At 64.7% G+C, this 41204-nt stretch carries 39 protein-coding genes, 1 pseudogene and 1 riboswitch; of the genes and pseudogenes, 22 read left to right on the top strand and 18 right to left on the bottom strand.

The genetic code is table 11. From position 1 onward, the window contains the following. The 3 genes from BG57_RS26630 to prpF form a co-directional block, all read left to right on the top strand. Positions 1-470 (top strand): citrate/2-methylcitrate synthase (locus BG57_RS26630; RefSeq protein ID WP_035969862.1); only part of this gene is annotated, 470 nt, incomplete at its 5' end. Between the two features lie 53 nt (positions 471-523). Further along, the gene (gene acnD, locus BG57_RS26635; RefSeq protein WP_035969863.1) at positions 524-3121 is read left to right on the top strand and encodes a Fe/S-dependent 2-methylisocitrate dehydratase AcnD; all 2598 of its coding nucleotides are present in this window, start codon (positions 524-526) and stop codon (positions 3119-3121) included. Positions 3122-3162: 41 nt separating this feature from the next. After that, a complete protein-coding gene (prpF, locus tag BG57_RS26640) occupies positions 3163-4344 on the top strand; it encodes a 2-methylaconitate cis-trans isomerase PrpF (protein WP_035969864.1) in 1182 nt (393 codons plus the stop codon). 42 nt (positions 4345-4386) lie between these two features. Here the strand turns inward: prpF and BG57_RS26645 are convergent, their stop codons facing one another. Then, positions 4387-5481, bottom strand: coding sequence for a sugar-transfer associated ATP-grasp domain-containing protein (locus BG57_RS26645; RefSeq protein ID WP_081850996.1), 1095 nt, complete (start codon positions 5479-5481; stop codon positions 4387-4389). A gap of 337 nt (positions 5482-5818) precedes the next feature. Between BG57_RS26645 and BG57_RS26650 the strand changes: the two genes are divergently transcribed. Both BG57_RS26650 and BG57_RS26655 read left to right on the top strand, forming a co-directional pair. Further along, positions 5819-6049: a hypothetical protein gene (locus tag BG57_RS26650; RefSeq protein ID WP_052006018.1), complete on the top strand. Its 231-nt coding sequence runs from the start codon at positions 5819-5821 to the stop codon at positions 6047-6049. 93 nt (positions 6050-6142) lie between these two features. Then, a complete protein-coding gene (locus BG57_RS26655) occupies positions 6143-6574 on the top strand; it encodes a PRC-barrel domain-containing protein (protein WP_035969866.1) in 432 nt (143 codons plus the stop codon). A gap of 36 nt (positions 6575-6610) precedes the next feature. Here the strand turns inward: BG57_RS26655 and BG57_RS26660 are convergent, their stop codons facing one another. Next, a complete protein-coding gene (locus BG57_RS26660; protein WP_035969867.1) occupies positions 6611-7522 on the bottom strand; it encodes a LysR substrate-binding domain-containing protein in 912 nt (303 codons plus the stop codon). Positions 7523-7622: 100 nt separating this feature from the next. On the opposite strand from BG57_RS26660, the gene BG57_RS26665 reads away from it, so the two are divergent. From BG57_RS26665 to BG57_RS26680, 4 genes are read left to right on the top strand one after another with little or no spacing between them, the layout of a single operon-like run. Continuing rightward, the gene (locus BG57_RS26665; RefSeq protein ID WP_035969868.1) at positions 7623-8768 is read left to right on the top strand and encodes an NAD(P)/FAD-dependent oxidoreductase; all 1146 of its coding nucleotides are present in this window, start codon (positions 7623-7625) and stop codon (positions 8766-8768) included. Continuing rightward, complete coding sequence (locus BG57_RS26670; protein ID WP_052006019.1) at positions 8752-9054, top strand: (2Fe-2S)-binding protein; 303 nt, start codon at positions 8752-8754, stop codon at positions 9052-9054. The genes BG57_RS26665 and BG57_RS26670 overlap by 17 nt, the downstream gene beginning before the upstream one ends. Continuing rightward, a complete protein-coding gene (locus BG57_RS26675) occupies positions 9051-10496 on the top strand; it encodes an NAD(P)/FAD-dependent oxidoreductase (RefSeq protein ID WP_035969869.1) in 1446 nt (481 codons plus the stop codon). The genes BG57_RS26670 and BG57_RS26675 overlap by 4 nt, the downstream gene beginning before the upstream one ends. Before the next feature lie 60 nt (positions 10497-10556). Further along, positions 10557-11336 carry an ABC transporter substrate-binding protein gene (locus BG57_RS26680; protein ID WP_371875855.1) on the top strand — a complete coding sequence of 260 codons (780 nt, stop codon included), beginning with the start codon at positions 10557-10559 and terminating at the stop codon, positions 11334-11336. A 70-nt stretch (positions 11337-11406) separates the two neighbouring features. Here the strand turns inward: BG57_RS26680 and BG57_RS26685 are convergent, their stop codons facing one another. From BG57_RS26685 to BG57_RS26700, 4 genes are all read right to left on the bottom strand, one after another. Beyond that, positions 11407-12846, bottom strand: coding sequence for an MFS transporter (locus tag BG57_RS26685; RefSeq protein ID WP_035969872.1), 1440 nt, complete (start codon positions 12844-12846; stop codon positions 11407-11409). A gap of 80 nt (positions 12847-12926) precedes the next feature. After that, positions 12927-13451 carry a gamma carbonic anhydrase family protein gene (locus BG57_RS26690; RefSeq protein ID WP_035969874.1) on the bottom strand — a complete coding sequence of 175 codons (525 nt, stop codon included), beginning with the start codon at positions 13449-13451 and terminating at the stop codon, positions 12927-12929. Next, positions 13448-14599 (bottom strand): CaiB/BaiF CoA transferase family protein, encoded by a 1152-nt coding sequence (locus BG57_RS26695; RefSeq protein WP_035969875.1) that lies wholly within the window; start codon positions 14597-14599, stop codon positions 13448-13450. The genes BG57_RS26690 and BG57_RS26695 overlap by 4 nt, the downstream gene beginning before the upstream one ends. A gap of 10 nt (positions 14600-14609) precedes the next feature. Beyond that, positions 14610-15560, bottom strand: coding sequence for a hydroxymethylglutaryl-CoA lyase (locus tag BG57_RS26700; RefSeq protein WP_035969877.1), 951 nt, complete (start codon positions 15558-15560; stop codon positions 14610-14612). 132 nt (positions 15561-15692) lie between these two features. On the opposite strand from BG57_RS26700, the gene BG57_RS26705 reads away from it, so the two are divergent. Next, the gene (locus BG57_RS26705; protein WP_035969878.1) at positions 15693-16601 is read left to right on the top strand and encodes a LysR family transcriptional regulator; all 909 of its coding nucleotides are present in this window, start codon (positions 15693-15695) and stop codon (positions 16599-16601) included. Positions 16602-16632: 31 nt separating this feature from the next. On the opposite strand, the gene mntP is transcribed toward BG57_RS26705, so the two are convergent. From mntP to BG57_RS26725, 4 genes and pseudogenes are all read right to left on the bottom strand, one after another. After that, positions 16633-17202 carry a manganese efflux pump MntP gene (gene mntP, locus BG57_RS26710; protein WP_035969879.1) on the bottom strand — a complete coding sequence of 190 codons (570 nt, stop codon included), beginning with the start codon at positions 17200-17202 and terminating at the stop codon, positions 16633-16635. A 10-nt stretch (positions 17203-17212) separates the two neighbouring features. Beyond that, a riboswitch (yybP-ykoY riboswitch) is annotated at positions 17213-17389 on the bottom strand. Further along, positions 17369-18097: an RNA polymerase sigma factor gene (locus tag BG57_RS26715; RefSeq protein WP_035969880.1), complete on the bottom strand. Its 729-nt coding sequence runs from the start codon at positions 18095-18097 to the stop codon at positions 17369-17371. It overlaps the preceding riboswitch by 21 nt. After that, a pseudogene (locus tag BG57_RS33950) lies at positions 18094-18401 on the bottom strand (cupredoxin domain-containing protein). Before BG57_RS33950 ends, BG57_RS26715 begins: the two are co-directional and overlap by 4 nt. Before the next feature lies 1 nt (position 18402). After that, complete coding sequence (locus BG57_RS26725) at positions 18403-18936, bottom strand: DUF4142 domain-containing protein (RefSeq protein WP_035969881.1); 534 nt, start codon at positions 18934-18936, stop codon at positions 18403-18405. 150 nt (positions 18937-19086) lie between these two features. On the opposite strand from BG57_RS26725, the gene BG57_RS26730 reads away from it, so the two are divergent. Beyond that, complete coding sequence (locus BG57_RS26730; RefSeq protein WP_035969882.1) at positions 19087-20751, top strand: alpha-amylase family protein; 1665 nt, start codon at positions 19087-19089, stop codon at positions 20749-20751. A gap of 18 nt (positions 20752-20769) precedes the next feature. On the opposite strand, the gene BG57_RS26735 is transcribed toward BG57_RS26730, so the two are convergent. Next, positions 20770-21531, bottom strand: coding sequence for a 3-oxoacyl-ACP reductase (locus tag BG57_RS26735; protein ID WP_035969883.1), 762 nt, complete (start codon positions 21529-21531; stop codon positions 20770-20772). 99 nt (positions 21532-21630) lie between these two features. Further along, positions 21631-22743: a glycosyl hydrolase gene (locus BG57_RS26740; RefSeq protein ID WP_229753923.1), complete on the bottom strand. Its 1113-nt coding sequence runs from the start codon at positions 22741-22743 to the stop codon at positions 21631-21633. Here BG57_RS26740 and BG57_RS33955 point away from each other — a divergent pair. Further along, entirely contained in the window at positions 22730-23044 is a 315-nt protein-coding gene (locus BG57_RS33955) for a hypothetical protein (protein WP_229753922.1), read from the top strand. The genes BG57_RS26740 and BG57_RS33955 overlap by 14 nt on opposite strands. Before the next feature lie 275 nt (positions 23045-23319). Here the strand turns inward: BG57_RS33955 and BG57_RS26745 are convergent, their stop codons facing one another. From BG57_RS26745 to BG57_RS26755, 3 genes are read right to left on the bottom strand one after another with little or no spacing between them, the layout of a single operon-like run. Beyond that, positions 23320-24351 carry an alpha/beta fold hydrolase gene (locus BG57_RS26745; RefSeq protein ID WP_035969884.1) on the bottom strand — a complete coding sequence of 344 codons (1032 nt, stop codon included), beginning with the start codon at positions 24349-24351 and terminating at the stop codon, positions 23320-23322. Between the two features lie 55 nt (positions 24352-24406). Further along, entirely contained in the window at positions 24407-25912 is a 1506-nt protein-coding gene (locus tag BG57_RS26750) for a M81 family metallopeptidase (protein WP_035969885.1), read from the bottom strand. A gap of 36 nt (positions 25913-25948) precedes the next feature. Continuing rightward, on the bottom strand, positions 25949-27262 hold the full coding sequence (locus tag BG57_RS26755; RefSeq protein WP_035969886.1) for an MFS transporter: 1314 nt from the start codon (positions 27260-27262) through the stop codon (positions 25949-25951). Positions 27263-27385: 123 nt separating this feature from the next. Between BG57_RS26755 and BG57_RS26760 the strand changes: the two genes are divergently transcribed. Beyond that, entirely contained in the window at positions 27386-28336 is a 951-nt protein-coding gene (locus BG57_RS26760) for a LysR family transcriptional regulator (protein ID WP_035969887.1), read from the top strand. A 166-nt stretch (positions 28337-28502) separates the two neighbouring features. Here BG57_RS26760 and BG57_RS26765 read toward each other — a convergent pair whose 3' ends face one another. After that, complete coding sequence (locus BG57_RS26765) at positions 28503-29429, bottom strand: LysR family transcriptional regulator (RefSeq protein ID WP_035969902.1); 927 nt, start codon at positions 29427-29429, stop codon at positions 28503-28505. A 105-nt stretch (positions 29430-29534) separates the two neighbouring features. Here BG57_RS26765 and BG57_RS26770 point away from each other — a divergent pair, with 105 nt between their 5' ends. The 4 genes from BG57_RS26770 (at position 29535) to BG57_RS26785 (ending at position 33354) form a co-directional block, all read left to right on the top strand. Beyond that, positions 29535-30278: an SDR family oxidoreductase gene (locus tag BG57_RS26770; RefSeq protein WP_035969888.1), complete on the top strand. Its 744-nt coding sequence runs from the start codon at positions 29535-29537 to the stop codon at positions 30276-30278. A gap of 286 nt (positions 30279-30564) precedes the next feature. Further along, a complete protein-coding gene (locus tag BG57_RS26775) occupies positions 30565-31050 on the top strand; it encodes a hypothetical protein (protein WP_035969889.1) in 486 nt (161 codons plus the stop codon). A gap of 7 nt (positions 31051-31057) precedes the next feature. Then, positions 31058-31510, top strand: a complete 453-nt coding sequence (locus BG57_RS26780; RefSeq protein WP_035969890.1) for a hypothetical protein — start codon at positions 31058-31060, stop codon at positions 31508-31510. A 41-nt stretch (positions 31511-31551) separates the two neighbouring features. Next, on the top strand, positions 31552-33354 hold the full coding sequence (locus BG57_RS26785) for a M48 family metalloprotease (protein WP_229753941.1): 1803 nt from the start codon (positions 31552-31554) through the stop codon (positions 33352-33354). Between the two features lie 16 nt (positions 33355-33370). Here the strand turns inward: BG57_RS26785 and BG57_RS26790 are convergent, their stop codons facing one another. Together BG57_RS26790 and BG57_RS26795 are read right to left on the bottom strand one after the other, a co-directional pair. Further along, on the bottom strand, positions 33371-35722 hold the full coding sequence (locus BG57_RS26790) for a type VI secretion system Vgr family protein (RefSeq protein WP_035969892.1): 2352 nt from the start codon (positions 35720-35722) through the stop codon (positions 33371-33373). A 21-nt stretch (positions 35723-35743) separates the two neighbouring features. Next, positions 35744-36226, bottom strand: coding sequence for an Hcp family type VI secretion system effector (locus tag BG57_RS26795; RefSeq protein WP_035969903.1), 483 nt, complete (start codon positions 36224-36226; stop codon positions 35744-35746). Positions 36227-36378: 152 nt separating this feature from the next. Here BG57_RS26795 and BG57_RS26800 point away from each other — a divergent pair, with 152 nt between their 5' ends. The 5 genes from BG57_RS26800 to BG57_RS26820 form a co-directional block, all read left to right on the top strand. Next, positions 36379-36972 carry a type VI secretion system tube protein Hcp gene (locus tag BG57_RS26800; protein ID WP_229753921.1) on the top strand — a complete coding sequence of 198 codons (594 nt, stop codon included), beginning with the start codon at positions 36379-36381 and terminating at the stop codon, positions 36970-36972. 1 nt (position 36973) lies between these two features. Further along, positions 36974-37468 (top strand): type VI secretion system baseplate subunit TssE, encoded by a 495-nt coding sequence (tssE, locus tag BG57_RS26805; protein WP_035969894.1) that lies wholly within the window; start codon positions 36974-36976, stop codon positions 37466-37468. A gap of 1 nt (position 37469) precedes the next feature. Further along, entirely contained in the window at positions 37470-39362 is a 1893-nt protein-coding gene (gene tssF, locus BG57_RS26810) for a type VI secretion system baseplate subunit TssF (protein WP_035969895.1), read from the top strand. Then, the gene (tssG, locus tag BG57_RS26815; protein WP_035969896.1) at positions 39338-40402 is read left to right on the top strand and encodes a type VI secretion system baseplate subunit TssG; all 1065 of its coding nucleotides are present in this window, start codon (positions 39338-39340) and stop codon (positions 40400-40402) included. The genes tssF and tssG overlap by 25 nt, the downstream gene beginning before the upstream one ends. Before the next feature lie 81 nt (positions 40403-40483). Then, positions 40484-41204 (top strand): Clp protease N-terminal domain-containing protein (locus BG57_RS26820; RefSeq protein WP_035969897.1); only part of this gene is annotated, 721 nt, incomplete at its 3' end.

The raw sequence follows: 41204 nt of genomic DNA on the forward strand, positions 1-41204 counted from the left end.
AGCACGGCGGCGCGAACGAAGTCGCGTTCGAGATCCAGTCGCGCTATCAAACCCCCGACGAAGCCGAAGCGGACATTCGCCGCCGCGTCGAGAACAAGGAAGTGGTGATCGGCTTCGGGCATCCGGTCTATACGATCTCCGATCCGCGCAACAAGGTCATCAAGGAAGTCGCGAAGTCGCTGTCGACCGAAGCCGGCGACACGAAGCTCTTCGATATCGCCGAGCGCCTCGAATCGGTCATGTGGGACGCGAAGAAGATGTTCCCGAACCTCGACTGGTTCAGCGCGGTTTCGTATCACATGATGGGCGTGCCCACCGCGATGTTCACGCCGCTCTTCGTCATTTCGCGCACGTCGGGCTGGAGCGCGCACATCATCGAGCAGCGTATCGACAACAAGATCATCCGCCCGAGCGCAAATTACACGGGGCCGGATGACCTCGGGTTCGTGCCGCTGGCGCAGCGCGTCTGACATCCGTTATGCTCGCTGCCGCAACCCTCGAATCCATTCCGGGCCTTTGGGCTATGAACACCGAATACCGCAAACCCCTGCCCGGCACGCGCCTCGATTACTTCGACGCACGCGCCGCCGTCGACGCAATCCGCCCCGGCGCCTACGACACGCTGCCCTACACCGCCCGCGTCCTCGCCGAGAACCTCGTGCGCCGCTGTGCGCCGGAGACGCTCGCCGCATCGCTCGGCCAGCTCATCGAACGCAAGCGCGAACTGGACTTTCCGTGGTTCCCGGCGCGCGTCGTGTGCCATGACATCCTCGGCCAGACCGCGCTCGTCGATCTCGCCGGGCTGCGTGACGCCATCGCGGCACAGGGCGGCGATCCGTCGCTCGTCAATCCGGTCGTGCCGACGCAGCTCGTCGTCGATCATTCGCTCGCCGTCGAATGCGGCGGCTTCGATCCCGATGCGTTCGCGAAGAACCGCGCGATCGAAGACCGGCGCAACGTCGACCGCTTCGACTTCATCGAGTGGACGAAGAAGGCGTTCGAGAACGTGGACGTGATTCCGCCCGGCAACGGCATCCTGCACCAGATCAACCTGGAACGCATGAGCCCGGTCGTGCAGGTGAAGGACGGCGTCGCGTTTCCGGACACGCTCGTCGGCACCGATTCGCATACGCCGATGGTCGATGCGCTCGGCGTCATTGCGATCGGCGTGGGCGGCCTCGAAGCCGAAAGCGTGATGCTGGGCCGCGCATCGTGGATGCGGCTGCCGGATATCGTCGGTGTCGAGCTGACGGGCAAGCCGGGGCCGGGCATCACGGCGACCGATGTCGTGCTGTCGCTGACCGAGTTCCTGCGCAAGCAGAAAGTGGTCGGCGCGTATCTGGAGTTCTACAGCGCGGGCGCAGCGAGCCTGACGCTCGGCGATCGCGCGACCATCGCGAACATGGCGCCCGAGTTCGGCGCGACCGCCGCGATGTTCTACATCGACGATCAGACCATCAAGTACCTGAAACTCACCGGCCGCGACGATGCGCTCGTCGCGCTGGTCGAAACCTACGCAAAGCAAGCGGGCCTCTGGGCCGACAGCCTGCAGCGCGCGGAATATGAACGCGTGCTCACGTTCGATCTGTCTTCCGTGGTGCGGACGCTGGCGGGGCCGTCGAATCCGCATCGGCGGCTGCCGGTGTCGGAACTGGCGGCGCGCGGCATCAGCGGCACGGTCGAGAACGACGAAGGCAGGATGCCCGATGGCGCGGTGATCATCGCCGCGATCACGAGCTGCACCAACACCAACAATCCGCGCAACATGATTGCGGCCGGCTTGCTTGCGCGCAACGCGAACCGCGCTGGCCTCGCGCGCAAGCCGTGGGCGAAGACCTCGCTCGCGCCGGGATCGAAGGCGGTCACGCTGTATCTGCAGGAAGCCGGGCTGCTGCCCGAACTCGAGAAACTGGGCTTCGGCGTGGTGGCGTACGCGTGCACGTCGTGCAACGGCATGTCCGGCGCGCTCGATCCGGCGATCCAGCAGGAAGTCGTCGAACGAGACCTTTACGCCACCGCCGTGCTGTCCGGCAACCGCAACTTCGACGGCCGCATCCATCCCTATGCGAAGCAGGCGTTCCTCGCATCGCCGCCGCTCGTCGTGGCCTATGCGATCGCCGGGACCATCCGCTTCGACATCGAAAAGGACGTGCTCGGTCACGATGCCGACGGCCGCCCGGTGCGGCTCGCGGATATCTGGCCGACCGACGAGGAAATCGATGCAATCGTCGCGTCCAGCGTGAAGCCCGAGCAGTTCCGCAAGGTCTATGAGCCGATGTTCGCGCTCGCGCCGGACGCCGGCGAGCGGGCGTCCCCGCTCTACGACTGGCGGCCGCAAAGCACCTATATCCGCCGTCCGCCGTACTGGGAAGGCGCGCTCGCCGGTGAGCGCACGCTACGCGGCATGCGCGCGCTCGCCGTGCTCGGCGACAACATCACGACGGACCATCTCTCGCCGTCGAATGCGATTCTCGCGGACAGCGCGGCCGGCGAGTATCTCGCCCGCATGGGATTGCCGGAAGAGGACTTCAATTCCTATGCGACGCATCGGGGCGATCACCTGACCGCGCAGCGCGCGACCTTCGCGAACCCGACGCTCAAGAACGAGATGGTGTTGGACAACGGCCAGATCGTGCAAGGCTCGCTCGCGCGCATCGAACCGGAGGGCAAGGTCACGCGCATGTGGGAAGCCATCGAAACCTACATGGAACGCAAGCAGCCGCTGATCGTGATTGCGGGCGCGGACTACGGCCAGGGTTCATCGCGCGACTGGGCCGCGAAGGGCGTGCGCCTCGCAGGAACCGAGGCGATCGTCGCGGAAGGCTTCGAGCGCATTCACCGCACCAACCTCATCGGCATGGGCGTGCTGCCGCTGGAATTCAAGGCGGGCGTCAATCGGCTGACGCTCGGCATCGACGGCACCGAGACGTTCGACGTCATCGGCGAGCGCAAGCCGCGCGCCGACCTGACGCTCGTGATTCATCGCCGCAACGGCGAGCGTGTCGACGTGCCGGTCACATGCCGGCTCGATACCGCCGAAGAAGTCTCGATCTACGAAGCGGGCGGCGTGCTGCAACGCTTCGCGCAGGACTTCCTCGAATCGTCGCAGGCGACGGCGTAAGCGCGCTTTACTCGACCCAGCACCGGATCACAAGAATCGACATGACTCACGCACCGCAGATCAGGATTCCCGCCACCTACATGCGCGGCGGCACGAGTAAAGGCGTGTTCTTCCGTCTGAAAGACCTGCCCGAAGCCGCGCGCGTGCCCGGCCCCGCACGCGACGCGCTGCTGATGCGCGTCATCGGCAGCCCCGATCCGTACGGCAAGCAGATCGACGGCATGGGCGGCGCGACGTCCAGCACCAGCAAGACGGTGATCGTCGCGAAGAGCAGCCGGCCGGATCATGATGTCGATTACCTGTTCGGTCAGGTGGCCATCGACAAGCCCTTCGTCGACTGGAGCGGCAACTGCGGCAACCTTTCCGCCGCCGTGGGGCCGTTCGCGATCGCGAGCGGCCTGATCGATGCGAGCCGCGTGCCGGATAACGGCGTGGCCGTCGTGCGTATCTGGCAGGCGAACATCGGCAAGACGATCATCGCGCATGTCCCGATGACGAACGGCGCGGTGCAGGAAACGGGCGGTTTCGAACTCGACGGCGTGACCTTCCCCGCCGCCGAAGTGCAGCTCGAATTCATGGACCCGGCTGCCGAGGAAGACGGCGCGGGCGGCGCGATGTTCCCGACGGGCAATCTGATCGACGCGCTCGACGTGCCGGGCATCGGCACCCTGACGGCGACGATGATCAACGCGGGCATCCCGACCATCTTCGTGAACGCCGAGGAAATCGGCTACACGGGCGCCGAGTTGCAGGACGCGATCAACACCAACCCCGCCGCGCTCGTGATGCTCGAAACGATCCGCGCGCACGGCGCGGTCCGCATGGGCCTCATGGGACATATCGACGAAATCGCGAGCCGGCAGCATACGCCGAAGATCGCGTTCGTCGCGAAGCCCGCGAGTTATGTCGCGTCCAGCGGCAAGCGGGTGGCCGCCGAGGACATCGACTTGCTGGTGCGGGCGGTGTCGATGGGCAAGCTGCATCACGCGATGATGGGAACCGCCGCGGTAGCGATCGGCGCGGCGGCGGCGATTTCCGGCACGCTGGTCAATCAGGCCGCGGGCGGCGGCGTGCGTGAGGTCGTGCGATTCGGACACCCTTCGGGCACGTTGCGCGTCGGTGCGCAGGCGAGCGAAGCCGATGGCAAGTGGACCGTCACGAAGGCGATCATGAGCCGCAGCGCGCGCATATTGATGGAGGGCTGGGTGCGCGTGCCGCAGTGAGCGGTGGCGCGCTTAGTTGACCCGCTTGCTTAACGCGCTTGGTCATCGCGCCTGGACCAACGTCCCGCCCGAGGCCCGGCGCAAGGACCCGAGTGTTTCCCATCCCAGATCGGAGAAGCACGGGCCTTGCGTGGCTTCGCCGAACTTGACGTCGTTGTGTTCGGCGTTCCATTCGAGCACCACGACTTGCCCGTTCGCATCCACGGTGACGTCCCAGCCGATGCAGCGCGCAAACGGCACTTTCGCATGCAGCTCGATGACCTTGCCGACGCACTCCGCAAACGCGGGCAGCGTCAAGCCGCTGAACGCGACCTTCGAGTCGGGGTGCGCGTCGACATCGGTCCAGTCGTTCAGATAGCCCCTGCTCGACAGGCGGCCGCTTTTCAGATCGACCGCGACGCAGACTTCGCTGTCGGGGCGGATATAAGTGTCCGTTGCCCGTCCGAGCCGCAAGAAGCAGGCGCGCAACGAGATGCGACCGGCATCGTCGACGACGGTCGTCAGACGCACCGTGGCGACCGCCTTCGATGCGAACTGATCGAACCACTTATGCTGCACGATGAACCGCTGCAACACGCCGTTGCCGAGCGACTTGATCTGCGCGACGCGGAAGTCCTTGCGATCCAGCAGAAAGACGCCCCTGCCCTGCGATGACTGATCGAGCTTGAACGCGACGCGCTCGCTCGTGCTGAAGACGAGGTCGGCGACCTCGGACTCGGGAATCGCGATGTGATCGGACGAAAAGAACATACCGTTCACGTAGTACGCGATATCCGGGAACACGTCGTCGCGAAAGAGCAGCCGGGAGACGGGCTTCAGATGCGACATCTGTCCGTAGAGGCCCTTCAGCTTCGGCACGACTACCCAGCCGTAATAGTTGTCCGGAATCCAGCCTTCCCGGAAGGTGCCGGTGAACGCGGTATAGGCCTGCAGCCACGGTGCGTAGCACGCGTCGCCGAAGACATCACGTGCGTAGGCATCGGCGAGCGCCAGTTGAGCGGGGTCCGTCCTTCCATGCCGGCTTTCTATCGCCCGCCGAATGCTTCGCGCCTCGACGCCATGCCGCCAATGAAACCTTCGACATGCAAGGTTTCGCCATGATCCTTTGACAAGCGTCTCGACATGCTTCGGTGACATAGAACGATTGATCCGTTTCTGGGACGTGCGACAGGTTAACCAGTGCGACCTGATGGGACGCTTAATGAAGCGCAAATTGGCGGAAAAGCGCTGTCGATTGACGCGGCGTCGACGCTCGCGGGCTGCACGTCTGCAAGTACAGGGCCTTTATTACGAACGAGTCAGTCATTCATAAGCTGATCGTAAGGAATCCTTTGTCTGCCAGGCTTACTCAAATCGGGCGCGGTATCGTGCGAGGAAAGACGGGATCGCAGCTTGCTAAGTCTGCCGTCTGCACGCGGAGCTTTGCCACTATGCCCGGAGAGTCCGCTGCTCACCTACATTCGGAGAGGACACGATGAAGACTGCAACGAAGTACCTCGTAACGACCGCTCTCGCGCTGGGCCTGTCCACGGTTGCGCTCGCACAGGGCAATGCAGGTGGAACACCCGGCGGCAACGGCGCCGGCCGCGGCGGCGTGGGTATCGGCACGCCCAACGGCAATGGCGAAACCGGCACGCCGTCCGGCCCGACCGGCAAGCATTCAGCGCCGCCGAAGCGCCACCATAAGGCGAAGAAGACGAGTTGAGGCAAGCGCAACAGACAAGCCGGAAAGAGCATGTCGCGGCCCGGGCCCGGGATTTGCGGCATGCGCCCGGTCTAACAACCATGAGACCTCGATATGAAACTCTTGCAGCGCCTCACCCTCGCGACCGTCATTGGAACCATCAGCCTGGGTGCTCATGCACAGGTGGCCGGCACGCAACCGCTCAGCGTTACCGTGCAGCAATCGCAAGCGCTACTGGAAGGATGGAGCACCAAGAAGAGCATCCTCGGCAAGTCGGTCTATAACGACAAGAACGAGAAGATCGGCTCGATCATGGATCTGGTGATTTCTCCCGACGCCACGGTGTCAGCCGCGATCATCTCCACCGGCGGATTCCTCGGCGTGGCCACGCACGACGTTGCAGTGCCGATCGCTTCGCTGGAGCTTCGCAATGGCAACTTCTATCTGCCGGGCGCAACGAAGGACGCGCTCAAGAACACGCCGCAGTTCGAGTACAACAAGGTGAAGGCGCCGCCGAAGCCGAAGAAGCTGAAAGAAGGCCAATAACGCATCGAGCGGATCGATGATGGGCGCAGCCTTTCTTCATCGGTCCGCTTTCACCACCCGCTCGAACGCCTCCCTGACATCCACGCAAAACGCCTCGGCCACGACGGGCATCGGCTGGGCCGCATTGGTCACGATGCAGAAGTGATCAGGCACCTCGGGCGTGAAGCGCCTCACCGCGACGCGTTCCCTCGCATACGCGGCAGTGACCGGATCGATCAACGCGACGCCCGCGCCGTTCGCGACCAGCGCGACGATCGCCTGCGACAGTTGCGCTTCGATCACGAGATCACGCGAAACGCCCGCTTCGACGAACACGCGATCGATGGCGCTGCGCGCATCGAAGCTCTGCGGAAACGAGATAAAGCGCTCGCCGCGTAAATCGGCGGCACGCAACGACGCGCGCCGTGCAAGACGATGCTTGCGCGGCACGATGCATCGCATTACCGCGTTCGAAAGCCGCTCGCTTCTCACGGCGGGATGCGGGATCGGTTCGGCGATCAGCCCGACATCGCACTGGCCGGACGCCACCTTTTCCACCACCGTGGTCGCGCTATGCGCAAGCAGGCTGACGTCGATGCCCGCATGACGCTCGGCAAAACGCGCAATCACCGCCGGCAGCAGGTCGAGCGCCACCGCAGGCGATCCCGCCACCCGCAACGAGCCGCGCCGCATCGCGCGAATCTGCTGCGCCGCGAGCGTGATGCGGTCCATGCCGACGAACGCGCGCTCGACTTCCTCGAACAGCACGCGCGCCTCCGCCGTCGGCACCAGCCGGCCCTGCTGCCGCTCGAACAGCACGAAGCCGACGCGGCTCTCCAGATCAGCGAGAAGGCGGCTCACGGCGGGCTGCGAAACATGCAGCGATTCGGCGGCGCTCGTCACCGTACGGCGCAGCATGACCGCGCGAAACGCTTCGATCTGGCGAATCTTGAGTGCTGTCGTATCCATAACATTGGATTATAGGCGACGCATGAACCGGCATTTGACGCCGATTTTCGTCGCGTTCAAAGTGCCATCGGATACATGACATAGGCAGGAAAGGCATTCGATGCACGAGAAACAGGCCCATAACAACGCGCGTCACTACGACGTGATCGTCGCGGGCGGCGGGCTCGTCGGCATGGCGATCGCATATGGGATCGCTCGCACGGGCAAGCGCGTCGCGGTATGCGACGGCGCGGACTCGGCGCATCGCGCGGCGCGTGGCAACTTCGGGCTCGTATGGGTGCAGGGCAAGGGCAGCCGCTGCCTGCCTTACGCGCAGTGGTCGCGCGAATCGTCCGCGCGCTGGAGCGCGTTCGCGGCGCAATTGCAGCGCGAGACCGGCGTCGATGCGGGCTTCGAGCGGCCCGGCGGCATCGAACTGTGCGAGACCGCCGAGCAGCTCGATGCGGGGCATCGCTTGCTCGAATCGATCCGCGCGCAGGATGCGTCGCTCACTTACGAAGTGCTCGATATCAAGGCGCTGAAGGCGCGCGTGCCGACCGCCTCGGACGCCCTGGCCGGCGCGCTCTACTCGCCTCACGACGGCCATGCGAGCCCGCTTTACACGCTGCGCGCGATGCAGGAAGCGTTTCAGCTTCACGGCGGCGCGTATCTGCCGCGCAACGAGGTTCGTGCGATTCGTCCCCGCGCGGGCCGCTTCGAAGTCGATACGGCGAGCGGCACGCTCGAAGCGGAGCGCGTCGTGCTGGCCGCCGGTCTCGACAACGCGCGGCTCGCGCCGATGGTCGGCATGCACGCGCCGATCACGCCGCTGCGCGGTCAGATCATGGTGACCGAGCGGCTGCAACCGTTTCTCGACTATCCGACGCTCGTCGTCCGTCAGACGCGCGAAGGCTCGGTCCTGCTGGGCGATTCGGCGGAACCGGCCGGCTTCGACGATGGCCAGACGCGCGCCGTGATGGCCGATATCGCGCGGCGCGCACGCACCGCGTTTCCGCTGCTCGCGCATGCGCGCATCGTGCGGTCGTGGGGCGCGCTGCGCATCATGACGCCGGACGGCCTGCCGGTCTACGAAGAATCGTCCGCGCATCCCGGCGCGTTCCTCGCCATCTGTCATAGCGGCGTGACGCTCGCCGCCGCGCACGCGGATGTCATCGCGCCGTGGATCGCGGGCGGCGGCAAGCCTGCGATCCTTCATCCTTTCGTCGCTACACGCTTTTCGAATCCGACCGATGCCCACGCTCTTTGAACCCCTCGCCACCATGCCGGCACGCACCGTCCGCATCGACATCGACGGTACCGAGCGGCACGTGCCGACGCATTACTCGATCGCTGCCGCACTGCTCGAAAGCGGCGCAGCCGCGTGCCGCACGACGCCCGTGAGCGGCACGGCGCGCGGCCCGTTCTGCATGATGGGCGTGTGCTTCGACTGCCTCGTCGAAGTCGATGGCGTGCCGAACGTGCAGGCCTGCATGACGCGCGTGCGCGACGGCATGCGGGTGCGCGCGATGAGCGGCAAAGCGAGGCTCGCATGACGCAGGTGAAGTGCGATCTGCTGATCGTCGGCGCGGGACCGGCGGGCATGTCGGCGGCGATCGAAGCGCGTGCGGCGGGCCTCGATGTCGTCGTCGCCGACGAAGGCAACGCGCCCGGCGGGCAGATTTATCGCGACGCGGCGCAATCGCCGCTCGCCGATGCGACCGTCCTCGGCGACGACTATCTCGCCGGACGCGCGCTCATCGAACGGTTCGCCGGCAGCGGTGCGAAGCATCTCGCTCGCTGCGTGGTCTGGCAGGTCGCGTTCGAAGACGGCCGCGTGATCGCGATGCTGACGCGCAAGCCCCACGATGAACGAGGTGGCACGCTCGAAGTCACGGCGCGCGCGGTGCTGATCGCGACCGGCGCGCAGGAACGTCCGTGGCCCGTGCAGGGATGGACGCTGCCGGGTGTGATGGGCATCGGCGCGGCGCAAACGCTGCTCAAGTCATCGGGACTCGCGCCGTCGCAGGATGCGGTGCTGGCGGGCAGCGGGCCGCTGTTATGGCTTTTCGCGTCGCAATTGCTGAAGGCGAGACGCCGTGTGTGCGCGATCGTCGATACCACGCCGTCACACGCCTGGCGCACCGCGCTGCCGCACGCATTGCCCGCGCTCGCCGGGGCCGACTATCTGCTCAAGGGCGTGCGCATGATGCGCGCGGTGAAGCAGGCCGGAACGCCGATTCATCGCGGCGCGTGCGCGTTTTCGATCGAAGGCGATGGCCGCGCAGAGAGCGTGCGTTTCGTCGATGCAAGCGGCGCGCAGCACGTCATTCGCACGTCGCTCGTGCTGCTGCATCAGGGCGTGATTCCATCGACACAACTGCCCCGGTCGCTTGGCTGCGAGCACGAGTGGGACGCGCCGTCCGCATGCTGGCGTCCCCGCACGGATGCGCGCGGGCGCTCCAGCGTCGAGCGCGTCTGGATTGCGGGCGATGGCGCGGGCATCGGCGGCGCCATCGCCGCGATGCACGCGGGCACGCTCGCGGCGCTCGACATTGCGCGCGAACTCGGCGCGCTCGACGCCGCGACGCGCGATGCACGCAACCGCCCCGCCGTGCGCGCGATGAAGCGCCATCTCGCCGTGCGCCCGCTGCTCGATGCGCTCTACACGCCGCCCGCCGCGCTGCGCCGTCCCGCCGACGGCGTGATCGTGTGCCGCTGCGAAGAAGTCAGCGCGGGCGAGATTCGCGGGATCGCGGCGCTCGGCTGTCAGGGACCGAATCAGATGAAGGCGTTTTCGCGCTGCGGCATGGGGCCGTGTCAGGGCCGATGGTGCGGCACGACGGTCAGCGAACTGATCGCACAAGTGCAGCAGCGTTCGGTCGGCGATGTCGGCTATTACCGCATCCGCGCGCCGATCAAGCCCGTCACCATCGACGAGATCGCCGACTCCATCGCCCTCGACGACGACTTCACGCGCGGCGAATTCCCGAGCTGATTGCAAGAACCGCCCACTCTAACGAACGCTAACTACGGAGCCTCAATGAAGACCCCACGCATGAAGACGATGAAGACCGCCGCCGCACTCGCCCTGATGGCGGCGAGCACGATGGCGATGGCCAAGGAATGGAGCACGATCCGCGTCGGCGTCGATCCGACTTATCCGCCGTTCGAGTCGGTGACGAAAGACGGCGCCGTGCAGGGCTTCGACATCGACCTCGGCAACGCGCTGTGCGCGAAGCTGAAGGCGAAGTGTGTGTGGGTGCAGAGCAGCTTCGATGGCCTGATTCCCGGATTGCAGGCGCGCAAGTTCGACGTCATTCTTTCGTCGATGGCCGCGAACGAGAAGCGTCGTCAGCAGATCGACTTCACCGAGCGGCTGTATCGCAACCAGACGCGCTTGATCGCGAAGGAAAGCGCGCATCTGCTGCCCGAGGCGTCGAAGCTCGCGGGCAAGCGCGTGGCCGTCGAGCAAGGCACGGTGCAGGAAACGTACGCACGCGAGAAGTGGGCGGCATCGGGCGTGGACGTGGTCGCCTATCCGAGCTATGACCAGGCCTATGCGGACCTGACGGCGGGCCGTGTCGACGCCGTGCTGATGGACGCCGTGCAAGGCAAGCTCGGCTTTCTGGCGACGCCGGCGGGCAAGGGCTTTGCATTCGCGGGCGATGTCGTCTATGACCCGAAGATCATGGGCGACGGCGATGCCGCCGGCGTGCGCAAATCGGACCCCGACCTTCGCGATGCGTTGAATGGCGCGATTGCGGACATCCTGCGCGATGGGACGTATCGCAAGATCGAGGCGAAGTACTTCGATTTCGACATGTACGGAAAGTAAGCGGTTGGCGGTCTTGCGATCCGGTCAGCCGGCTCGCTCGACCGCTTCCCTTTCCCGGCGGGTAACCGGCCTAATGACACAGCTCTTCGAGACGCTTGCCGTTGGTGCGCGGTCCGAAGACGCCGATGGACACCACGACCACCAGCATGCAGGCGGTAATGCCCGCGAACACGCCGACCACACCGAAATCCCGCAATAGCGCCGCGATGATGAAGCCCGACATCATCGCGCCGATGCGGCTTGCCGAGTACACCAGTCCATTGGCGCGGCATCGGATGGCGGTCGGAAAAAGCTCGGCCTGATACGCGTGATAGCACACGGAGATGGTCTGTCCCGCGAGGCTGATGAGCACGCCGAGCGCGATCAGCGCCGGCACCGACCGCGCCTGACCGAACGCGATGCCGCTCACGATCACTACGAGCGCGCCGCCGACGATCAGCCACTTGCGCTGGATGCGATCGGCGTACAGCATCGCCAGCATTGGGCCGACGGGTAGCGCGAACGCGATGATGAACGAATACAACAAGCTCTTCGTGACCGTGATGCCCTGCCCGATCAACAGCGTCGGCACCCAGTTCGCGAAGCCGTAATAGCCGATCGCCTGACACAAATTGAACACGACGAGCATCACGAAGCGCGACCGGTACGGCGGTTGAAGCAGCTCCGCGAACGACGCGCGCCGATGCACCGGCTGCTCGACCACCGGCAACGGCGGCGGCAATGGTTCCTTCGCTTGCCGCGCGACGATCGATTCGATATCGCGCACGATCGCATCGGCCTTCTCGGGCTGTCCGTGCGAGGCGAGCCATCGCGGACTTTCCGGCACCGAGCGGCGGATGAACCACACGAGCACCGCACCCGCCGATCCCGCGAGCACCACGACGCGCCATCCGTCGATACCGAACACGGTCGTCGGCACGAGCCAGTACGACAGGATCGCGGCCACCGGCGCGGCGGCGAACATCACCATCTGATTGAAGGCCATCGCGCGGCCGCGCATGTGCTGCGGCACGAGTTCGGTCACGTAGCTGTCGATGGTGATGATCTCCACGCCCACCCCGATGCCCGTGATGAAGCGCCAGAGAATGACCGCTTCCGGCGTCGTCTGAACCGCCATGATCGCGGAGCCGATCGAGTACCACAGCAGGGAGACGGTGAACACGGCGCGGCGGCCGTATCGGTCCGGCAGCCAGCCGAAACAGAACGTGCCGACGAACAGGCCGGCGAACGTCGCCGCGATGAATCCGGCAATGCCGGTGAAGCCGAAGAACGAATGAGTCGTCGTGGCGAGCAGGCCGCTCTTCGCCATGCCCGGCGCGATATAGCCCGTGAAAATCAGATCGTAGATTTCGAAGAAGCCGCCGAGCGAGATCAGCAGCACGAGCATCCAGAGATGCCGCGTGATCGGCAGGCGATCCATGCGCGCCGAGATTTCCGCGCCCGGCTGATTGCCGACGCGCACATTGGGTGTGACGAGCGGGGGACTGCCCGCGGTGACGGTCTGCTGCATGTGTGTCTCCTGATCTTCATGATGCCGGCGGCTCGTCTTGCTGCGAGCCTGCCGGGACGCTTGACTGGAATCGTGCTGCTTTAAGCGGTCTGGTCGAGCTCCCGCCGATACTTCTCCGCGCGCGCGGCATAATCCGCCGCATTGGACGCGAGACTTCCGATCTGCTCATCCGTCAGTTCGCGCACCACTTTCGCGGGCGCACCGAGAATCAGCGAGCGGTCCGGAAACGTCTTTCCTTCAGTGACGACCGCGCCGGCGCCGACGAGACAGTGCTTGCCGATGACCGCGCCGTTCATCACGATCGCTTGAATGCCGATGAGCGAGCCATCGCCGATGGTGCAGCCGTGCAGCATCGCCTGATGCCCGATGCTGACGTTCTCGCCGATCCTCATGGGATAGCCGGGGTCGGTGTGCAACACGGCGCCGTCCTGCACGTTGCTGCCTGCGCCGATTTTAATTACTTCGTTATCCGCACGAATCACCGCGTTGAACCAGACGCTCGCGCGCTCATGCAGCGCCGCGTTGCCGATCACGACCGCCTGCGGCGCAACCCATGCCGATTCGGCCAGTTGCGGCTTGCCGTTGCTCAATCCGTAGCAGCTCATGCCGTCACCCGGCTCTTGATGCGCGACAGCACCTCTTGCGTGTGCTCGCCGACGCGGGCCAGCGCCTGACGCACGCCCGGACGGCGGCCGCCCATCGTGATCGGCAACAGGACGACATCGGTCGTATCGCCATCGTCGGTCTGCATCGGCGCGAGGCCGCCGCTCGCTTTCAGATGCGGATCGTCGAGTAACTGGTCGGGCCGCACGATCGGCGCATACGGAATGCCGGCCGCTTCGAGCTTCGGCGCAAGCTCGCCGACGTGTCGATCCTTCAGGATCGCGCCGAGACACGCGAGCAGTTCGGGCCGCACCGCGACGCGCATCGCGTTGTTGGCGAAGCGCGGCTCGGCCGCGATGTCCGGACGCGCGAGCACATCGCACAGCGTGACGAACTGCTTGTCGCTGACCGCGCCGATGAACAACTGCTCGCCATCGGCCAGCGTGAACACGTCGTAGACGCTCCACGCGGAGACGCGTGCGGGCATCGGCGGCGGCGCTTCGCCGGTCATCGCGTATTGCTGCATGTGTTGCGCGGAGAGGAACACGCAGTTCTCGAAGAGCGCGCTCTGCACTTCCTGGCCGCGTCCCGTGAAGTCGCGTTCGCGCAGCGCGGCAAGCACGCCGATGGCGCCGAACATGCCGCCCATGATGTCGTTCACCGATGTCCCCGCGCGCAGCGGCCGTCCGACCGGGCCGGTCATGTATGAAAGGCCGCCCATCATCTGCACGACTTCGTCAAGCGCGAGGCGCTTTTCGTAAGGGCCGGGCAGAAAGCCCTTGTGCGATACATAGATGAGCGCGGGATAGCGCCGGCTGAGCGTGCCGTAATCGAGGCCGAGCTTCTCCATGAGACCGGGACGGAAATTTTCGAGCACCACGTCGCAGGTGCCGACCAGTTCCGTCGCGGTTTCACGGCCCTCCGGCGTGTTGATGTCGATCACGACGCTCTTCTTGTTGCGATTGAACGACCGGAAGAAGCCGATGCCGAGCCCCGGCAGCGTGCGTGTCTTGTCGCCGCCGGGCGGCTCGATCTTGATCACTTCGGCGCCGAGATCGGCGAGGATCATGCCGCACGTCGGTCCCATGACCATGTGCGTGAATTCGACGACGCGCACGCCGTCGAGCGGAAGTCTTGCATTCGAAGTCATGTGGAAAGCCTCAGGCGGTCAGCGCGGCGCTCGCCGCATGTTGCGCAAATGATTTGGGAAGACCGGCACGCCACAGCGCGCCGTGCAGGGTTTCGCCTTCGAGCCATTGCGCCACTTTCTCGCGCAGCGCAAGCAAGCCGCTTATGTCGATGCCGGTTTCGATGCCCATGTCGGCCAGCATGAAGGCGAGGTCCTCGCTCGATGCGTTGCCGCTCGCGCCCGGCGCGTGCGGGCATCCGCCGATGCCAGCGAGCGTCGCATCGAAACGCGCGACGCCCGTTTCGAGCGCGGCGTACACGTTGGCGAGCGCAAGGCCGCGCGTGTCGTGAAAGTGGCCGCACCAGAAGCGTTCGCCGGCAATGCGGCGCGCCTTCTCGAACAGATCGCGAACGGCGCGCGGTCCCGCATAGCCGACGGTATCGGCGATGCTCACGCGATCCGCGCCTGCATCGAGCAAAGCCTGCATGCAGCGCAGCACTTCGCTTTCTTCGACGCGTCCCTGGATCGTGCAGCCGAACGCCGTGCCGATGCCGCCTTCGATCAACGTCTTCGCGCCCGAGGCATCGCGGGCGGCGCGGATGCGCGCCACTTCCGCGACCACTTCATCGGGCGTCTTGCGCAGATTCGCGAGGCTGTGCTCGCGGCTCGCCGAAAGCGGCACGAGCAGCAAATCGGCTTGCGTCTCGAACGCGCGTTCCGCGCCTCTCAGGTTCGGCACGAGCACGGAAACGAAAAGCCCGGGCAGTGTCTTCGCGAAAGCGACGAGCTCGGCGGTATCGGCAAGCTGGGGCAAGAGGCGCGCGGGCACGAACGAGCCGACTTCGATCTCGCGCTGCCCGGCCTGGTAGGCGTCGCGAATCCATTCGCGCTTGCGTTGCGTCGGCAGAACCCGCTGAATGCTTTGCAGGCCGTCGCGCAAGCCGACTTCGCGTATCGCCGCGTCAGTGGGGAACAAGGGCATGAGCCGTCTCCGTGTTAGCGCCGGTCATCGTGTCGCCGGCGTTGTGCTAACTTTAGACCTTCCGCCGCGGCTCAGAAGCGGTATGTTGGAAGCGTTGTGATTCCGAACCGGAATGTCTAAAAGGAAACGTCCGTGCGCGATATCGACCTGAAGACGCTGCGCCTGTTCGTCGCCGTATGCGATCACCGCAACATCGCGCGGGCGGCGGAGGAGCAGCATATCGAGCCGTCCGCGATCAGCAAGCGCATCGCGCAGCTCGAAGCCGACCTCGGCGTGCCGCTGCTGTCGCGCTCGCGGCGCGGCGTCGAGCCGACCGGCGCAGGCATCGCGCTGCTCGAACACGCGCGCAACGTGCTGTTCACGCTCGATCGCATCGGCAGCGACGTCGCGGCGTTCGGCAGCGGGCTGCGCGGGCGCGTGAGCATTTGCGCGTCGGCGTCGGCGATGGCGGAAGCCTTGCTCGACGATATCGCCGCGTTCATGCGCGAGCCGGCGAACGCGAACATTCGGGTCGATGTGGAGGAAAGGTTATCGACGGAACTGGTGCGGCAACTGCGCGAGGGCGCGGCGAGCATCGGCGTCTGCTGGGACAACGTCGATCTTGAAGGCTTGCAGCACGCGCCTTATCGTCAGGACCGGCTGGCGCTGGCCGTGCATCCCGACCATCCGCTGGCGAACGAAACAAGCCTGAGCTTCGAAGACACGCTCGAGTACGAGCACGTCGGGCTGCTGCCGTCGACCGCCGTCCATACGATGTTGAGGCGATCCGCCGCGAGCGCCGGCAAGACGCTCTCGTATCGCGTGATCGTGTCCAGTTTCGATGCCGCGTTTCGCGTCGTCGCCGCGGGCCTCGGCATCAGCGTCGTGCCGGTGGAAGTGGCGGCGACGTATCAGTCGGTGTTCGGCGTCGCGGTCATTCCGCTCGTCGATGCCTGGGCGGAACGGCGCTTCGTGGTCTGTTTCAAGGGCTTCGACACGCTGCAGCCGGCGGCTCAAAGGATGGTCGAGCATCTGACGAGCCGGGCGCGGCAAGCGGCCTGAGCGCCACCTGCCCGCCCACACTGAGTTCGACTCAGCTCGTATAACCGAGATGCTGCGCGAGAATCGCGCAGCCGACGCCGATCAGCACCACTCCGCCGACGATCTCCGCCCGCTTGCCGATGGTCGCGCCGACGAGCCGGCCGATCATCACACCGACCGTCACCATCAGCATGGTCGCGAAACCGATGGTGGCGGCGGTCGAGAAGATATCCACGTCGATGAAAGCGAGGCCCGCGCCGACCGCCATCGCATCGATGCTGGTGGCAAAACCGGTGACCGCCAGCACCCAGAACGAATGCGAGTTGGGCTTCTCGTCCGCGTGTTCGGCGCTGCCGCAACCTTCGCGAATCATGCGCGCACCGAGCAGAAAAAGCAGGCCGAACGCGATCCAGTGATCCCACGCGGTGACGTACTGCGCCGCCGTCCGGCCGATCGCCCAGCCGACGAGCGGCGTGATGGCTTCGATGACGCCGAAGATGAGGCCCGTCCGGAGGGCTTCGGTGACGCGAGGCTTGCGCAGGCTCGCACCCTTGCCGACGGCGGCCGCGAAGGCGTCGGTTGACATGGCGAAGGCGAGGAAGATCGTGGAGGCGAGGTTCATCGAGTAGGGCTCTGGTCGGGCAAAGAAACACGACGCAACGCGCCGCCCGACCTGAGGGCGCGTTCCGTCGATGGTCTTGCCAACCTTTGATGGCTGCGCATGCCACGGTCCCTGTGTGCGGACCGAGTGTGTTGACATGCGCGCTTTCCGTGGGACGGAAAGCCGGCTACTCCCCAGCGAGAAGCGAGAGCTTAACACGGCCGATAGGCCAGGAGCCGTCATCCGATAGCGTCGACAGCACCTTCGCGACGATGCGATCGCACCGCGCCCCGCCGAACTCGAATACGTCGCGCTCGGCGAGATCGAAGGCCTGCGCAAGCGATTCGCGCAACAGGCTGCGCGCCCGAAAATGCCGGCTGCGCACCGTCGCTTCGGGAATGTGCAGACATTGCGCGGTCTCCTCGACGCTCATCTCTTCGATGGAGCGCAGCACGAACACGACGCGAAACAGGTCCGGCAATTCATCGAGCTTGCGTTCGAGCAGCGCGCGCACTTGCGCACGCGCAAGCGCCTGGTCGGGGGCGTCGTCGTGGGAGCGGGTCGTATCGGCCCGTTCGATGGCGGCGGGCGCATCCACGATCGGAATCACGTTCTGACGACGCGCCGAGCGCCGCAATCGCGCGAAGCATTCGTTGAGCACGAGCCGCGACAGCCACGTGAGCAATTGCGAATCACCGCGAAACTGGCTCATCGACCGGAACGCGTGCAAGTACGCATCCTGCAGCGCGTCCTCCGCTTCGGCCTCGTTGCGCAAGGTGGCGCGCGCCAGCCGATACAGCCGGCGATTATGCCGCCGCATCATCGCTTCGAACGCGGTCCGGTCGCCGGCAGCGATGCGGCGCGCGATGGCGAGTTCGTCGTCGGTGGTGTCGGTCGCGGGAATCATCGTCGTCATGGCCGTACGTTGAGGACCGCGTGCATCGCCGGATGCAGCGCGCATGAATAGGCGTAGCGTCCGGCATCGTGCGCCACGTAAATCCACGATGCGTTGCCGCGATGCCGTGCGAATCGAACGCTTTGGCATCGGCGGTCGCGGTATGCGGGAACAAGTCCTTGTTGATCCACATCACGCGATCGCCGCGAGCGACCGTCAGCGCGGGCGGACTAAAGCGCATGCCTTCGATGACGACGACATGCGTCGCCGCAATCGCATCGACGGGCCACGCGAGCGCACTCATCAGCCAGATCAGCAAGCGCATGTCATGCACCGTTTCTGGCGAGTTCCGCCTGCACATGCCGCGCGTGATCGAGATGCGCGACGAATGCCGGCCGCACCTTCACCAGCAGCGCCTTCAGTTCCGCGTTCTTCGCGCTGGGGATGAGCGTCTTGTCGAGCGCATCGAGCACGCTTTGATGATAGGCCACCTCGTGATCGATATACGCCTTGTCGAAGCTGCCGCCCGATAACTGCTTCAACTTGGCGATGTTCGCGTCGCCGCCTTGCTTGAGGCTCTGGCTCGTCGGGCTGTCTTCAGGCGTCACGTCGAGCTTCTTCACCAGATCCGTCGCGGCCTTGTTGACGCCGCTGTGATCCGTGACCATCTGCTGCGCAAACGCTTTCACGTCCTTCGATTTCGTTTTGTCGCCAGCGAGCTTGCCCGCGTCGATATCGACCTGATTGGCGGTCACGACGATCGCGGCGATTTGCGGATCGGTCGGCCCAGCCCCTTGCGCACGGGACGCGATGCTCGTCAGCGCGAGCGCCGCCGCGAGCGCGAAATGAATGCGTTTCATATGACATCTCCGCGTATGAAGTGGCAGACACGGCATTGGATGTCACGTCGAAGAAGCGCGTTCCCGCACCGCAGTCCAATCCCGGATTGCCCGCGCCGGCGGATCACGGTTACACTCGGACGCACACGAACCGGGCCTCGATCCAAGCGCATGCTCAATGATCTCTGGTACAAGAACGCGGTCATCTATTGTCTGTCCGTCGGCGCGTTCATGGATGCGAACGGCGACGGCGTCGGCGATTTCCAGGGCTTGTTGCGGCGGCTCGACTATCTTCAGGGGCTCGGCGTCACCACGATATGGCTGATGCCGTTTCAGCCATCGCCGGGCCGCGACAACGGCTACGACATCTCCGACTACTACAACGTCGATCCGCGCTACGGCACGCTCGGCGATTTCGTGGAATTCACTCACGCGTGCCGTCAGCGCGGCTTGCGCGTGCTGATCGATCTGGTCGTGAATCACACGTCGGATCAGCATCCGTGGTTCAAGGAAGCGAGGCGCGATCCGAATTCGAAGTATCGCGACTGGTACGTATGGTCGAAGAAGCGGCCGGCGGGCGCGGACGACGGCGTGGTGTTTCCCGGCGTGCAGAAGTCCACGTGGACCTACGACAAGCAAGCCGCCCTGTGGTACTTCCACCGCTTCTACGACTTCCAGCCCGATCTCAACACGGCCAATCCGCACGTGCAGGCGGAGTTGCTGAAGATCATGGGTTTCTGGATTCAGCTCGGCGTCTCGGGGTTTCGCATGGACGCGGTGCCGTTCGTCATCGCGACCAAGGGCGCGCAGGTCAAGAAGCCGGCCCGTCAGTACGACATGCTCCGCATGTTTCGCGAGTTCCTGCAGTGGCGCGAAGGCGACGCGATCATCCTCGCGGAAGCCAACGTGCTGCCTAACACCGACATGCAGTACTTCGGCGATGCCGGCGAGCGGCTGCAGATGATGTTCAACTTCCAGGTCAATCAGAACACCTTCTATGCGCTCGCGAGCGCCGATACCGTGCCGCTGAGAAAAGCGCTCGAAGCGACGAAATCGCGTGCGGCGACCGCGCAATGGGGCGTGTTCCTGCGCAATCACGACGAACTCGACCTTGGCCGCTTGTCGCCGAAGGAACGCGAAGCCGTGTTCGCGGCGTTCGGTCCCGAGCCGTCCATGCAGCTCTACGAACGCGGCATCCGCCGGCGTCTTGCGCCGATGCTCGATGGCGACCGTCACCGGCTCGAACTGGCGTACAGCCTCATGCTGACGCTGCCGGGCACGCCCGTCGTGCGCTACGGCGATGAGATCGGCATGGGCGACGATCTGCGTCTGCCGGAACGCGAAAGCCTGCGCACGCCGATGCAATGGTCGACCGAGCCGCATGCGGGCTTCACGAAACATGCGCGTCCGGTTAGCCCGGTGATCTCGGGCGGACCGTATGGATATGAGCGCGTGAATGTCGCGAGCCAGCGAAGAGATCCCGATTCGCTCCTGAACTGGATGGAGCGGATGATCCGCATGCGCAAGGAAGTGCCCGAGATAAGCTGGGGCGATTTCGCGATTCTTCGCACCTCGCGCGACGACGTGCTCGCGCTGCGCTACGACTGGCGCAACAACTCGGTCGTCTGTCTGCACAACTTCAGCGCGGCCGCGTGCACGGTGAAGTTCCGGGTCGGCGCGGCAGCGGGAGAAAGCGGCAAACTCGTCAACCTGCTTTCCGGCGATCACAGCGAAGGTAACGCGAAGGGCCAGCACAGTGTCGTGCTGGAACCGTATGGGTATCGCTGGTATCGCGTGGGCGGGCTCGACTATCTGCTGAAGCGAAGCGAGGTTTGAGCCGGGTTTGACTTCGCGTCAGCCCTTGACCAGTCCGCCGTCGACGACGAGATTTTGCCCTGTCACCGCGCGCGCCCACGGCGAGAGGAAGAACAACACGGCGTCGGCGAACTCGGCCGGCGTGGTGACGCGCCGCAGCGGCGTGAAACCCGCGACCATGTCGAAGACCGCCTCGGGCGTCGCGCTGCTCGCGTCGGTGGTGCGCAACAGGCCGCCCGACACCATGTTGACGGTGATGCCGTCCGGCCCCAGATCGTTCGATGCGGTTCTCGTCAGCGCGAGCAATGCCGCTTTCGCCGCCGTGTAATCGTGATACGGCACGACGGGATTCTGGAAGAGATTCGTGCCGACGTTCACGATGCGGCCAAAGCCAGCGGCGCGCATGTCGGGCAACGCGGCCTGGATCGTGTTGAGCGCGCCCTTGAGCGCGCCGTCGATCTGCTGCTGAAAGCGCGACCATCCGATGTCGCCGATCTTCGGGCGCGCGTCGCCATCGAAACTGAAGTCGGCCAGTGCGTTGTTCACCACCGCATGCACGGGCCGGCCGGTGCGTGCGCGCGCCTCGTCGAAAAGACGCGCGACGGATGCCGCATCGGTGACATCGCCCTGAAGCGCGACGACGCGCGGACCGAGCCGCTCGGCGAGCGCCATCGCTCCGCTTTCGCTGCGGCGATAGTTCACGACGACGCCCGCGCCTTCGCGTGCGAGCGCCTCGACGATCGCGGCGCCCAGCCCGCGTGCGCCGCCGGTCACGAGTACGTTCTGTTCAGACAGCAGCATCGGCGCCTCGAATTCGTTGTGGAATGATCGAGGCATTATGCCGGATGCCCTCGCGATCCGAAGGCGCGGTCCGCTCGACCCGTTCGACCCGTTGGACCGTTAGGCCGTCTTGACCGGATTCGCCGCAATGAAGTTCTTGAACGTGGCGTACGCCGGATTCTTCGTGACGCCATCGCCCTGAATCAGGCCATAGCTCGGGTCGATGACCGCGTACATCATCACGCTTTCAATGTTGTACTTGTCCTTGATTGCGTAGTACGACGCCATCGTTTCCTGCACATACGCCGATTGCGCCGTCGCCGAATCCGCCGAACCGGACCAGCCCCATTCCGTCAGCCAGATCGGCACGTTGAACGAGTCCTTCAGCACTTGCAGCACGTTGATGCACGCGTTGTTGCGCCCCGCGCACTCGATCTTGCCCGAGCTGTGGTACCAGTGATACGTCGTGTAGTCCCACTGAAGCGTCGCCGCGCCCGATACGCCCGTCGCCGTGCCGTTCGGCGTGATGCCGTTCCACAGCATTTGCAGCGCGCGATAGGCCATCGGAATGCCGACGTTCACGCCGCACTTGATGGTCGGATCGACCGCCTTCACGCCCGCAATCATGCCGCGGATCACGCCCCGGAACGACGGCCACTCGGCCGGGTTCCAGTCCGACGTCTGGCTGCCGTCGCCGCCGAGTTGCAGGCCGACGGTATCCAGTTCGTTGCCGCATTCGATATGCGTGACGAGGCCCTTCAGCGGTTGCGTGCAGCGCACCGCGAAGTCATAGCCGAGCGAATAGGCGGCGGCTTCCGTGCCCTTCGGGTCCCAGCCTGCCGAACGCGGATTGAGCACCGGCATGATGCCGACGCCGCTGCCTGCAAACGCGCCGCGCAGCGCCATCGCGAGCGTCATCGACATGCCCGCGTCGGCGGTGTCGCAGCGATACATCGTCACGCCGAGGTCTTTCAGAATGGCGAGCTGCTGCTCGGCGGTCATCGTGTTGTAGATGCCCGAGCCCCAGGCCATGTGGCCGTTGATGCCATAGAACAGCGACGTGTTCGACGGCTTCACCACGTTGCGCGGATCGATCGTGCCGATGTTCTTCCACGGCGAGCCGTTCTGGTACCAGACGCCGCTCGAATTCTGCGCGTAGATGATGCCGTTGAAATACAGGATCAGCGCCTGCGCGACGCTCGAACCCGTCGACACGCCCGTGCCATTCTTCATCACCCGGCCGTTGAGCAGCGTCCACACCACACCGCTGCTGTCGGTGATGGAAGCCGCCGGCGGAGTCGTCGCGCCGGACAGAGAGACTGTGCTTGCCTTCGCAACGCTTTTCGCGACGCCGCCAGCGTCGCCTGCGGAGTCGGAGCCGCCGCCACATGCCGACAATGCCGCGCCACCGGCGCCGGCCATCAATACCGACAGGAATCTGCGCCGCGAGAACGGCGCATCGCTGGACGCGACCGGTAAAAATTCCTTGGTGCTTTCTTTTGCGTTTTTCATGACAGGTAAGGAGGACCGTTAAAGTTCAATGATCTGAACTATAGGCAGTTCTTTTTTACCTGTCGTCGTTACACTTTTTTACGTATGAAAATAAGTCGAAACATATTTCGCTCGGGCGACGCGCGAAAGAATCGCTTATTTATCGGTCGAAAGGGAAAACGTTTGCGATTGCGGGCGGCCAAGCTGGTAAGTAATACTTGAGCGCGCCGAAGGGACGCACTCAAGTTTCGCAAACGTTTGAAAGTGAGGATGGAGTTCCGATAACAATTACCGGGTACGTTTTACCGGAGTGAGCGATTACATGTGGTCCGCTTCGATCACCGCGTCGGCGAACGCCTTGGGCGCTTCTTGCGGCAGGTTATGTCCGATGCCGCCCGACACGTTGCGATGCTTGTACTTGCCCGTGAACTTCTTTGCGTACGCGGAAGGATCGGGATGCGGTGCGCCATTGGCGTCGCCTTCCATCGTGATGGTCGGCACGCTGATCGTGGGGGCGCTCGCAAGACGCTGCTCGAGCGCGTCGTATTGCGGCTCGCCTTGCGCGAGACCGAGACGCCAGCGATAGTTGTGAATCACCACGGCGACATGATCGGGATTCTCGAACGATCGCGCCGAGCGGTCATAGGTCGCGTCATCGAAGTCCCATTTGGGCGACGCCAGTTGCCAGATCAGCTTGTTGAAGTCGTGACGGTTCGCCTCGTAGCCCTTCTGCCCGCGCTCGGTCGCGAAGTAGAACTGATACCACCACGCGAGCTCGGCCTTCGGCGGCAGCGGCGTCTCATTCGCCTTCTGGCTGCCGATCAGATAGCCGCTCACCGACACCATCGACTTCACGCGCTCCGGCCACAGCGCCGCGATGATGTTCGCGGTGCGCGCGCCCCAGTCGAACGCACCGAAGCTCGCCTGCGGAATCTTGAGCGCATCCATGAGCGCGATGATGTCCACCGCCACCACGGCCTGCTGGCCATTGCGCGGCGTGTCGGCGGACAGGAAGCGCGTCGAACCGTAGCCGCGCAGATACGGCATGATCACGCGATAACCCTGCGCCGTGAGCAGCGGTGCGACCTCGGCGAAGCTGTAGATGTCGTAAGGCCAGCCATGCAGAAGAATCACGACGGGGCCATTCGCCGGCCCTGCTTCCACATAACCCACGTTGAGCGCGCCTGCATCGATCTGGCGGATATCGGCGAAGCCCGCCGTCGATGATGCCCGCGCCGGGCCGGATGTCTGCGCGAACGCGAAGTCGCTCAGGCCGAGCTGCATCGCGCCGACGCTTGCGATGGTCGTGCCGAGAAAGCGGCGGCGCCGCGCGTTGATCTCGTCCGTCATGGTGTTTTTCTCCTTTCCGTTGATGTTTCGTATCGAATGAGCGAGGCGGCGATAGTCACGCAGCCGATGCGCGCAACGCGGCCAACGTCGGCCCCATCGGGCGCACACGCATGCGCGCGTCGAGATTGCGCCACGGCAGATCGGCCGGATCGGCGGCCATCGGACCCGGCGCTTTGGCGACGAGAATGCGCGCCGCGATCGGCTCGAAATCGGCGCGAAAATGCACCGAGCTCTTGTTCACGAGAACTTTCATGCGTTCGGGCTCGATGCCCGCCACGCGAAAGAGATTGCGATCGAACACTTGCATCTTGATGCTGCTCACCGCGATCCGCACGCCTTCGATGCGCAGACACGCGGTCGGCCCGAGTTCGCCGGTCATGCCGTTGAGCATCGGGCCATCGAAACGGAAACGGCCATCCGACAGATACTCGACTTCGAACTCGCCTTCAAGGGGTGAGTCGCCCGGCACGTTCGAGCCGCCGCCGAGCGCAAGCCTGATGCGCGCGCCCACACCCGCCCGATGCGCGGCTTTTGCCGCCTGCTCGTCCCAGATGACGCCCACGGCGGCCTCTTGCGCGCCGTTTCGCAACAGCGCGCGGACCATGCCCATCGTGTTGGAATCGCCGCCCACGCCGGGGTTGTCCTGCGTATCGGCGATGATGACCGGGCCGGATGCATCGCGGCTCGCGTCGATGGCTTCGCGGGCGGCTTCATCGGGCGTGAGGAACGGCACGTCCCAGCGGGCTTCGTCATCGACGAGTTGCGTGAGGAGCGTATCGACCGCACGGTCCGCCGATGCCTGATCGAGCGCGTAGCCCCAGAAAACCGGACCGCATTCCTCGAAGTCCGATGCCGGAAATCCCGGCGCAAAGGATAACGAAACAACTTCGCGTTCGATCGTTTCCAGCGTGCCATACATACCACGCGCCGGCTCGACGAGTGTGCACATGCCATTCACCGGAATCAGGAACGGCACGCGGCGCATCGCGCGATGGAACGGCTTGCCATGCTCGATGCGTTGCGCAAGCAACTGCCCGGCGCGCAGTCCGGTCTCGGCCATGTCGACATGCGGATACGTGCGATACGCGACGAGCGCATCGGCGAGTTCGAACATGCGTGACGTCACGTTCGCATGCAGATCGAGCGATACCACGAGCGGCATCGCATCGCCGACGATGCGCCGCACGCGCGCCAGCAACTCGCCTTCGCCGTCATCGAGATGCTCGGTGACCATTGCGCCGTGCAGGTCGAGATAGATCGCATCGAAGCCGCCCTTCCTCACCTGATCGACGATGACGCCCGCGATGCGCTCGTACGCATCCTCCGTCACGTGCGCCGATGCGCTCGCGCCCGCCCAGATGACCGGCAGCAGTTCGTGGCCGCGCGCTTCGGCCCATTGAATGAAGCCGCCTATCGGCACGTTCACGTCGCGGAGCTTCAGCACATCGGCACCGTGCGCCATCGGCGGGAAGCCTTCGCCCTGGATGAAGCTCTGGTAAGTGGCCTTCGTCGGCGCGAAGGTGTTCGTTTCGTGCTGGAATCCTGCGATCAGAATCTTCATGTTGGCGCTCCTTGGGAGATCGTCTTCGATGGAAAATCAGGCCGTGCGCGTTTTCGCGGCAGCAACCGTGCGCTTGTTCGTCAGGATCAGCACGCAGGAGAGCGCCGCCATGCACGCCATCAGAAGCAGGCCGCCGCTCGTGCTGCCCGTCGCGGATTTCACCCAGCCGAGTGCCGCCGGCCCCCAGAAGCCGCCCGACAGGCCGATCGTGTTGATGAGCGCAATGCCGCCCGCCGCAGCCGGACCCGCAATGGTCTCCGACGGTATCGCCCAGAACACCGTGTAGGCCATCCACATGCAGGCGGTTGCCGCCGTGAGCAGCGCGAGCGTCGCGACGAGATGGCCGGATGCGTACGGCGTAACAGCAAGCAGCGCCGCCGCGGCGAGCGCGGGCAATGCGCTGTGATAGCGGCGCTCGCCCACTGCGTCGGAACGGCGTCCTGCCGCGTACATGGCGATTGCGGCGGCAACATACGGAATCGCGGCGTTCCAGCCGAGGCGGAGGGTATCGTTCACGCCCTGTTCCTTGATGAGCGTCGGCAGCCAGAAGCTCATCGCGTAGATCGGAAAGATGATGCAGAAGTACGCGAGCGCCAGCCGGTAGACACGCGGATTGCGCAATACTTCGGAAAACGAATCGATTCGATGTTCATGCCCGCCGTTGCCGCCGACTTCCGCTTCCACCAGACGCTTCTCGTCTGGCGTGAGCCAGCGCGCATCGGCAGGACGATCGGCGAGCGTGAACCAGACGAGCGCACCGAGCGCCAGGCACGGCAGACCTTCGACGAGAAACATCCACTGCCAGCCGGACAAGCCGCCGACGCCCGCGAGCGACGACATCAGCCACGCGGATAACGGCCCGCCGACCACACCGCCGATCGGCCCCGCGACGAACACGAGCGCGATGGCCCGCGCCATGCGCTTCGGCCCGTACCAGCGCGACAGGTAATAGATCATGCCCGGCGCGAAGCCCGCTTCGAACACACCGAGCAGGAAGCGCATGGCATAGAACGCAGGCACGTTGCGCACGAACAGCATGCATGCCGACGTAATGCCCCACAGCACGAGGATGCGGCTGAACGTGAGCCGCGCGCCGATCCTCGGCAACATCAGATTGCTCGGAATCTCGAACAGCACATAGCCGATGAAAAAGATGCCCGCGCCGACGCCATAGGCGGCGTCGGAGAAGCCGAGATCGCTTTGCATCTGGAGTTTCGCAAAGCCGACGTTCACGCGATCCAGATACGCGAACATGTAGCACGCGATGAGCAGCGGCAGGAGCCGCCAGTTGATTCTGCTGTAGAGCGCCGCAACCGCGCGGCTGCCTTGCTGCATCTGAATCGTCGACATGGGCGTCTCCTGGGTCTCTTCCCTTTATCGGGTAAGGCCATGTTGAGCCTGTGCTACTGTGCGAGCAAGAGCAACTAAGTTCACAAATCGTTGCCTTTTGAGCAACACAGAGGAAGGTCGACCATGCGCGAAATCAACCAGCAACGTCTGCGCTACTTCCACGAAGTGCTTTCGCACGGCACGATTCGCGGCGCGGCGGATCACCTGAATACATCGCCGTCCGTGATCGCGCGGCAGATCAAGCTGCTCGAAGATGAACTCGGCACGACGCTCTTCGAACGCGAGGCGCGCGGCGTGCGGCCAACCGAAGCGGCGTTTCATCTGCTCGAGTTCTGGCGCGGCTATCGCTCGCAACAGGAGAAGCTCGAAGACCAGTTGCACGCGCTGAAAGGCTTGCAACGAGGCCACGTTCGGCTTGCGGTAAGCGAAGGCTATGTCGATACGCTCGTCGACGACGTGCTCGCGCCGTTCTGCGCCCGCTATCCGCGCCTTCAGATCGACGTGAAGATGCTCGCCGTCGACGACCTGCTCGATGAAGTGGCAGAGAGCCGTGCGCATATCGGACTCGCGTATAACCCGCCGCCGCACGAGCGCATCGAGATTCGTGCAAGCTCGCCGCAGCCCGTCGTATTGCTCGCGCGGCGTGATCATCCGCTGGCGAAACGCGGGGGCGTCGCGCAGATCGGCGACCTGCTCGACTATCCGCTCGCGCTGATGCCGCCGAGCTTCGGCATCGGTCATGTCGTGAAGATGCTGGAGACGACCGACAACCTCGCCATCCGTCCAACGCTCACGACCAACTCGCTCAGCGCGTTGAAGCGCTTCGTCGCGGCGGAGAATTTCATCACGCTGATCGGCGAGTTCGCGGCGTATCGCGAGTTGGCCAGCGGCGAGCTGACCATCATCCCGATCGCGCATCCGCTCTTCGAAAGTGCGCAGGCCAGGCTTCTCGTGAAAACGGGACGGCCGCTTGCCGCAGGTCCGCAGGAACTGCTCGACTGGATTCTCAGCAGGATGCCGATGTTCGCGCAAGGCGCGCCCCGTCGCGGCAAGAGCAGACGGGCACGTCGATGAGGGGCGTCATGCTTGTCGGAGACGCGCGATGTATGGTCACGCACATAACCGCAGCGATGCGAAAGGCGGTCTGCCTGGACTGATCCGAGCGTCATCGACGGAGAAGGTATGGCCCGCCGGACACGAACTTTCTGCTGACGCAACGTTATCTGTTCCTGCAGCGCAATCAGATACGCGCATCGAACTTCGACGCGAGCCTGCCTTGCTCGAACGTCGACACGACGAAGTCGATGAACACTCTCGTTCTGGCCGGAAGCAGCGTCCGCTTTGGATAGTAAAGCGAGATCGGATTCTGTTCCGCATACCATGCGGGAAGCAGCCGGACGAGCGTGCCGTTCGACAAACCCGGCGCGGCGTGAGGCATCGGCAGAAGCGCAAGACCTTGTCCGAGCATCGCGGCATGCGCGATCGCTTCGGGATCGTCGAAGATCATCCGCGTGCGGAACTCCGCGACGCACTGTTCGCCCACTTGATTGACCAACGTCCACGCACGCAGCCGCCCGGTCGTGGGCGAGCGCCGCGCGATGCCATCGAAGCCGATGAGTTCGGACGGATGCGTCGGCATCTTCCGCCCCGCCATGAACGAAGGCGACGCCACCACGACGATATGCGTCCGCGCCAGTTCGCGCGCCACGATCGTCGATGTCAGTTCGATGCCGCCGCCAATCGCCACGTCGAAGCCTTCCGCGATGATATCGACAGGCCGGTTATCGAAGTGCCAGTCGGGCACGATGCCGGGATACCGATCGAGAAACGCACCGAGCATCGGCACCAAATATTCGCGGCCGAACGCCAGCGCCACGCTGACCTTGAGCGTCCCCGACGGTTTGCCGTCGATCATCGCCGCGCCCGCGAAGGCATTGCTTATCGCCTCGAACGGTCCGGCGATCTCGCGCTGGAACTGCTCGCCAGCCGGCGTCAGCGTCAGGCTGCGCGTGCTGCGCTGGAACAGGCGGATGCCGAGTGTCGCTTCGAGCCTCGCGATGTTTTTACTGACCGCCGCCGGCGTCATGCCGAGCCGCCTCGCTGCCGAGGAGAAACTTCCAAGCTCCGCGCTCAGAAGGAATGACTCGACGAAGTTGAGAGCTTCCATGATCATTCGATACCGGCGGTTGAAAGTCATAGTCTAAATCGACGCTACTCAACGCCCGCCGGCGCGGCGATACTTCGTCCATCGACTACTCAGGAACACACTCAAATGACCTCGACTCTCTCTGGCAAAGTGGCTTTCGTGACCGGCGGCGCACGTGGCATCGGCGCGGCAATCGTTCGAAGACTGGCGCGCGATGGCGCCAAGGTTGCCTTCACCTATAAGGGATCGGCTGCCTCGGCGAATGCGCTGGCGGAAGAGATCGTCGCAAACGACGGTCATGCGCTGGCTTTGCAAGCCGATGCCGGCGACGCCGTCGCGCTAAGCCGTGCAGTCGACGAGGCCGCCGCTGCGTTCGGCAAGATCGACATTCTCGTGAACAATGCGGGCGTCCTATTCCTCGGACCAGTGGACACCTTCTCGCTAGAAGACTTCGACACCACGTTGCAGATCAACGTGCGCGGCGTATTCGTCGCAGTGAAGGCGGTGTTGCCGCACATGGGAAACGGCGGGCGAATCGTCAATATCGGCAGTTGCAACGCGGAACGCATGCCGTTCCCGGGCGGCGCCGCCTACGCGATGAGCAAGTCCGCGCTGCGAGGCCTCGTTCAGGGCATGGCGCGCGATCTCGGTCCGCGTGGCATCACGGTCAACAATGTCCAGCCCGGTCCCACGGACACGGACATGAACCCCGGGTCGAGCGACTTCGCCGCGTCGCTGCATGGGCTGATGGCCCTGCAACGCCACGCGCATCCGGATGAAATCGCGGGGATGGTCGCTTATGTCGTCGGACCGGAGGCGGGATTCGTGACGGGCGCGAGCTTGACGATCGATGGCGGCTTCAACGCTTGATCGTTCGCTGCCAGAGCGCCGATAGAACGACGTTGCGCGACCTTGCCTGCCGCGCAACGTCTTCGTCTTCTCGCCCGCCTGAAAACCAAGACGTTTGCGAAATGCGTTGCCTTGAGTCGTCTTCATGAAGACGTGCATTTCCTTGAGTCCTTCGAAGTCGGTTTCAACGATTGACCGTTAGTCGCATTGCAAGCGGTCATCAGGCGTCGATTCCCTTTGACATCCCCTCACCCGAAACCTAACGTTCAAGCCAACGATCACGCATGGCACCGTCGGAGACCGGCTCATGGACACTGCCGCTGAACGCAACTTGATCCGCGACGTTTCCCGCGATGTCCTCGCGCAACTCGCGCCCAACGAGCTGCCGCTCTTCACGACGATCAGCGCAGCGTGGTTCGCCGATCCCCAGGCGGCGCAGAAAGCATCGCGCAACGGGGATGCCGCCCTCGGCTTCGGTCCCGATCCGTTCTCGGTTCTCTTCGCACCGCTCGTCCTTCAGGTCGTTTCCGAGCTCTTGCCGATGCTTGGCAACATCGCGTTGAAGGCGACGGAGACGGTCATCGGGGAAGAAGTGTCGGTCGCGGTCAGAAAGATGTTCCGCCACGGCGACGCCGACGCCCCCGCCGATGCGGCGCCGATCCTCACCAGCAAGGAACTGGGCGAAGTGCATCGTCATGTGATCGCCGCTGGCAAACGCCTGCGCATCGAGCCTGCGCAAGCCCAGCGGCTCGCCGATGCGGTCGTCGCCCAGTTCGTGATGCCCGACAAGTGAGCGGATCATGCCGGACCACGACGCATCTGCGGCGAGCGCGCGGCGGCTCAACCCGTTGCCTTTTCCGTCCGACATCGCGCTAAGATTCGATCTCCTGATCATTCTGATCGTGTGTGTCAGCAGCCAGTTCTACGCACACTTCTGGGAAAGCCTTCACCCCGAACAAAGGGATGCGCTCGCGGCCTGCGCATCGAGCGTGGTCAACGAAGTGTTCAATGCCGCACAGGAAGCGTCGCAGCAAACGATCTTCGCGCCTCGGGTCGCGACGTGCATGGCGCTGCTCCGGCCGCAATCGACGTGGAAGATCGCCGGCATCGTCGTCACGCTGACGCTCGGCGGTCTGCTCTACTGGTTCTTTCCGCCCTGGAAGCTCAGGACGCAACGGCTCGTACCCGTCGCTCGTGACGATCCCCCGGCCTTTTCGATGCACTCCAAAGCCTCTGTGACCGGGCGCACCTGAATCCCGCGCCGTCCTTCGTCTGGAACCCGCTCGCGAGCGGTCTGCCCGTCGCGTTCGGCCGCCGTGGGGATTACACCGTCGCGCTCAGCGGGGCGTTCGTCGCGCAGTGCTTCTACGCGGACCGCGCCGCGTTCAACGCGATCATCCTTCACGAACTGGCGCACATCCGTAACCGCGACATCGACAAGACCTTCATGACGATATCGGCGTGTCTCGCGTTCGTCGTGGTCAGCGCCGTACCCTTGCTCGGCGTCGGCGTCTTCAGCGCGCACGCGTGGCATCAAACGCTCTTCCTGATTGCCAAGACGACGCTCTGGAGCGCGCTCGTATTGCTGTCCGGCGCGTCGGTGCTGCGCGTGCGCGAATTCTATGCGGATTTGCAGGCATCGCAATGGGACGCCTCGCCCGCCGCCGTCGATCGCGTGCTCGCGCGCATGAGCGCCGCTGCTCCGCATGGATCACGCGCATATCTGAGCCTGCATCCGCGCGGCGATGCGCGTCGCGCCGTGCTCGCCGATACCACGCCGCTCTTTAGCCTCGACAAGTGGGACGCGCTCGGCATCGGCTTCGCGGCGGGAGTCGTCATCCAGACGGTGAACGGCTTCCTCATCGGCTTCGTCCCATCAGGGTCGACGAGCGGGGTGGCGCGCGTGTCGGTGATCGCGTCGCTCGTTACGCCGCTCGTCGTCATGGTGTTCGCCATCGGCGCGCTTAGCACCGGCATCTGGCGCAGCGCGTATGCGGCGGTGCTTGATGGCCGCAATCCCGTTAAAGGCACCGCTGCAGCCGGCGCGCTCTTCGCGTCGGGCTACTTCCTGAACCAGGTGCTGATCGGCGCGGAATTCATGCTTGGCGGGCCATCCGCGCTGCAACTTTCGGCGGGCCATGCACTCGGGCTGCTGGAAGTACACGTAATCGCGCTCGACTTCGCGATCATCGGCTGCTGGCTGATCTGCAACTGGATCGCGCGGGCGGCAGCCGCGTGGGTCGGCGTGACGGTCAGAAGCGCGTCGCCGTTGCCGGTGCTGATGCTGACCGGCGCGCTTTCCATCGCCCTCGTCGCAGCGATCTTCGGCTGGGGCGCGTTCGCTTCCGCATCGCTCGTGGCGCTCGGGCCTGACAACAGCTTCTATACGTCGCTCGTGATGATCGCGCCGCCGCTCGTCGTCGGGGCGCTCGCGGCGTGGCTGTTTCCGTGGTCCGCGCGTTGGTTCGGGCGCACGCGCCGCGACCGGCCCGTTTCCGCATGGGTCTTTCTCGATGCCGCCCCGGACGTCGAACGTTCGCTGCGTTTCGCCGAATTTCGCCCGGCGCGCGCAGTGTCGACCGGAATCGTGACCGGTCTCATCTTCTGCGCATGGATAGCATTGCTTAGGTATCGCAAGTTTCTTCCAGCCGCCCTCGCCGACGCGATTCACGCGTCGTTCACGCCGCTCTTTCGCCTCGCGGAACGCGCGGGCAGCACCGGCTATGCGCTCGTCATGCCGATTGCGTTCGCAGCGGCGCTCGCGGCGCTCATCGCGGCATCGCGTCCGGGCGCGTTCAATGCGTTGTACGGCCTGTGCGCGGGATCGGTAGCGGGAATCGTGATGAGCATCGGCGGGCTCGTGACCATCGAACTGAACGCGCAATCGACGCTCGATTCCGCGCTGACGTCGGTTCTGCTCTATCTGTGCGTCGCGTCGCTCGCGGCGCTGCCCGGTGCGATGGCGGGCGCGATGATCGGCAACATGCGTCGCCATGCGAAGCCGCCACGCGCGCTTTCGATGCCGGGTAAATCGCTCATCGTGCTGCTCGTTCTCGCGGTGCTGGCCGGTTGGATCAAATCGATTCACGACATCTGACGCAAGAAGACGCGCGTCAGTTTTGCAATATCTTCGATCCCTTCATCACGATATCGCTATCTGCCTTGACGTTGATCTTGCCGCTCCCGTCGATCAGGATATTCTTCCCTTTGATCTCGATCGTGCCGTCCTTTTTCATCGTGATGCTCGCATCCCCCGTGACGAGCGTGATCGAATCGCCCGCGTCGATCTGCAGTTTCTTCCCGACGGTCAACGTATCGTCTTCCGTGACGGACGTCGTGCGCGCCTTTTTCACCGTGCTCGACTGCGCGCCGTCGATGGTCTCGCCCATGTCCTTGCCGACCGTAACAGTCTGCGCACCCGTCACGGCGAGCGTCTGATCGCCGCCGACCGTCGTCTTCTGATCGCCGTCGACATTGACGGTCTGATCCGCGCCCACGCTCACCTTCTGATACGCGACGACCTTCAGGGTCTGATACGCGCCGATCACGATCTCCTGCGCCGCGCCCACCGTAATGGTCTCGTTGATGCCGACGAAATGCGTCCGCTGCAACAGCACACTGGCCGTTTCCATCATCTTGACGAGGATGGTGCGGTTCTTGTCGATGGTGATCTTCTCGTTCGCACCGACCGTCTCGGTGCGGTTCTGGCCAATCGCGATCGTCTCGTTCTGCCCGACCTTCTCATTCCGGTCAACCACGACCTCGATTTTCTCGTTGTTGCCGACGGTCTCCGTCCGGTCATGCTTCACGACCGTCGTTTCATCGTGATCGATGTCCTTCTTGCGGTCACGCCCGACCCAGTGCGTTTCATCGTTCTCTACTTCGATATCCTGATTTTTTTCCGCGTGGATCAACACCTGCTCCGCGCCCTTCTTGTCCTCGAAGCGCAGCTCGTTGCAATTCGCCCCGCTGCCGCCCTTGCTGGAGCGGCTCTTGATGCCCGACTGCGTCATGTTGGCGGGCAAGTCGTACGGCGGCATCTGCTCGGCGTTATAGACTCGGCCGGTGATGATCGGCCGGTCGGGATCGCCTTCCAGAAAATCGACGATCACTTCCTGCCCCATGCGCGGAATCGCAATCGCGCCCCAGCCCTTGCCGGCCCACGGCTGCGATACGCGTATCCAGCATGAGCTGTTCTCATCGCGCTTGCCTTGCCGGTCCCAGAAGAACTGCACTTTCACGCGACCATATTGATCGGTATAGATTTCATCGCCGCCCGGCCCGACGACGACCGCCGTCTGCGGACCCTGCACGAAGGGCTTGCGCGCGGTGCGGGCCGGCGCGAACGGCTGTTTTGCGTCGATCGCGGAGAACCAGCATTCGCAGCGATTCGACTGCGCGCCGTCGAAGGCTTCGTAATCGGCGATATCTATTTCGTATCGCGTGCGCGTGACGAGATACTGCATGTTCTGATCGTTGCGCGGATGCCGCGTCAGCTTGAGCAGCGCCCCGGCGCGCACGCTCCTGCCGTTCGTGCGGCCCTCGGCTTCATGCCAGTTGATGCCGGGATCGTCCGGCACGCTGCCTTCCACGCGCCATTCGTCCGCTCGCGATTTCGCGCGGCTGTCGCCGTGATCCGCTTCGACATAGCCGCCGGGATAATCGAAATGTTCGAGGCCCGAGAACGCGTCGAAGCCTTCCATCTGCTTGACGGCCTGTTTCTGCAGCGGCCGCGACGGATGCTTGAAATCGTAATCGGTGAGCAGCCAGTTGCGCGTTTCGATCGCGTGCTGCAAGCGCCATTCGCTGACGAACTCGGCATCGGGCGCGGCAGCCATCACCGCGCCATACGGCAGCGATTCGCAGCCCGCGACGCTTTCGTGCGCGGCGAGCGTATCGGTGAGTATCAGCGATTCCTTGCCGTCCTTGTCCTGCAGCCAGTAGTAGATGCCCTCGTCTTCGAGCAGGCGGCTTACGAAGTTGAAGTCGGATTCGCGGTACTGCACGCAGTACTCGCGCGGCGGATGCTTGCGCGCATTCGCCTTCCATTTGATCTCGCCGAATTCGAGGCCCTTGTACACCGGATCGGCGAACACGGCCTTGACGATTTCCTCGACCGTCTTGTTCTGAAAAATGCGGCAGTTGCTGCGCCGCGAAAGCAGCCACAGCCACGGCCGCACCACCGCTTCATAGACGTGGAGCCGTCCGCGCATGCCGGTTTGCCGAAAGCCGACGACGTAGCCGCCGAACACGCGCGGCTTCGCCTTCGGCACCGTGAGCGAGACGCTCACGCGCTTGCCCAGGATACGGCTGAAGTCGATATCCGCACGCTTGGCGACGAGCGTGAGTTCGCAACGCGGCATGCGCCCGAGTTCGGCGCTCGCGCGCAGGCTCAGGAAGCGCACGTCGTCGCCGAGCGGCGTGTCGACGGTAGCGAGCGGCTTTTGCGCGACGGCTTCGTTCATGGCTATCGGTTCGGCATGACGTCAACGGACTTCGGTGCTGCGCACGTCCCAGCCGAACTTCACCGCGCCGCCCATCGCTCCCTTGTCGTCCTGCGGCTTGTATTCGAATTCGATATCCGCAAAGGACAGTTCCACCGTGTTCTCCGGATAGCCGCGCTGATCGCACCGCATGTCTACCTTCGATACCGTCACCTGTTTCATCGTGACCGTGAGGAACTCCTTCTGCCCGTCGCCCGACTTGTTCATCGTGAACTTGACGCTCGCGATGTGCTTGCCGGTCGCGCAACTCTTCTGGATGGTAGGCGCCGCCTTGTCGTAGAGATGTGAGAACACGAATACGCCCGGCATGGCCTTGCCGATGCCGCTGCCTCCGCCCGTCGTCGGATTGCTCGCATTGGCGACTTGCCATTCGAAGCCCTGTACCTCGATCTGCCCTTCGGCCCCCTTGTGCTTGCTCTCGCCCTCGATTCCGTCAATCTTCACATAGCAGTCGATGGTACTCATGCGGTCCTCCGTCGTGGTCCGGTCCAGTGCGTTGCAGGCGTCGTACGCATGCAATCCAACCGGTAAACGAAACGGGACGCGTGCTTTTGAAGTTCAAAATCGTCCATGGCGCGCCGTCTTATCTTCGATGACCCATCACCCGGATGAGCACGATGCCAACCAACGAGCCGCCGCGCCTGCACAGCAGCCTCACGTTCGACGTGCTGAGTCAGTTCGACTTCCTCGCGCTCACGCAATCCGACGACATGTTCCTGCACGTCGTGCCGAAGCGCAGCAACACGCCCGTCAAGGGCGAAGCGAAGAAACGCGGCGACTGGGACACGCCGATGCAGATTCACGGCTGGCGCTGGGCGCAAGGTTATGAAGCCGCGCCGCATGCCGCCGCGCTCAACGCGAACGACATGCGCGTGACGGCGCTCGGCGTCATCAAGATGGTGGACTCCGCTTCGCCCGTTCTCGCGAAGCTCTGCGCGCAGGCCGAACTGCTCGCGCTGGCGCATATCCGCTGCTACAAGGCGGCCGGGACGGACAACGGCGTGCAGATCGAATATCTGTCGATGAAGCTGGAGCAGGCATATATCCGCAACTATCACATCTTCACGAGCGCACGCTTTGCGCGGCCCTGCGAAGTGTTCGAGTTCTCCGCGCAGCAGATCACGATGACCTGCGCGCCGCAGACCGAAACCGGCAGCCGCGGCGCGGACGTGATCTTCGCGCTCGACGTCTCCACGCGGCGGGTAAGCTGACATGGAAGCCGACCGCCTGCAGCCGTCATTGCTCGATCGCCTGATCGACGACGATCCCGCCGCCCCCGCCGATCCCGCCAGCGAGCGCTTCATGTCGCATCGAAGCCTGCGCGCGGCCGTGCTGCGCGACGTATCGTGGCTCTTCAACACGACGAACATCGGCGGCGCGATCAGCGAGGAGCAGTTCGCGCATGCATTTGCATCGGTGCTCAACTACGGCTTGCCGTGCCTGTCGGGGCGCTTCGCTTCGACCATCGACACGGTGATACTCGAACAGGCGATTCGTCAGGCGATCGAACGCTTCGAGCCGCGGATCGATCCGTCGTCGCTCGAAATCGAACCGGTGCTCGACCGCTCCGTGCTCGACATGCACAACCAGATCGCGCTCGTCATTCGCGGCCTGTTGTGGGCCCAACCGGTGCCGCTCGAATTCGCGCTGCGCACGCAGATCGATCTCGAGGAAGGCGGCATCACCGTGATGGAGTTGCCGCGCTGACATGGACCCGCGCCTTCTGCGTCACTACAACACCGAGCTTGCGCATCTGCGGGAGATGGGCGCGGAATTCGCGCAGCAGTTTCCGAAGATCGCGGCGCGGCTCGGGATGAGCCGCATGAACGGCATGGAAGTCGCCGATCCGTACGTCGAGCGCCTGCTCGAAGGCACCGCGTTTCTCGCGGCGCGCGTCCAGTTGAAGATCGAAGAGGAGTTTCCGCGCTTCACGCAGCAACTTACGCACGTAGTGCTGCCGCAGGCCGCCTGTCCGACGCCTTCGATGCTCATCGCGCGTCTCGCGCCCGATCTCGCGAGCCCGAATCTCGCAGATGGCTTCGTCGTGCCGCGCGGCGCCTCGCTCATCGCGCCGATGACGTCCGCTGACGCGCCGCCCTGCGAGTTCCGCACCGCCGCGGATCTCACGCTGTGGCCGGTCGAGCTGACCGAAGCGCGCTATCTCGCGCAGGTGCAGGACTTGCCGCTCGCGGCGCTGTCGGGCACGCGCCAGATTGCGAATCGCGTGCAGGGCGCGCTGCGCATCCGGCTTGCGTCCGCCGAAGGTTTCTCGTTCGATACCCTCGGCCTCGATGCGCTCAGCCTCTATTTCGCGGGCGGCGACGAAACGGCGTATCGGCTGTACGAAACTGCGATGGCCGGCACGCTTGCGATCGTCGTATCGACGCCCGAGCGTCCTAGCCGCACGCTCGCCGTTCTTCCCGCCGACGCCCTCACGCCCGCCGGCTTCAGCGACGCCGAAGCGCTGCTGCCCGTCACGCTTAATGCGTTCCAGGGCTATCGCCTGCTGCACGAGTATTTCGCGTTACCCGAACGCTTCCGCTTCGCGCGCATCGACGGTTTGGCGGACGTGCTGCCGTCGTTCGCCGCGCGCGAAATCGAATTGACCTTTCTGCTCGCCACCAGCGACGCGACGCTGGAGCGCATCGTCACGAAAGACCACGTGCTGCTCGATTGCGTGCCCGCGATCAATCTCTTCCCGAAGCAGGCCGACCGCGCGCTCGTGACGGACGCCGCCGCGCGTTTTCATGTGGTGCCGGACCGCACGCATCCGCTGGATTTCGAGGTGCATTCGGTGACCGGCGTGTCGGGCTACGGCGCGAGCGACGACGCCGAGCAGACGTTTCACCCGTTCTACGGCGACTTCCTCGCCGACCGCCCCGGCGACGCGGCCTACTTCACGACCGAGCGCGAGCCGCGCATCGTGCCGGCCGGGCGGCGCAAGAGCGGCGCGCGCACCGAGTATGTCGGCAGCGAGACGTTCGTATCCATCGTCGATCCGAACGCCGCGCCGTATCGCGGCTCGCTGCGGCAACTCGCATTCGCGACGCTCTGCAGCAACCGCGACCTGCCGCTCCTGATGCCGCGCGGCGGCGCGAGCGGCGGATTCTCGCTCGACATCGCCGCCCCGGTCGCCGACGTGCGCTGCGTGAGCGGTCCGTCGCGGCCCGCGCCGGCGAATCTCGACGCGGCGCGAAGCTGGCGGCTGATCGATCAGCTTTCGCTGCACTATCTGTCGCTCGGCCACGGCTCCCGCGATGCCGCCGCCGCCCTTCGCGCGCTGCTCGCGCTGCACGTGCCGGACGTCGATCAGGCCGGCCGCGCGCAGGTTGCAGGCGTCGTCGCCGTCGATGCAAAACCCGTCGTGCGACGTCTGCCGATGCCCGGTCCGATCGCGTTCGGGCGCGGCCTGACGATCGACGTGCGCGTCGACGATCTCGCGTTTCAGGGCGGCAGCGCATGGCTCTTCGGCTGCGTGCTGGAACGCTTCTTCGCGCGCTATGTGTCGATCAATTCGTTCGTGCAGACCGTCCTTTCGACGAGCACGCGCGGCGAGATTCTGCGGCTGCCACCGCGATGCGGCACGAGAGCCATCTTCTGAGCGAGGCGGCGCGCGACGAGCCGCCGCCTGCGCTCCCGCGCGAGCTATCCGCTCTGCTCGATGCCGTCGCCGCCGCGCCGCACCGGCATGATTTTTATCGCGTGATGCGGCACATCGAAGCGATGACGCCGCACCTGCCGCGCCTGGGCTGCGGCGCGCGTCCTGTCGATGAGCCGGTGCGGCTCGCGCAAGACGTGTCGCTGGCCTTCGCGCCCGCCCCGCTTGCGGCGCTCGAACAGACGGACGGCGCACGCGCCCCGCGTCTCGCCCAGCGCTTCTTCGGCTATCTCGGCCCCAACGGACCGCTGCCGCTGCATCTGACCGATTTCATCCGCGAGCGCGTGCTGCATCACGGCGACCGGGCCTTCGCGCGGCTGCTCGATGCGCTGCTGCATCGCTTCCTGCTGCTGTTCTATCGCGCGTGGGCGCAGGGGCGGCCGGTCAATGCGCTGGATCGGCCGGGCCACGACCGCTTTGCGTTCTACACCGGCGCGCTGATCGGTCTCGCCGATGAAGCGAGCCGTCATCGCGATGCCGTCTCCGATCACGCGAAGCTGCATTTCGCGGGCCTCTGGAACATGCAGACGCGCCCCGCCGATGCGCTCGAAGCCATCGCCGGGGCGCTGCTGCGCGTGCCGGTGCGGGTTGAGCCGTATCGCGGGCACTGGATGACGCTGCAAGCCGACGAGCGCACCGCATTGCGACGCCATGGCGCGCATCTCGGGCGCGGCGCGGTACTGGGCCGCGCCGTGTGGGATCGTCAGCATGCGTTCCGGCTCGTGATCGGGCCGCTGTCGCTCGCGCAGTTCGAATCGCTGCTGCCGGACGGCAGCGCGCTGCCGACGCTCGTCGCACTCGTGCGCCAGCATCTGAACGGCGAACTGGCGTGGGACGCGCAACTCGTGCTCGCCGCCGACGAGGTTCCGACCGCGCAGCCCGGCCGCTATGGACGGCTCGGCTATTCGACGTGGCTTGGCCTGCAAAGCCGCCACGCCGATTGCGCCGACCTCGCGCTCGATGCCGAATCGAAAGCGGCTTGAAAATGCCCGCCGCCGCGCCGTCTTATCGGATGAGGACGCGCCGTCGGCCGGCGTGCGCGCATCCACGAAAGGAGTCGGACGATGGCGGAAATCAGTCGCGTCGCGCTGTTCGGCAAGCTGAACAAGCTCGGCTACAAGACCGTCGAAGGCGCGAGGGTCTATTGCAAGATGCGCGGCAACCCGTACGTGGAGCTTGCGCACTGGATCACGCAGATCCTCGAGACGCCGAACTCCGACTGGCAGCGGATCGTCGCGCACTACGGCATCGACGCCGCCGTGCTCTCGCGCGAGATGACCGCGACGCTCGATCGCCTGCCGCGCGGCGCGACATCCATCTCCGATATCTCCGAGCACATCGGCGACGCCATCGAGCGCGGCTTCGTCTACGGCGCGCTGCTGTTCGGCGCGACGAAAGTCCGCACGGGCCATCTGCTCGTCGGCATGCTGAAGACGCCGCGACTGCGCAGCGTGCTGTTCGGCATGTCGAGGCAATTCGAGCGCATCAAGCCCGATGACCTGTCCGATAACTTCGCGCGCATCGTCGCCGGTTCGGTCGAGGATCGCGAGGACGAGCCGCATGCTTCGACACCCGCGCCCGAAGCCGACGCGGCTGGAAGCGGCACGGCGCGGCAGGAAGCGCTGCGCAAGTACGCCACCGATCTCACGGAGAAGGCCCGCCGCGGCACGCTCGATCCCGTCACGGGCCGCGACGACGAAATCCGCCAGCTCGTCGACATCCTCATGCGGCGGCGGCAGAACAATCCGCTCCTGACGGGCGAAGCGGGCGTCGGCAAGACGGCGG

It is taken from the genome of Caballeronia grimmiae (assembly GCF_000698555.1).
GTDB classification, from domain to species: domain Bacteria; phylum Pseudomonadota; class Gammaproteobacteria; order Burkholderiales; family Burkholderiaceae; genus Caballeronia; species Caballeronia grimmiae.

Bases quoted from the DNA above. Each gene is read 5' to 3' on its own strand.
- BG57_RS26755 (WP_035969886.1), bottom strand. From the start codon at position 27,262: ATGTCGACGATTCAGATGCAGCAAGGCAGCCGCGCGGTTGCGGCGCTC.
- BG57_RS26655 (WP_035969866.1), top strand. From the start codon at position 6,143: ATGAAACTCTTGCAGCGCCTCACCCTCGCGACCGTCATTGGAACCATC.
- BG57_RS26795 (WP_035969903.1), bottom strand. From the start codon at position 36,226: ATGAGTACCATCGACTGCTATGTGAAGATTGACGGAATCGAGGGCGAG.
- BG57_RS26665 (WP_035969868.1), top strand. From the start codon at position 7,623: ATGCACGAGAAACAGGCCCATAACAACGCGCGTCACTACGACGTGATC.
- BG57_RS26725 (WP_035969881.1), bottom strand. From the start codon at position 18,936: ATGAAACGCATTCATTTCGCGCTCGCGGCGGCGCTCGCGCTGACGAGC.
- BG57_RS26760 (WP_035969887.1), top strand. From the start codon at position 27,386: ATGCGCGAAATCAACCAGCAACGTCTGCGCTACTTCCACGAAGTGCTT.
- BG57_RS26775 (WP_035969889.1), top strand. From the start codon at position 30,565: ATGGACACTGCCGCTGAACGCAACTTGATCCGCGACGTTTCCCGCGAT.
- BG57_RS26730 (WP_035969882.1), top strand. From the start codon at position 19,087: ATGCTCAATGATCTCTGGTACAAGAACGCGGTCATCTATTGTCTGTCC.
- BG57_RS26680 (WP_371875855.1), top strand. From the start codon at position 10,557: ATGAAGACGATGAAGACCGCCGCCGCACTCGCCCTGATGGCGGCGAGC.
- BG57_RS26690 (WP_035969874.1), bottom strand. From the start codon at position 13,451: ATGAGCTGCTACGGATTGAGCAACGGCAAGCCGCAACTGGCCGAATCG.
- tssE (WP_035969894.1), top strand. From the start codon at position 36,974: ATGGAAGCCGACCGCCTGCAGCCGTCATTGCTCGATCGCCTGATCGAC.
- BG57_RS26740 (WP_229753923.1), bottom strand. From the start codon at position 22,743: ATGAAGAATGGCACGGGCGTGTCGACGGGTTCGAGCGTCGCGCAGGCG.
- BG57_RS26700 (WP_035969877.1), bottom strand. From the start codon at position 15,560: ATGCCCTTGTTCCCCACTGACGCGGCGATACGCGAAGTCGGCTTGCGC.
- BG57_RS26790 (WP_035969892.1), bottom strand. From the start codon at position 35,722: ATGAACGAAGCCGTCGCGCAAAAGCCGCTCGCTACCGTCGACACGCCG.
- BG57_RS26695 (WP_035969875.1), bottom strand. From the start codon at position 14,599: ATGACTTCGAATGCAAGACTTCCGCTCGACGGCGTGCGCGTCGTCGAA.
- BG57_RS26660 (WP_035969867.1), bottom strand. From the start codon at position 7,522: ATGGATACGACAGCACTCAAGATTCGCCAGATCGAAGCGTTTCGCGCG.
- BG57_RS26645 (WP_081850996.1), bottom strand. From the start codon at position 5,481: ATGTCACCGAAGCATGTCGAGACGCTTGTCAAAGGATCATGGCGAAAC.
- BG57_RS26650 (WP_052006018.1), top strand. From the start codon at position 5,819: ATGAAGACTGCAACGAAGTACCTCGTAACGACCGCTCTCGCGCTGGGC.
- BG57_RS26715 (WP_035969880.1), bottom strand. From the start codon at position 18,097: ATGACGACGATGATTCCCGCGACCGACACCACCGACGACGAACTCGCC.
- BG57_RS26765 (WP_035969902.1), bottom strand. From the start codon at position 29,429: ATGGAAGCTCTCAACTTCGTCGAGTCATTCCTTCTGAGCGCGGAGCTT.
- tssF (WP_035969895.1), top strand. From the start codon at position 37,470: ATGGACCCGCGCCTTCTGCGTCACTACAACACCGAGCTTGCGCATCTG.
- BG57_RS26675 (WP_035969869.1), top strand. From the start codon at position 9,051: ATGACGCAGGTGAAGTGCGATCTGCTGATCGTCGGCGCGGGACCGGCG.
- BG57_RS26670 (WP_052006019.1), top strand. From the start codon at position 8,752: ATGCCCACGCTCTTTGAACCCCTCGCCACCATGCCGGCACGCACCGTC.
- BG57_RS26780 (WP_035969890.1), top strand. From the start codon at position 31,058: ATGCCGGACCACGACGCATCTGCGGCGAGCGCGCGGCGGCTCAACCCG.
- BG57_RS26685 (WP_035969872.1), bottom strand. From the start codon at position 12,846: ATGCAGCAGACCGTCACCGCGGGCAGTCCCCCGCTCGTCACACCCAAT.
- BG57_RS26800 (WP_229753921.1), top strand. From the start codon at position 36,379: ATGCCAACCAACGAGCCGCCGCGCCTGCACAGCAGCCTCACGTTCGAC.
- acnD (WP_035969863.1), top strand. From the start codon at position 524: ATGAACACCGAATACCGCAAACCCCTGCCCGGCACGCGCCTCGATTAC.
- tssG (WP_035969896.1), top strand. From the start codon at position 39,338: ATGCGGCACGAGAGCCATCTTCTGAGCGAGGCGGCGCGCGACGAGCCG.
- prpF (WP_035969864.1), top strand. From the start codon at position 3,163: ATGACTCACGCACCGCAGATCAGGATTCCCGCCACCTACATGCGCGGC.
- mntP (WP_035969879.1), bottom strand. From the start codon at position 17,202: ATGAACCTCGCCTCCACGATCTTCCTCGCCTTCGCCATGTCAACCGAC.
- BG57_RS26750 (WP_035969885.1), bottom strand. From the start codon at position 25,912: ATGAAGATTCTGATCGCAGGATTCCAGCACGAAACGAACACCTTCGCG.
- BG57_RS26735 (WP_035969883.1), bottom strand. From the start codon at position 21,531: ATGCTGCTGTCTGAACAGAACGTACTCGTGACCGGCGGCGCACGCGGG.
- BG57_RS26770 (WP_035969888.1), top strand. From the start codon at position 29,535: ATGACCTCGACTCTCTCTGGCAAAGTGGCTTTCGTGACCGGCGGCGCA.
- BG57_RS26745 (WP_035969884.1), bottom strand. From the start codon at position 24,351: ATGACGGACGAGATCAACGCGCGGCGCCGCCGCTTTCTCGGCACGACC.